Here is a 57,671-nt window from a genome sequence, read left to right on the forward strand (position 1 = left end):
CGCGTCCGTCAACGGCACACCAGACCAACGATCAGATGATCCGAAAGAAACGGCCTAGGCGGGCCGCCGCCCGTGGTTCGCCCGCCCCTTCCGCAACCGCCACTTCCGCTTCCGCGTGCGCTTGGACATGGGTGCCCCTCCCTGGGCGGTTCCGCCCGCCCCCTTTAGGTGGTAGCGCGCACCGCGGCCGCTGTCCACACCCCGGGGGCGGAGCCCCTGGGAAACGGTGAAAGGGCGGGGTCGGGGAACCTTCAAGCGCGGGCGACCGGCGCAACCACCGCACCGGTCAGATCGGCCAGCACCGCCGGCGCCAGCTCCACCTCCAGGCCCCGGCGCCCAGCCGAGACGCACACCGTGGTGTGGGCGAGAGCCGACGCGTCCAGCACCGTCCGCAGCCGCCGCCGCTGCCCCAGCGGCGAGATGCCGCCCCGCACATACCCCGTGGCGCGCTCGGCCGCAGCCGGAGGAGCCATCACCGCCCGCTTACCCCCGAGCGCGGCGGCCAGCGCCTTGAGGTCCAGCGCCCCGGCGACCGGCACCACCGCGACGGCCAGCGTCCCGTCCACCTCCGCCACCAAGGTCTTGAAGACCCGCTCCGGCGCCACCCCCAGCTCCCGCGCCGCCTCCTCGCCGTACGACGCGCCGCCGGCGGGGTCGTGGTCGTAGGAGTGCACGGTGAAAGCGGCGCCCGCCTTGCGCAGGACGCCCAGGGCGGGGGTGGCGGCAGCCACGGCGAGGTCCTCCCGGCCGGTCAGTTGGGGCTGGTGGGCCGCCGCGTGAGGTCCACGGCCGGCAGCGACGGGAGCTTACCCATCACGGCGGTCTCGCCGCGCAGCAATTTCAGCTCGTCGGCCAGCCGGGACGCCGTGTCCGGGGTCTGCAGCAGCCGCTGCTTGGTGGGGGTGTCCAGCACCATCGCCGCCGCGACGAGGTACGACAGGACGCGCGGTTCCCCGGGCAGCTCGGCCCGGCCGGCGAGGGACGACTCGCTGGCCCCGGCCAGCCGCTTCTGGTAGGCGCGGAAGGCCCGGACGACGCCCGAGGCGAGCGCCCCGGCCCCGTCGCCCTGCTGTTCCTCCAGCGTCTCGACCTCACCGGTGAGGTAGGGGCCGGACGCGTCGACGGACAGCAGCCGGAAGCGCGTGGTGCCGGTGGCGAGGACCTCGTACGTGCCGTCGGGCCGGGGCCGGATGCTGGCGGCGTCGGCCACGCAGCCCACGCCGTGGAAGGCGCGCAGCGGCTCGGGGCCGAAGCCGGCGGCGGGGCCCGGCTCGGGCGGGGTCTCGCCGGGCAGGCCCGGCGCGCTGGGGGCGACCTCGTGGCCGTCGCGGATGGCGACCACCCCGAAGCGGCGCGGCATCTCCTCCGGCAGCTCCGACAGGTCGTGCATCAGCGCCCGGTACCGCTGCTCGAAGACGTTCAGCGGGATGACGAGGCCCGGGAACAGCACCGAGTTCAGCGGGAACAGGGGAAGGCGAGCGGTGGTCACGGGCGGTAAGCCTAATGGGCGCTCCGCCCGGAGGGGGCTGCCGTTCACTGGCGGCGCAGCATCCGGGAGGCCCCGGCGGCCACCGTGGTGGCCAGGATCCAGCCGAGCAGGGTGAGGGCGGCGACGATCCATTGCGTGCCGCCGCCGGGTCTCCAGGCGCCGCCCTGGCCGAGGTCGATGACGGGCAGCAGCAGGTCGAGGGTGTACAGCTCGGGGTTCCACACCGGGCCCTCGCCCTCCTTGATCGGCGGCAGCGGGTGCCAGGAGAACCAGAGGGCGCCCAGCGCCCACAGCACGGCCATCCACACCGCGGCCCGGCCGGGTTTGTAGCCGTAGGCCACCGTCCAGTCCTGGAGGTGGCCCCAGGCCTTGCCGGCGAGCGGCAGCGTCTCGCGCCGCCGGCGCTGTTTGGCCAGCAGCACCGCCCGCGCGTCGGCGTCCTCGCCGCTGGTGCGCAGGGCGCCGGCGAGGCGCTCGTACGGTTCGGGCGCGTACTCGGGGGTGGCGGCGGCCACCCATTCCAGGCGGCGGGAGAGGGGGAAGTGGCCGAGCGGGATCAGGTTCTCGTAGGCGAAGCCGGCCATGGCCAGCCCGCCGGGGCCCGGCCAGCTGTCGAAGCGGTCGACGAGGTTGACCACGCGGGCCCCGGAGAGCACGACCCGGCCCTGTTCGACGCGGTCGCCCAGGAAGCGCAGCTCGGGCGTCTGCACGCGGCGCAGCGACAGTTCCTGGTCGGCCTCCATGACGAAGCGGGCCTCGCTGAGGTCGACGGCGTCGCCGAACCGTCCGTCGTCGAGGCGGACCCCGCCCAGGCACTCGAAGGGCCGTTCGCGGCCGGTGCGGCCGGGGGAGTAGGTGGCGATGCCGAACGGGGGTGTGGCGCCGCCGGCGAAGCGGGCGCCGCCGATGCCGGCGGAGGTGAGGTAGAGGGTGCGTTCCACGGTCAGCTGGGGGGCGTTGAGGGCGCGCCGCCCGTAGGGGTTGTCCAGGGTGGAGCCGCGCAGGCTCAGGGAGGCGCCGATGGTGGCGCCGCGCAGGCTCAGCTCGCCCTGGGAGCGCATCATCTCCGCCTGTAAGTCCTGGCCGACGGTCATGCCGTCGGCGGCGATGGACAGGCCGCGCCGGTCCTTGCGCACCACCAGCTGGTTGAGCAGCAGATCGGTGCCGATGTGCGCGTCGGTCAGCCGGATGCCGTGGGGGATGACGCAGCGCGGCAGGTGCAGGTCGCCCTCGGTGCGGATGCGGGCGGCCTCCAGGCGGGGCAGCGAGCAGCCGACGAGGCGGAGCGTGGTGAAGGTGGACTCGGGCAGCAGCAGCTGCTGGTCGAAGCGGCACTGGTGCAGTTCGACGTAGGGGACGACGGTGCCGCCGGACAGGTCGAGGGTGCCGGTGATCCGTACGCCCTTGAGCTTGAGCGCGGCGACCCGTCCGGGGCGGGGTGCGGGGCCGTTGAGCAGCAGCAGCGCCATCACCTCGGCGCGCACGCTGCGCTCGGGGCCCCAGGTGCGGGCGGCGGAGGGGACGTTGTCCTCGGGGCGGGGGGCGCGCAGGTCGAGGGTGGTGCCGGTGCGGAACGCCTCCCACATGGCGCGTTCGGTCTCCGTCGGTTCCAGTGCGGGCGGCGGCCCGTCGTCCTCCGGTCCCTGGTCACCCGGTCGCGTCACGGTTCCCCCTCCCGGCTCGTCCGTCGTACGGGCCCTTTCCCTTACGGGTGACGGGTCGAACACCCGCCGTAAGGATCAGATTGTCGGTCCGCGGTCAACGAAAGATCAACTCTTTGGCGGAGTATCAGAAGGTGGTACGGGGAAACGTGGTGCCGCACGGGTCTGAGACACTTGGTCTTGTGATTTCCCGAATCGATCTGCGCGGTGACGCCTTCCCCGAAGGCGGCGTCGACCGCGACCTGCTGCCCCGTGCCGAGCTCGACGTCGCGGCCGCCCTGGAGAAGGTGCGGCCCATCTGCGACGACGTGCATCATCGCGGCACCGCGGCCCTGATCGACTACGCGGAACGCTTCGACGGTGTCCGGATCACGCAGGTGCGGGTCCCCGCCGAGGCGCTGACCCGCGCCCTGGCGGAGCTCGACCCGGCCGTGCGCGCGGCCCTGGAGGAGTCGGTCCGCCGGGCCCGCCTCGTCCACCGCGCCCAGCGCCGCACCGACCACACCGTCCAGGTCGTGCCCGGCGGCACGGTCACCGAGCGCTGGGTGCCGGTCGAGCGCGTCGGCCTCTACGTGCCCGGCGGCCGCTCCGTCTACCCCTCGTCCGTCGTGATGAACGTCGTCCCGGCCCAGGAGGCCGGCGTCGCGTCGATGGCCGTCGCCTCGCCGCCGCAGAAGGAGTTCGGCGGCCTGCCGCACCCCACGATCCTCGCCGCCTGCGCCCTGCTGGGCGTCGACGAGGTGTACGCCGCCGGCGGCGCCCAGGCCGTCGCCATGTTCGCCTACGGCACCGACGAGTGCCGCCCGGCCACCATGGTCACCGGCCCCGGCAACATCTGGGTCGCGGCCGCCAAGCGGCTGCTCAAGGGCCGCATCGGCATCGACGCCGAGGCCGGCCCCACCGAGATCGCGATCCTCGCCGACGCCACCGCCGACCCCGTGCACGTGGCCGCCGACCTCATCAGCCAGGCCGAGCACGACCCGCTGGCCGCCTCCGTCCTCGTCACCGACTCCGAGGACCTGGCGAACGCCGTCGAGAAGGAGCTCGCCGCCCAGGTCGCCGCGACGAAGCACGTCGAGGACCGGGTGCTGCCCGCCCTCGGCGGCCGGCAGTCCGGCATCGTCCTCGTCGACGGCATCGACCAGGGCCTGGCCGTGGTCGACGCCTACGCCGCCGAGCACCTGGAGATCCAGACGGCCGACGCCGCCGGCGTCGCCGCCCGCGTCCGCAACGCCGGCGCGATCTTCGTCGGCCCGTACGCCCCGGTCTCCCTCGGCGACTACGCCGCCGGCTCCAACCACGTCCTGCCCACCGGCGGCTGCGCCTGCCACTCCTCCGGCCTGTCCGTGCAGTCCTTCCTGCGCGGCATCCACGTCGTGGACTACACCCGCGAGGCGCTCGCCGAGGTCGCCGGGCACGTGGTGACGCTCGCCGAGGCCGAGGACCTGCCGGCCCACGGCGCGGCGATCAAGGCAAGGTTCGACTGGAAGGTGCCGGAGGGCAAGTGACCCGGATCGACGAGCTCCCCCTCCGGGACGAGCTGCGCGGCAAGACCCCGTACGGCGCCCCCCAGCTCGACGTGCCCGTACGGCTCAACACCAACGAGAACCCCTACCCCCTGCCCGAGCCGCTCGTCGCCCGCATCGCCGAGCGCGTCGCCGAGGCCGCCCGCCACCTCAACCGCTACCCCGACCGGGACGCGACCGAGCTGCGCACCGGCCTCGCCGCCTACCTCACCCGCAACACGGGGTACGCGGTGACGCGCGCGCACGTGTGGGCCGCCAACGGCTCCAACGAGGTGCTCCAGCAGCTGCTGCAGACCTTCGGCGGCCCCGGCCGCACCGCCCTCGGCTTCGAGCCCTCGTACTCGATGCACGCCCTCATCTCGCGCGGCACCGGCACCGGCTGGCTGCACGGACCGCGCCGCGAGGACTTCACCATCGACGTCGAGGCCGCCGAGCGCACCATCGCCGAGCAGCGGCCCGACGTGGTCTTCGTCTGCTCGCCCAACAACCCGACGGGCACCGCCGTCGAGGCGGAGACGGTCCTGCGGCTGTACGAGGCCGCGCAGGCCGCCAAGCCGTCCATGGTGGTGGTGGACGAGGCGTACGGCGAGTTCAGCCACCGCCCGTCCCTGCTCCCCCTGCTGGAGGGCCGGCCGCACCTGGCCGTCTCCCGCACCATGTCCAAGGCGTTCGGCGCCGCCGGGCTGCGGCTGGGCTACCTCGCCGCCGACCCCGCCGTCGTCGACGCCGTCCAACTGGTCCGCCTGCCGTACCACCTGTCCTCCGTCACCCAGGCCACCGCGCTGGCGGCCCTGGAGCACACGGACACCCTGCTGGGCTACGTCGAACAGCTCAAGGCCGAACGCGACCGGCTCGTCACCGAGCTGCGCGCCCTCGGCTGCGACGTCACCGACTCGGACGCCAACTTCGTCCAGTTCGGGCGGTTCGACGACGCCCACGCCACCTGGCAGGCCCTGCTCGACCACGGCGTGCTCGTACGCGACAACGGCGTACCGGGCCGGCTGCGGGTCACCGCGGGCACCCCGGCCGAGAACGACGCGTTCCTGGACGCGATGCGCGCCGTACTGAAGGAGAACAACCGATGAACCGCGTTGGGCGCGTCGAGCGCACCACCAAGGAGACCTCCGTCCTGGTCGAAATAGACCTCGACGGCACCGGGCAGGTCGACGTCTCGACGGGCGTCGGCTTCTACGACCACATGCTCGACCAGCTCGGCCGGCACGGCCTGTTCGACCTGACGGTCAAGACCGACGGCGACCTGCACATCGACACCCACCACACCATCGAGGACACCGCCCTCGCCCTGGGCGCCGCCTTCAAGCAGGCCCTCGGCGACAAGGTGGGCATCCGCCGCTTCGGCAACTGCTCCGTCCCCCTGGACGAGACCCTCGCCGAGGTCACCGTCGACCTCTCCGGCCGCCCCTACCTCGTGCACAGCGAGCCGGAGAACATCGCGCCGATGATCGGCACGTACGACACCACGATGACCCGGCACATCCTGGAGTCCTTCGTGGCCCAGGCCCAGGTCGCCCTGCACGTCCACGTCCCCTACGGGCGCAACGCGCACCACATCGTCGAGGCCCAGTTCAAGGCCCTGGCCCGCGCCCTGCGCTACGCCTCGGAGCGCGACGCGCGCGCCGAGGGCATCCTCCCGTCGACGAAGGGCGCCCTGTAGTGAACGGCACGTCGACCGCCCTCATCCTCGTCGGCCTGTTCCTCGTCGGCGGCATCATCTCCTTCGTCAAGCAGAAGATGCCCAAGGGCATCATCGTGCTGCTCGGCATCGGCGCCGTGATGTGCCTGAGCGCCGGCCTCCTGCGCGTCGAAGGGCTGTGGTCATGACCTCCGTGAACCGCAGGAAGAGCGTCGTGATCTTCGACTACGGCTTCGGCAACGTCCGCTCCGCCGAGCGCGCCCTCGCCCACGTCGGCGCCGACGTGGAGATCACCCGCGACTACGACCGCGCCATGAACGCCGACGGGCTGCTCGTGCCCGGCGTCGGCGCCTTCGCCGCCTGCATGCGCGGCCTGCGCGCCGCCCGCGGCGACTGGATCGTCGGCCGCCGCCTGGCCGGCGGCCGGCCCGTCATGGGCATCTGCGTCGGCATGCAGATCCTCTTCGAGCGCGGCATCGAGCACGGCGAGGAGACCGAGGGCCTCGACGAGTGGCCCGGCACCGTCGAGCCGCTCAAGGCGCCCGTCGTCCCGCACATGGGCTGGAACACCGTCGAACCGGCCGAGGGCTCCCGCCTCTTCGCCGGCCTCGACGCCGGCACCCGCTACTACTTCGTGCACTCCTACGGCGTGCGCGAGTGGAACTTCGAGACCGGCAACGCCTCCCTGCACCCGCCGCAGGTCACCTGGGCCACGCACGGCGAACGCTTCGTCGCCGCCGTGGAGAACGGGCCGCTGTGCGCCACCCAGTTCCACCCCGAGAAGTCCGGCGACGCCGGAGCCCAGCTGCTGACCAACTGGATCGAGAGCCTCTGATGACCGACCGCAAGCTCGAACTGCTCCCCGCCGTCGACGTCCGCGACGGGCAGGCCGTCCGCCTGGTGCACGGCGAGTCCGGCTCCGAGACCTCCTACGGCGACCCGCTGGCCGCCGCCCTCGCCTGGCAGCGGGCCGGCGCCGAATGGCTCCACCTCGTCGACCTCGACGCCGCCTTCGGCACCGGCGACAACCGCGCGCAGATCGCCGAGGTCGTCCGGTCCATGGACATCAAGGTCGAGCTGTCCGGCGGCATCCGCGACGACGCCTCCCTCGCCGCCGCCCTCGCCACCGGCTGCACCCGCGTCAACCTCGGCACCGCCGCCCTCGAGTCCCCCGAGTGGGTGGCCCGCGTGATCGCCGAGCACGGCGACCGCATCGCCGTCGGCCTCGACGTCCGCGGCACCACCCTGCGCGGCCGCGGCTGGACCCGCGACGGCGGCGACCTCTACGAGACCCTGGCCCGCCTGGACGCCGAGGGCTGCGCCCGCTACGTCGTCACCGACATCGCCAAGGACGGCACCCTCCAGGGCCCCAACCTGGAGCTGCTGCGCACCGTCTGCGCCCGCACCGACCGCCCCGTCGTCGCCTCCGGCGGCGTCTCCTCCCTTGACGACCTGCGCGCCCTCGCCACCCTGGTACCGGAGGGTGTCGAAGGCGCCATCGTGGGCAAGGCCCTCTACGCCAAGGCGTTCACCCTGGAAGAGGCCCTGGAGGCAGTGTCCGCATGAGCGAAACCCCCGCCCCGCGTCGCGTACGGTCCACCGACTCCTGGAACGAGACGATCGGCTCCGCACGGGCCGTGGCGGCGGGGGACCGGGTCCTCGTCGCCGGCACCCTGCCGTTCGTCGACGGCGTCCTGCAGGGTGAGGGCGACCCGTACGAGCAGACCCTCGTGGCCTTCCGCAGCGCCCTGGAGGCACTGAAGCCCTTCGGGCTGGGCCCCGAGTCGGTCGTCCGCACCCGCATCCACCTGACCCACCTGCGCGACGTCGACGCCGTCGGCCGCGCCCACCAGGAGCTCTTCGGCGAGGTCCGGCCCGCCGCGACCCTCCTCGTGGTGTCCGGCTTCGCCGACCCGCGCGCCCTGGTCCAGGTGGAGATCGAAGCATTCGACGCGACGGCAGGAGCCGCCGCAGCACCCCCCGGAGGAGAACCGGCGTGACCCTCGCCGTCCGAGTCATCCCCTGCCTGGACGTGGACAACGGCCGGGTCGTCAAGGGCGTCAACTTCCAGAACCTGCGCGACGCCGGCGACCCCGTCGAGATGGCGGCCCTCTACGGCCGGGAGGGCGCCGACGAGCTGACCTTCCTCGACATCACCGCGTCCTCCGGCAACCGCGAGACCACCTACGACGTGGTGCGCCGCACCGCCGAGCAGGTCTTCATCCCGCTCACCGTGGGCGGCGGCGTGCGCACCGCCGAGGACGTCGACAAACTGCTGCGGGCCGGCGCCGACAAGGTCGGCGTCAACACCGCGGCCATCGAGCGGCCCGACCTGATCCGCGAGATCGCCGAGCGCTTCGGCCGCCAGGTCCTCGTCCTCTCCGTCGACGCCCGCCGCACCCCCACCGGCTCCTTCGAGGTCACCACGCACGGCGGCCGCCGCGGCACCGGCCTCGACGCCGTCGAGTGGGCCCACCGCGCCGCCGAACTGGGCGCCGGCGAGATCCTGCTGAACTCCATGGACGCCGACGGCACCAAGGACGGCTACGACACGGAGATGATCACGGCGGTGCGCCGCCACGTGACCGTCCCCGTCATCGCCAGCGGCGGCGCCGGCAAGCTCGCCGACTTCGCCCCCGCCGTGGAGGCCGGCGCCGACGCGGTGCTCGCCGCGTCGGTCTTCCACTTCGGCGACCTGCGCATCCCCCAGGTCAAGGACGCCCTGCGCGAGGCCGGCCACCCGGTCCGCTGAGGCCCGGCCCTGGTCCGCCGCACCGGCGGACCAGGGCTACTTCCGGATCAGGATGAACACCGCCCCCACCACCAGGGCCAGCGCGATCGCCGCCACGCCGTACGCGAGCCGGTGCGCCCGCAGGACGGGCAGGTAGGCGTCCACCGCGTACCGGCCCGGCCCCGTGAGGGCCAAGGCCGCCGCGGACACCGCGACCAGCAGGGTGAACTCCACCCCGCTCGGCAGCAGGAACCCGCCGTCCCACGTCACGTCCAGCGCGTTGATCATCGTGCCGAGCACGGCGGCCGCCGCCAGCGGCGTGAGCAGACCCACGGCCAGGCCCAGCCCGCCCAGCGTCTCGCTCAGCCCCGCGACCACCGCCATGACCTTGGGCGCCGGGTAGCCGAAGTGCTCCATGCCCTTGGCCGTGCCGTCGATCCCCGGCCCGTTCCACCAGCCGAACAGCTTCTGCGTACCGTGCGTCACCATGATGATGCCCAGCATCAGCCGCAGCAGCAGAAGCCCGGCGGACACATGCACCAGCGGTGACGGCCCCGGGGCCGCGTGCCCACCGGGCCTGTTCCGGAACGCCATGACCGGTACCTCCTTCGCGGAAGGGGTCCCTCGGACAAGCCTCAGATTCCCAGTGTCGCGCTGCGGAGCTTCGCCAGCGCGTCAGCAGCACCCTCCCGCTCCACCCGGGCGGCCTCCTGCCGGCCGAACGCGAAGAGCGTCAGCTCCCCCGGCTCCCCGGTGACCGTCACCACCGGCGTCCCCCGGTGCGCCACGGCCGTACGCCCGTCGGGCCGCCGCAGCACCAGCCCCACCGGCGACCGGCGCCCCAGCAGCCGTGCCGTCCGCTCCAGCCGGCTCCACAGCGCGTCCCCGAAGACCGGGTCCACCTCCCGCGGCGACCAGTCCGGCTGCGCCCGGCGCACGTCCTCGGTGTGCACGTAGAACTCGACGGTGTTCGCCGCCTCGTCCACCTGCTTCAGGGCGTACGGCGACAGCCGCGGCGGCCCCGTACGGATCAGCTGCACCAGCTCGGCGAACGGCTTGGCGGCGAACTCCGCCTGCACCCGTTCCAGCCGGGCGGCCAGCGGCTTGAACACGATTCCGGCCGCCGCGTCCGTCCGGCGCTCGCGCACCACGACGTGCGCGGCGAGGTCACGGGCGCGCCAGTCCGGCACGAGCGTGGGCGCCTCCGGGCCCACGGTCTCCAACAGGTCGGCGAGGAGCAGGCGTTCACGCTGAGCATGCGTCGACATGGCGTCAGCCTACGGGTGGGACGGGCGGTGCGCGACGGCGCTGCGCGCGCGGCCGCGCCCGGGGCGGCCCGGGCCGGAGGGGCGTGCGGGGCACAATGGGCCCATGACCGGCAACGCCCCACGACCCTCCTCCCTCGCCCCGGACATCGCGGCGCGCCTCAAGCGCAGCCCCGACGGCCTGGTCCCCGCCATCGCCCAGCAGTACGACACCGGCGAGGTGCTCATGCTCGGCTGGATGGACGACGAGGCCCTGCACCGCACCCTCACCACCGGCCGCTGCACCTACTGGAGCCGCAGCCGCCAGGAGTACTGGGTCAAGGGCGACACCTCCGGCCACGTCCAGCACGTCAAGTCGGTCGCCCTCGACTGCGACGCCGACACGGTCCTCGTCAAGGTCGACCAGACCGGCCCCGCCTGCCACACCGGCACGCGCACCTGCTTCGACTCCGGCTCCCTGCCGCTCGGCCGGTAGCCGGCACCAGCCAGTAGGCTCCGCGCCATGGCCGCCACCACCGCAACCGCCGCGCACGGACACGTCACCCCCGACCTCGACGCCTTCCGCAGGCTGGCCCGGGACCGCCGGGTCGTCCCCGTCACCCGCCGCCTCCTGGCCGACGGCGACACGCCCGTCGGCCTCTACCGCAAGCTGGCCGCCGAGCGGCCCGGCACCTTCCTGCTGGAGTCGGCCGAGAACGGCCGCACCTGGTCCCGCTACTCCTTCGTCGGCGTGCGCAGCGCCGCCACCCTCACCGAGCGCGACGGCGAGGCCCACTGGGTCGGCACCCCGCCCGTCGGCGTCCCCACCGGCGGCGACCCGCTGGCGGCGCTGCGCGCCACGGTCGAGGCGCTGCACACCCCGCGCGACCTCGTCGAGAACGCCGGCCTCCCGCCCTTCACCGGCGGCATGGTCGGCTACCTCGCCTACGACGTCGTACGCCGCCTGGAGCGCATCGGCGACAGCACCACCGACGAGCTGCGCCTGCCCGAGCTGACCATGCTGCTCACCTCGGATCTCGCCGTCCTCGACCACTGGAACGGCACCGTCCTGCTGATCGCCAACGCCATCAACCACAACGACCTGGAGACGGGCGTGGACGAGGCGTACGCGGACGCGGTGGCCCGCCTCGACGCCATGGCCGCCGACCTCTGCCGCCCCGTGCCCACGGAGCCGGCCGTGCTGCCGCCCTCCGAGCTGCCCGCGTACACGGCGCGCTGGGGCGGCGAGGCGTACATGGCGGCGGTCGAGGACGTGAAGGAGCACATCCGGGCCGGCGACGCCTTCCAGGTCGTGCCCTCGCAGCGGTTCGAGACGCCGTGCACGGCGTCCGCGCTGGACGTCTACCGGGTGCTGCGCGCCACCAACCCCAGCCCGTACATGTACCTGCTGCGGCTCGACGGCTTCGACGTCGTCGGCTCCAGCCCCGAGGCGCTGGTGAAGGTCGAGGACGGCCGGGCCGTGCTGCACCCCATCGCCGGCACCCGCCCCCGCGGCTCCACCCCGCAGGCCGACGCGGCGCTGGCCGAGGAACTGATGGCCGACCCCAAGGAGCGCGCCGAGCACCTGATGCTCGTCGACCTGGGCCGCAACGACCTGGGCCGGGTCTGCGAGCCGGGCAGCGTCGAGGTGGTCGACTTCATGTCGGTCGAGCGCTACAGCCACGTCATGCACATCGTCTCCACGGTCACCGGCCGCCTCGCCCCGGGCCGCACGGCCTTCGACGTGCTCACCGCCTGCTTCCCGGCCGGCACTCTCTCGGGCGCCCCCAAGCCGCGCGCCATGCAGATCATCGAGGAACTCGAACCGACGCGCAGGGGCCTCTACGGCGGCTGCGTCGGCTACCTGGACTTCGCGGGCGACTCGGACACGGCCATCGCCATCCGCACGGCCCTGCTGCGGGACGGCACGGCGTACGTCCAGGCAGGCGCGGGCGTGGTGGCCGACTCGGACCCGGCAGCGGAGGACGCGGAGTGCCGCAACAAGGCGGCAGCAGTACTGAGGGCGGTCCACACGGCGAACCGGCTGTAAAGAAAAGCCCACCGCACCGAATCAAGCCCGCCCGCGGTACCACATTCAAGCCCGTCCGGCGTTTGAGGACACCACCGCGGTAGCGGTGGGGGCACCTCCCAGCGGTAGCTGGGGGAGGCGAAAGGGCGGGACCGGGGCAAATCCCACCCACCCCCCGGCCCGCACCCACCCCACCCACAGGGGATAGTGGTACCCGTGACCACAGCCCCACCCGCCACCCCGCGCACCAGCCGCCGCAGCGTGGCGGCCGCCCTCCTCCTGGCCGTCGCAGGCGCCAGCCTGACGCTGCTGGCCACCGGCCGCACCTGGGCCGAGGGAACGGCCGCCGTGGCCCGCGGCACCCTCCCGCAGCACGCGAGCGGCTCGGACATCACCGCCCTCCCCGGTGCCCTGGCGATCGTCGGTCTCGCGACCCTCCTCGCCGTCTTCGCCGTCCGCGGCGTCGCCCGCACCGGCGTCGCCGCGCTGCTGGCGCTGAGCGGCGCCGGCGTCGTGGCCGCCGCGGCCGGCGCGGCGGACGACACGGCGGCGCTGGAGGAGAAGGCCGCCAAGGTCTCCGGCCTCACGACGGCGGCCGTGGACAACGTCACGCACACCGCCTGGCCCTGGGTCGCCGTGGCCGGCGGCGCCCTGCTGCTGCTCGCGGGCCTGCTCGCGCTGCGGTACGGCCGCGACTGGCCGGCCATGTCGGGCCGGTACGAGCGCGGCTCCGCCGCCCCCGCGCCGCGCCGCCGCGCGGCCGCGCCCGCCGCCGACCCGGAGCGCCCGGAGGAGCTGTGGAAGGCCCTGGACCGCGGCGAGGACCCGACGCGGGGCACCGGCGGCTGACACGCCCACCCCAGGTCCGTACCCACCGGGACCGTCGGGGACAATGTCCCCGAGCGATCTCCGCGCCTCCAGGCGCGACACAGCAACGAGGAGTCAACTCATGGCGGGTCACAGCCACGGACACACCCCGGCCGCCTGGACCGGTGTCATCATCGCCTTCATCGGGTTCTGCGTGGCCAGCGCGTTCTGCGTCATGGCGAACCCCGTCGGCTTCTGGGTGGGCATGGTCATCATCGGCCTCGGCGCCGTCGTCGGCGGCATCATGCGCATGATGGGCCTGGGCCAGGCCCCCAAGGCCGGCGCGAAGCCGCAGACGCAGGGCTGATCGCGTACCGCCCCGGCCCGTGAGGCGCGGCGCAGACCCGGACGGCCGGTTCTGAGCTGCGCCTTCGTGCATGGGGGCGCAGTCTGGCCGTGTGCTGGAGCGTTCCCGCCGGGCCGCGGCGCCCCTGGCCGTGGCGGCCGTGCTGGGCGCGGCGGTGGCCCGGGTGGCCGCCGTGGACCCGTCCCGGCCCGGCGCCGGCCCGTACCCGTCGTGCCCCCTGCTGCGCTGGACGGGGCTGTACTGCCCGGCCTGCGGCGGCCTGCGCGGGCTGCACGCGCTGACCCGCGGCGATCTGCCGGCGGCCCTGCACGCGAACGCCCTCGCCGTGGCGGGCTACGCCGTCTTCGCGGTGCTGTGGGCCGGGTGGCTGCTGCGGACGCTCCGGGGCGGCGCGGGCATGCGGGTGCCGCTGCGGGCCCCGCACTGGTGGGCCCTGGCCGCCCTGACCCTCGCGTTCACCGTGGTCCGCAACCTCCCGCCGGGGGCGGTGCTGGCGCCGTAGGCCCGCGTACGGCGGCGCGCCGGCGCGTACCCGAGCGCGACGGACCACACACCCGGCGTCAACCGGATGCGAAACCTTCGCCCTCCGGCAAGTACCATCGCAATGCCTGGTGAGGTGAGCCCCACCGCACCAGCAGACCATTCGAGTCCGGAAGGGGGCCGCTCGCGTGAGTGTGCTCGACGAGATCATCGACGGAGTCCGTGCCGACCTCGCGGAGCGGCAGGCGCGCGTCAGCCTCGACGAGCTCAAGGAGCGCGCGGCCAGGGCGCCGCAGGCCAAGGACGGCGCGGCCGCGCTGCGCGGCGAGAACGTCGCGGTGATCTGCGAGGTCAAGCGGTCCAGCCCCTCCAAGGGCGCGCTCGCCGCGATCGCCGACCCGGCCGGCCTGGCCGCGGACTACGAGGCGGGCGGCGCGGCCGCCATCAGCGTCCTGACCGAGCAGCGCCGCTTCGGCGGCTCGCTGGCCGACCTGGAGGCCGTCCGGGCCCGGGTCGACGTGCCGGTGCTGCGCAAGGACTTCATCGTCACCGCCTACCAGCTGTGGGAGGCCCGTGCGCACGGCGCCGACCTCGCCCTGCTGATCGTCGCCGCGCTGGAGCAGGAGGCCCTGGTCTCCCTGATCGAGCGGGCCGAGTCCATCGGGCTGACGCCCCTGGTCGAGGTGCACGACGAGGAGGAGGTCCGGCGCGCGGTGGACGCCGGCGCCCGCGTCATCGGCGTCAACGCCCGCAACCTCAAGACCCTCGAGGTGGACCGCGACACGTTCGCCCGGGTCGCCCCGGTGATCCCCGACGGTGTCATCAGGATCGCGGAGTCGGGCGTGCGCGGTCCGCACGACCTGATCGCGTACGCCAACGAGGGCGCCGACGCGGTCCTCGTGGGCGAGTCGCTGGTCACCGGCCGCGACCCGAAGGCCGCGGTCGCCGACCTGGTGGCCGCCGGCGCCCACCCGGCCCTGCGGCACGGGCGGAGCTGACCACCGCATGAGGGCGTACGCGCGACTGGCCCGGGGGTGCCGCCCCCGGGGTTGCCGCGCGCCCGCCCGCCGCGCGCTGGGACGGCGCGTGCGCTACCACATCGGCTGCGAGCCGGGGCAGATCAACGGCATGCGATGGCGGGCCTGAGCGACAGCTCGGGTACACCGTCCACCTCGCTCCCCGCGCGGGAGCGACCTCCGTCCAGGAGCGCAGCATGTCCGACACCTTCTTCATCCCCGACCCCGAGGGCCGGGTGCCCAGCGCCGAGGGCTACTTCGGCGCGTTCGGCGGCAAGTTCATCCCCGAGGCGCTCGTCGCCGCCGTCGACGAGGTCGCGGCCGAGTACGAGAAGGCGAAGGCCGACCCGGCCTTCGCCGCCGAACTGGCCGACCTGCTGGTCCACTACACCGGCCGGCCCAGCCCCCTGACCGAGGTGCGCCGCTTCGCCGAGCACGCCGGGGGCGCCCGGGTGTTCCTCAAGCGCGAGGACCTCAACCACACCGGCTCGCACAAGATCAACAATGTGCTGGGCCAGGCCCTGCTCACCAAGCGCATGGGCAAGACCCGGGTCATCGCCGAGACCGGCGCGGGCCAGCACGGCGTGGCCACGGCCACCGCCTGCGCCCTCTTCGGCCTCGACTGCACCATCTACATGGGCGAGGTCGACACCAAGCGGCAGGCCCTCAACGTCGCCCGCATGCGCATGCTGGGCGCCGAGGTCGTCGCCGTGACGTCCGGCAGCCGCACCCTCAAGGACGCCATCAACGAGGCGTTCCGCGACTGGGTCGCCAACGTCGACCGCACGCACTACCTGTTCGGTACCGTCGCCGGCCCGCACCCCTTCCCCGCGCTGGTCCGCGACTTCCACCGGGTCATCGGCGTCGAGGCCCGCCGCCAGATCCTGGAGCGCGCCGGCCGGCTGCCGGACGCCGCCGTGGCCTGCGTGGGCGGCGGCTCCAACGCCATCGGCCTGTTCCACGCCTTCCTGCCCGACGAGGGCGTACGGCTGATCGGCTGCGAGCCCGGCGGCCACGGCCTGGACAGTGGCGAGCACGCCGCGACCCTCACCGCCGGCACCCCCGGCATCCTCCACGGCTCCCGCTCCTACGTCCTCCAGGACGAGGACGGCCAGATCACCGAGCCGTACTCGATCTCCGCGGGCCTGGACTACCCGGGCATCGGCCCCGAGCACTCGTACCTCAAGGACACGGGCCGCGCCGAGTACCGCGCCGTCACCGACGACGCGGCCATGCAGGCGCTGCGGCTGCTCTCCCGCACCGAGGGCATCATCCCGGCCATCGAGAGCGCGCACGCGCTCGCGGGGGCGCTGGAGGTCGGCCGCGAGCTGGGCCCCGACGGCCTGATCGTCGTCAACCTCTCCGGGCGCGGCGACAAGGACATGGACACGGCGGCCCGCTACTTCGGGCTGTACGACGACGCGGCGGGGGACCAGTGATGGCAGGCAACATCGAACTCCTGAACTCGGTCCTGGCGGCGGCCAAGGCCGAGAACCGGGCCGCGCTCGTCGGCTACCTGCCGGCCGGCTTCCCCACCGTGGACGACGGCGTACGGGCCATCACCGCGATGCTCGACGGCGGCTGCGACGTCGTCGAGGTCGGCCTGCCGCACAGCGACCCGGTCCTGGACGGCCCCGTCATCCAGACCGCCGACGACATCGCCCTGCGCGGCGGCGTCCGGATCGCCGACGTCATCCGCACGGTCGGCGAGGCCCACCGGCTCACCGGCGCACCCGTGCTGTGCATGACGTACTGGAACCCGGTCGACCGGTACGGGGTGGAGCGGTTCGCCGCCGACCTGGCGGAGGCCGGGGGAGCGGGCTGCATCCTGCCCGACCTGCCCGTCGAGGAGTCCGACACGTGGCGGAAGGCGGCCGGCGAACACGGCCTGGCCACCGTCTTCGTCGTCGCCCCCAGCAGCCGCGACGAACGCCTCGCCAAGATCACGGCGGCCGGCAGCGGCTTCGTCTATGCGGCGTCGCTGATGGGCGTCACGGGCACGCGCGACTCGGTCGGCCAGGAGGCGAAGGAACTGGTCCGCCGCACCCGGGCGGTCACCGACCTGCCGGTCTGCGTGGGCCTGGGCGTCTCCAACCCCGAACAGGCGGCGGAGGTCGCCGGGTTCGCCGACGGCGTGATCGTCGGGTCGGCGTTCGTCAAGCGCCTGCTGGACGCGCCCGACCTGGAGACGGGCCTGACGGCGGTCCGCGCGCTCGCGGGCGAACTGGCGGAGGGCGTCCGCAAGCGCGGGTAGCTCCTCGGCCGGCTCCTTCGGGTAGCTCTTTTGGTGGAACTGTGGCCGGGGGCGCGCATGGGCGCGTCCCCGGTTCGTTGTACGCGGATGTGAGCCAGAAGAACACCGACGGAAAGCGCAGCGCCCGCGAGCGGCTGCAGGAACAGCGCCGCCAGGAGGAGGCCCGCGCCAAGCGGAAGCGCACCCTCATTGCGGCGGCCGTCGTCGTGGCCGTCCTGGGCGTGGGCGCCGGCATCGCTGCCCTGGTGGCCGGTTCCACGAGCGGCAAGGCCAAGAAGGGGGCCGGCCCCGTCGCCGCGCCCCAGGGCGCCACCGGCAAGGACGAGGTGGCGATCCCCGTCGGCCACGCCGCCGCGAAGGCCACGCTCACGGTCTACGAGGACTTCCGCTGCCCGGCCTGCGCCCAGTTCGAGCTCGCCTTCCGCGACACGGTCCGCGACCTGGAGGCGAAGGGCAAGCTGAAGAGCGAGTACCACCTGGTCACCCTCATCGACAAGAACCTCCGCGGCACCGGCTCCCTCAACGCCGCCAACGCCGCCGGGTGCGCGCAGGACGCGGGGAAGTTCGCCGCGTACCACGACGAGCTCTACCGCAACCAGCCGCCGGAGACGGACGACGCCTTCGCGAGGAAGGCCCGCCTGCTGGAGCTGGCGGGCAAGGTCGACGGCCTCGTCACCCCCGGCTTCCGCACGTGCGTCGAGGACGGCCGGCACGACAGCTGGGTGAAGAAGTCCCAGGACGTCTTCACCGCGGGCCACTTCGCCGGCACGCCCACGGTCCTGCTCAACGGCAAGAGCGTCTTCGGCGACCCGAAGAACCCGCTCACGCCGGACAAGTTGCGGCAGATGGTGGAGGCGGCCCAGAAGGGCTGACCGTATGGGGCTGACCGTATTCGATCAACGTTGATCATATGACGGTATGTGGTGTCTACTGACCACATGACCGTGCACGACCCTGCCGCACCGAGCGAGGAGCGCCTGCGCTTCGACCTGCCGGAGAAGCAGCGGAGCCTGGTGCTGCTGCCGGGGGTGGTCTTCGGCGTTCTCTCGGCGGCGGCCGTGGCGCTCCCGGGCCCGATGAACGGGAAGCGGATGGAGACCGCCTGGGGCTGCGGTGCGATCGCCCTCACAGCGGTCGTGGTGTACCTGCTCTTCAGCCGCGACTTCACGGAACTGGACGCCCGCGGCATCAGCATGCGCCGGTTCGGCTTCGCCAAGCGTTTCGTGCCGTGGCAGGACGTAGCGGAGATCGCCGTCCGGGAAACCGTCGGTCAGGGCAAGCGCAGCCGTGCCCTGATCGTGTTCCGGCACACTGGCCGCAAACTCATGCTGACCGCCCCCTACGACGGCGGTTCCGGCGCCATGGCGAGCGACAGTTTCCCGTACGACGCGGAGCGCGTGGTCGCGTTCTGGCAGCGCCGAACGGGCCGCCCGCGCCTGGCGGCCCGCAAGATCGTGCACCAGTACAAGTTGTGGGGCGTCTACAAGGAGTCGAGCCGATGAGTACGCACCTGGGCCCGCTGGAGCGGCACCCCGACGGTCACTGGCTGCTCGGCAACCCGGAGGGGAAGAAGGGCGGCGCCCACTTCGTCCTGGAGCGGGAGGGTCTGCGCCACCGCGTGGAGGGCACGGAGGAGAAGCTGCTCCCGTGGGCCCGGCAGATGGAACTGTCCGTGCGCCCGAAGACGCACCCATGGGGAACCTGGCAGCTGAGAGGGCTGCTGCGCACCCCGTACGAGCAGTGGCAGGCCCCTTTCGCCCACCACACCCGCCGCCGCTACCAGCAGGGCCACGTTCTCATCCTGAACGAACTGCTCCGCCAACTCACGGCAGCGCACGCCCTGGACCGCCTGGCCGACCCGGAATGGCTCCAGCACGTCGTCACGCCGCTGGCGCCGGAGGACCCCCTCTCCCCACGCAGCGCGCAACTGCTGGTGCAGCAGGTCCTCCGCACGGCAGGCGGCCTGGTCCTGCCGGAACAGCCGAGACGGGACTTGATCACCGAGCCGTCGACGCCCTACTTCCCGTAGTCGGCGGAGTGGGCGAGGCGCTGGTGAACGCCCATGTCCGTCGCCATACGGGCGGCGGTGTCCCGGTCACCGTCTTCGAGGGCGCGTGCCCGGGTGCGCTTGATGACCCAGCAGTCCTCGCAACGCGGTGGTGCACCGGTGGTGGTGTCCCAGCGTTGCAGCGTCCGGCGGTTGGTCTCGGCGACCTTCGCCCGCAGCTCGTCGGCGCTCACCGCCGGGCCTCCGCGCGCTCACGGGGGACGAAGTCGATGCCGTGAGCCCCGACCGTCACGACGAAGTCGTGGCGGGGGAGGGGCTGCGGGGTGTGCGCGGGGGGCGCGGTACGGGAGGCGAATCGAGCCCTTACGCGGCTCACCCCGCCGGAGATCGTGACGCACGTCGACGATCTGGGACTCACTCTGACTCAGGCCAAGGTTCGACATCCCGGGCTGGACCGTTTTCAGCCGTGACGACCTAAACCAATATGCCCCCTTGACGGGGCCTTGTGAAGTGCGCCACTTGAGCGTCAAGTGTGCCCGATTTGGGTTGAGTAGAAGTCATGTAAGCCGCTAGATATGAGCGGTTTCTATTCACCTACTAAGGACACCCGTGCGTTATCCACGACAAGTGGCATGGCTCATGGCTTTTGTCATGGCCTTGCTGAGTGCAACTGAGCAGGTTGCGCTTGCACTCGATCAATGGAATCGAAGAACCGTCGCTGACGGCCCGGATGCTCCGGACCAGTTTTGGGGAACGGCCGCCGGCCGCGGCCACCGGGTCCCGGGCAGTGCGACGGAGGCAGTCGACAAGGGCGGCCGTCGAAACCCGCTCGCGGCTCCTGGACAGCTGCCAGCAGAGCACAAGCTCACCGGGCGGGAGCTGGGGGGAAAGCCCCAACCGCCCAGGATGGGCCCTGCAGAGCCGGTGAAGGCTCCGGCTGCCCTCGTGCCGCAGGGCTTCTCCGACGGGAAGAGCAAGGAACTGCCGGCGCAGAGGAAGGAGCGGCAACGCACTTTCCTCAACGAGGACGGCACGTACACGACGCGCTTCTACAACGAGCCCGTCAATTTCCGTGGCCGGGACGGGACGTGGAAGGCGATCGACGCCACCCTGGTACGTCCCACACGAGGCATGAGAGGGCGCAGCGCATCCGGTCCGCTGTGGGAGACCAGCTCCACTGCGGTGGGCATCAGTTTCTCGCCGTCCGCCGATACAGACCCGGTCGTGACCATGAAGCTCGGTGAGGGGTCATCACTCGGGTACGCCATCACCGGAAGCGCCCGTACCCCCGGCAAGGCCGAGGGCAGCGTCATCACCTACCCGGACGTGCGTCCTGCCGCTGACGTGCGGTACGTCGCCAGCAGCGACTCCGTGAAGGAGGTCCTGGTCCTCAAGAGCAAAGATGCTCCGACGGAGTGGCGCTTTCCGCTTCGGATGGACGGCCTGACCGCCAAGCCCGACGACCAGGGCGGCATCCTCTTTGCCGACGGCAACGGCAAGGTGCGTGCTCGCATGCCTGCGGGCTGGATGGAGGACTCGCGCCTCGCGGAGAACGCCAACCAAGGAGAGATCTCGTCGGGGGTTCGCTACCACCTGGAGAGCGAGAACGGTCGGCAAGTGCTGGCCGTTTCCCTGGACAAGGAATGGCTCGGCTCTCCCGAGCGCGTCTACCCAGTGAAGGTGGATCCCTCCGTCAAGGGCATCGACGCCACCTCGGGTACGTATGTTCAGAGCCCGTACACCCAGGACTTCTCCAGCGACACCATCCTGAAGGCTGGTACGTACGACGGTGGCAAGCACAAGGCGGCCTCGTTCCTGCGGTTCGACGGCGTCGAGAACTCGCTGAAGAACGCATGGGTCCTCGATGCGAAGCTCGCTCTGTACAACACCTGGTCCTACTCGTGCGACGCCCGGCCGGTGACGATCCACCCGATCACTTCCGACTGGGCCGAGTCGTCCACCAAGTCATACCCCGGGCCGGACACAGGCCCCTCCCTCGTGTCCAAGAGCTTTGCCCACGGCTGGCGCCCCCCGGAGACTGCCTCCTGGTCGTGCGAGGCGGCTTGGGAGTCCATAGGGCTTGGTTCCGATGGTCGCCAGCTGGTCGACGACTGGACCCACGGACGCAAGAAGAATTACGGCCTCGCCGTCAAGGCGTCGGACTCGGACACGAAGGCGTGGAAGCAGTTCGGGTCGGACGAGTACCCGAGCGGGAAGCCGAGCCTGGACATCACGTGGAGCCAGTACGGTGCAACGTACAAGGTCGGCGATTTCACGAGACCCGTGACGGCCACCACCCAGGGCGCCATGACCGTGACGGTCACGAACCAAGGGCAGAGCACCTGGGGCAAGGGCGGAAAGATACAGCTCCGCTACAACCTCTACGACGAGGCCGGCAAGGAGATCAACGAGCAGTCGAAGATCGCCTGGACACCCGTGCCGGAAGATGTGGCACCGGGACGGAGCGTCACGCTGGACGCGAAGATCGCTGCCCTTCCCCCAGCCACCTACACCCTCGTCTGGACGATGGACGTCCTCGACGGGCCCCGGTTCACCACAGAAGGCGTCCGGGGCGCGGCCATCAAGTTCGCGGCCGTGAACCTTCCGCCACAATTGACGTCCGAATCTCCGGCTGGTGGCGCGACGCTGAACTCGTTGACGCCGACCCTCTGGGCAGCCGGCAAGGACGAGGACCACTACCCTTCCAGCAGCCTGCAGTACTCGTTCGAGATCTGTGAGGTGGACGGCAAGGACGCCCGGAAGAACTGCCGAAGCGGACCCCAGGGGGCGGCCCAGCAGTGGGCAGTGCCCAGCGGGTGGTTGTCGTGGAGCAAGACATACGCCTGGTACGCGTATGTCCACGACGGGAAGGACAGATCCAACCAGCCCTTCCCCGCCTACTTCACCACGCAGGTCCCGCAACCTGCTGTGACGGGCCACCTCGGCGGTGACGGGGGCCGTGAGTTCGGCACCCGGGCCGGCAACTACGCCACTGCCGCCACCGACGCGTCCGTCCCGACCGTCGGGCCCGAGCTGTCGGTCATGCGCACCTACAACTCCCTTGACCCCCGCACCGACAACGTCTTCGGCGCCGGCTGGTCCACCCGCTGGGACATGCGGGCCGAGGCGGAGAACACGGGCAATGTTGTCGTGACGCTGGCCAACGGCTCGCGTATGCGCTTCGGACGTAACGCCGACGGCAGTTACGCCCCTCCCGCTGGCAGTCCCACCACACTGACCGCGGACAACAGCGGATGGGTTCTCCGCGACAGGTCGGCCACCACGTACTGGTTCGGCTCCTCCGGACAGCTCACGAAGATCGCCGACGGCTCCGGCAGAGAACAGCGTCTGACCTACACGGACGGCAGGCTCACCGAGGCCCGCGACATGCTGTCCGGGCGCTCCCTGGTGTTCGCGTGGCGCGACGGCAAGGTGGCTTCGGCGACCGCCAAGGGCACCGGTCCGGGCGCAGACGGCCTGACGTGGACCTACACCTACACCGGTGACCGTCTGGTCAAGGTCTGCCCGCCCGGCTCCACCGACAAGTGCACGGTCTACGAGTACGGCGACGGCTCGCTCTACCGGAGCATGGTTCTCGACCAGAACCCCGTGTCCTACTGGCGCCTCGGGGAGTCCCAGGGGGCGATCGCCGCGAGTGACGCCCCATCCCGCACGGGGCTCAACCAGGCCCTCTACCGTGACGTCAAGCTGGGCGCGGCAGGTGCTGTCTCGGGCACGAGCGACAAGGGCGCTGCTTTCGACGGCGGCAACTCCTACGTGGAGCTGCCCGAGGACACCCTGCGCACGTCAACGTTCCTCACGACCGAGCTGTGGTTCAAGACGACCAAGCCTGGTGTGCTGGTGGGGTTCCAGGACGGTCGCCTGGCCGACGGCGAGCCCAACGACTGGACACCCGCCCTGTCCATCGACATGTCGGGCAAGCTCGTGGGCCAGTACTGGACCGGCCGGGTCCAGCCCATCGTCAGCAAGGGCGCCGTCACCGACGACACCTGGCACCACGCGGCGCTCACCGCTGCAGGCACCACCCAGTCGCTCTACCTGGACGGTGTGCTGATCGGCAGCCTGACGGGTCCGATCGACCACCGCAGGCAGTCGTTCACCTACCTCGGCGCCGGTTATTCGAGCACCGGATGGGACGGCCAGACCTCCGGTGTCCGCCATTTCGCCGGTCTCATGGACGAGGTAGCGATCTACCACCAGTCTCTCGACGCCACGACCGTGGCCGAGCACTACCGGGCCCGCAGCAGCACCGGCCGGCTCACCAAAGTGACGTTGCCCTCCGGCCGGGTCCACGCCAAGGTGGCGTACGACCAAGGCACGGGGCGGGTCACGGAGACCACGGACGACAAGGGCGGCACCTGGAAGGTGTCCGCTCCGGTCCACTCCTCCGGCTCCGCAGCCTACGCCGACACGGTGCGTTCCTCTGGGCCCGTCGGCTACTGGCGATTCGGTGACCGAAGCGGTGCCACGGCTGCCAACGACATCAACGGCGGAGCCGACGGCGCCTACCGCGACGGTGTGACGCTGGGCGCTGTCGGTGCCTTCTCCGACGGTGACGACAGTTCGGCCACGCTGGACGGCTCGACCGGTGCCGTGGAAGTGCCCACCGATCCGCTGAAGGGCGCAGGCAGCCTTTCCGTGGAGCTGTGGTTCCGTACGGCGAAGCAGGGAGTGCTGCTGGGTCTGCAGAATGCCGAGCTGGGCAAGGTGCCGACGGACTGGAACCCCAGCCTGCTGATCGATGCCGACGGCAAGCTCCGCGGCCAGCTCTGGCAGGGCGGGAAGTGGCAGCCGATCGTCACGGCCCGGAAGGTCACGGACAGCGAGTGGCACCACGCAGTGCTCACGGGATCGTCCAGCGGCCAGGCGCTGTACCTCGACGGCTCGAAGGCGGGCTCCCTGCAGACCGCTGCCAAGCCGGAGACGCTCGACCATGCCTACTTCGGTGCCGGCTACTCCAGTGAGGGGTGGGACGGGCAGAAGCCCGGCACCCGGTACTTCTCCGGACAGCTGGACGAGACTGCCTTCTACAACAAGGAGCTGTCGGCCGAGACGGTCGCCGAGCATTACCGTGCCCGCTCCGCCCTCATATCCGGTGACGGCGCCCACTACCGCGGCACCGTGACGGCGGATGCGCCGTCCGGCTATTGGCGGCTCGACGAGGTCGGCGGTGACAAGGCCCGCAGCAAGACCGCGGCCTACGCCGGCGACGGCACGTACCGAAAGGCCACACTCGGAGCCACCGGCGTCTTCGGTCCCGGCGACAACACTGCGGTCACCCTGCAGGGAGACGGGTCGGTCGAGCTGCCGTACGGCACCATGGGCAACACCTCGGCCGTCTCGGTGGAGCTGTGGTTCCGCACGGGCAGGCAGGGGGTGTTGTTGGGTCTGCAGAATGCCGAGCTGGGCAAGGTGCCGACGGACTGGAACCCCAGCCTGCTGATCGATGCCGACGGCAAGCTCCGCGGCCAGCTCTGGCACGGACGTACGGGAAAGCCGGTGATCTCCGGCACCCCGGTGACTGACAACCAGTGGCACCACGTTGTCATTACTGGTGGCAGCAGCAGCCAGTCGCTGTACCTCGACGGCACGATGGTCGGCAGCCTCAACGAGCCGTCCAAGCCGGAGACATTGACCCACGCCTACCTGGGCGGCGGCTACTCCAGCGAGGGATGGGACGGGCAACAGCCCGGCACCCGCTACTTCACGGGTGACCTGGACGAGGCCGCCTTCTACCCGAGGGAGCTCACCGAGGAGCAGGTGGCCGAGCACTTCCGTGCCATGCGGTACTCGGGCACGTCGTCGCTCACCTCGACGGTCACCGTCACCGACCCGGCGGGCCGTACGAGCAGCGTCTCGTACGACGCACTGCGCGGCCAGCGCCCGGTGAGCGCCACCGACGCCGAGGGCGGCCGGACCACGTACGCCTACGACAGCGGTGGCTTCCTGCACACGGTGACCGACCCCAACGGGCATATTGCTGTCACAGGGCACGACGCCCGTGGCAACGCGATCTCCCGTACCGCCTGCCGTGACGCGAACTCCTGCTGGACGGCCTTCACCGACTACTACGTCAACGACAAGGATCCGCTCGACCCGCGCAACGACAAGCCGACGGTGGTGCGCGACGCCCGTTCCACGAGTGCGAGTGACGACCGCTATCGCACCACGCTGACGTACACCTCGCTGGGTCTCCCGGACACCACGGTGTCCGCGGACGGCAGCAGGACCGTCACCACCTACACCACGGGCCAGGAACCGGCCGTGGGCGGCGGCACCATGCCGAAGGGCCTGGTAAGAACCGTCACCAAGCCAGGCGGTGGCGTCACCGAATACGGCTACACGGCCCAGGGTGACCTGGCGCAGTCCACGGCGCCCTCCGGTCTCGTCACGCGCTACACCTATGACGGCATCGGACGGAAACTGTCCGAGACCCAGGTCTCCGGCAGCCAGCCGAACGGCGTGACCACCATCTACACGTACGACACCATGTCGCGGATCGTCTCCGAGACGGGCGCCGGCGTGAAGAACGAGGCCACCGGTCAGATCCACACGGCCAGGGTCACGCGTTCCTTCGACCCCGACGGCAAGCTGCTGAGCGACACCACGGAGGACACCACGGGAGGCGACGCCAAGCGCACCACCTTCCACCATTACGACGAGCATGGTCTCGAGGACAGGACCACCGACGCCGAGGGCAACGAAACAGCCACGGCCCACGACGCCTTCGGTCGCGCGACGCGTACGACCGACGCGGCCGGCACGACGTACGAGTTCCGCTACACGGCCACGGGCCGCCATGCGGAAACGGTTCTGAAGGAGTGGAAGGACGGCTCCCTCGGGGGAGTGAAGGACCTGGTGATCGTCTCCAAGGCGTACGACCCGGCAGGCCGCCTGGCCTCGTCAACGGATGCCATGGGAGCCACCACCGCCTTCACCTACTACGACGACGGAACCCTTGCATCGAAGACCGCCAAGGATGTCACCCAGGCCGACGGCAGCAAGCACGACATAGTTTTGGAGGCCAACACGTATGACGGGGCGGGCAACCTTGTCCAGCGCACCACCGGCGGAGGCACGACCACCGTCGTCAACGAGGTGGACGCGGTCGGCCACATCACCCGTAGTGTCCTCGACCCCAAGGGGCTGAACCGCTGGACGGCGTACGCCTATGACGACGCCGGCCGAGTCGCGGAGCAGAAGACCGCACTGAGTACCCAGCGCTTCACCTACGACAAGGCAGGAGACAAGCTCACCGAGACACTCGTCGACGGCGAGCACACCCGCACCACCAAGTACGCGTACGACCAGCGTGGTCTGGCCGTGGCGACGGTCGACCCGCGCGGCAATGAGGCCGGGGCTGATGAGGCCGCCTTCACTGCATCGGTCGACTACGACGCACTCGGCCGCCCCGTGCGGCAGACGGCCCCGCCTGTCAGGACGGAGGAGAACGGAGGCAACGCGGAGACGGTCCGGCCGTCGACGCTGATCGGTTACAACACCTTCGGCCAGGTGACCGAGGTGCGGGACGCCCGCGGCGCCGTCACCCGCAAGGTGTACGACAAGCTGGGTCGCGCCACTGCGGTGACGCTTCCCGACTACACGCCGCCGGGCGGCAAACCGGTGTCCGCAGTCTCCCGTACTACGTACGACGCGTTGGGGCGGCCTGCCTCCACCACGGATGCCCTCGGCCGGACCGTGCGGTACGCCTACGACCAGCTGGGGCACCTGATCCGGCAGTCGCTGCCGGAGACGGACCTGCTGAACCCTGCCCAGTCCTCTCCACTGGAGGACGACGCCTACCGGTTCACCTGGACCCCCACGGGCCGTCAGCTTTCCACCACCGGGCCCACCGGCTCGCGGACAGAGACCACGTACGACGAGCTCGGCCGTCAGCTGACCTCGACGATCGTGGAGCGTTTCCCCTCGCCCCGCAACCTCGTCGCGCGCTACGTCTGGGACGACGCCGGCAACCAGACCTCGTCCACCACTCCGGCCGGCCGTGTCACCACAGCTGCCTATGACGTGGCCGGTGAGGTCCTCAGTGTCACTGCTCCCGGCGGAGGAACGACGAAGTTCGCCTACGACGCACTCGGACGGAACACCGAGACCGTCGACCCGACAGGGCGGAAGAGCGTCCAGCGCTACGACGGCTTCGGCAACATCACCGGCTCCGCCGACTACGGGACGGGTGACGCAGTCCTGCGGTCGACGGGCGCGGAGTACGACGTGGCGGGCAATCGCACCGCCGCCATTTCCGCAACGGGAACGCGGACGACCTTCGCGTACGACGCCCTGGGGCGGATGACGCAGCAGGTCGAGCCGGTCTCGGACGAAAAGTCGATCACGACGACGTTCGGCTACGACGCAACAGGCAACCGAACGCGCCTGACGGACGGCCGTGGCAACACTACGACCTACACCTTCACGCCCTGGGGCCTGCCCGAGTCGACGATGGAACCTCCGACCAAGGAGCACCCGAAGCCTGGCGACCGGACCTGGACCACGGTGTACGACGCCGCGGGCCAGAAGGTGGCCGATCTCCTGCCCGGCGGTGTCGAGCGACGCAGCACGTACGACGTGTACGGCCGGCTGGTGAAGGAGACCGGGGCGGGCGCCGAGACCGGGACGACGGACCGGACACTCGACTACGACCTGGCGGGCCACCTGGTCAGGGTCGGCTCGGGTGACATCCTCAACCCGAACACCTACACCTACAACGACCGCGGCCAGCTTCTGACCGCCAGTGGACCGGGAGGCAAGTCCAGCTACACGTACGACGACGACGGGAAGATGACGTCACGGACCGACAAGTCCGGTACGACGACGTACGCATACGATCCCGTGGGCCGTCTCAACCGCACCGAGGACGCCGTCACCGGCAGCCAGACCTGGACGGCCTACGACCAGGCAGGGCGGGTGCAGCAGGAGCAGTACCTGACCAAACCGGCCGGGGCGACGGACTGGCAGGCAGGGGCCAAGCGCGACTACGGCTACGACGCCCTGGGCCGTCTGACGTCGGACAAGGTCACGAGCCCGGACGGCAAGACGGACGTCACGGCTTCCGCCTACGACTATGACGCGGCGGACCGCCTCGTGAAGAAGGTCACCAGCGGCACTGCCGGTGCCGGTACCAACGAATACAGCTACGACAAGTCAGGCCGCATGACTGCGTGGAAGGCCGACGGAAAGGTCACGACCTACGACTGGGACGAGGCGGGCAACCGCACAAGGACCGGCACCATCCCCTCTGTCTTCGACGAGCGCAATCGCCTGCTGAGCGACGGGAGCAGCACCTACGCCTACACCTCGCGGGGCACGCTGGGCTCGGTCCGGACGGGGAGCACGTCGCGACAACTCAAGCACGACGCGTTCGAGCGGCGGATCAATGACGGCGAGGCGACGTACGCCTACGACTCGCTGGACCGTGTGACGCATCGAGGGGATACCGCGTTCGTCTACGACGGAGGCTCGAACGGCCTCGTGTCCGACGGCACCTTCACGTACAGCCGGGTGCCCGGCGGCGGGTTGCTGGCGAGCACGGATGGCAAGACCCCGCAGCGTGCCCTCACGGACCGGCACACGGATGTGACCGCTGGCCTGTCACCCGACGGCAAGAAGGTTTTGGGCGCCACGGCCTACGACCCGTTCGGCACGGTCACCACGAAGGCCGGCTCCCGCCCTTCGCTGGGCTACCAGTCCGGCTGGACGGATCCGTCGAGCGGCGACGTCAACATGGCCTCGCGCTGGTATCGCCCTGGCTCGGGCAGCTTCGCGTCACGCGACACGTGGCAGCTCGACCCGAGCCCGTCGGTGCAGGCCAACCGCTACGCGTACGGAAACGCTTCGCCGGTGAACGGCACGGACCCGTCAGGACATTGCGTGGGTCCGGTCGCCGTGATTTGCCTCGGAGGGGCTGCCGAGCTGCTCGGCTGGGGAACTCTCGGTGGTGTCGTGGGACTCGGTGCCGGCGCGGGCTGGTGGGAATGGAGCAACAGCGACTCCGACTCCGGTACGTGGGATGAGGCCGGTGGCCGGGAGTACATCGAGTCAGGGACTGACTTCTGGGAAATAGATGAAACCACTGCAGCCTGGGACAACGCACTCGATTACGTTGCCCCGCCCTTCCGCGGCACGTGGTCCTACGAGGAGGACGACTACTACGACGATGGTTACGAAGGCGGCTGGTCCGACTGGTCCGAGCCGACCTACCGCCCCATCGACCGCAGCGGCGGCCGAACGCTGGCACGCCCCCGCCCGGGCCGCCCGCAACGCCCCCACATCGAGCAGAACCCGAACCGGGGCAAGAACCCCAAGCCGGCCCCCAAGCGACCACTGCCGAAGCCGGACTGGGAACCGGGGGGTGGCTGGTCGCCCGGCGATGTGGTGGGCGCGGTCATCACTGCTGCGCGCATTCTCGAGATGTTCAACAGTGACAGATACGGGTCGGGGCAGGAACGGGAGCCGAACGTACATGTAGCTCCAGGAGCAATGCCAACGCCGCTGAGTGGTACACACACCGACAGTGATTTCGATTGTCGAAAGGGCGGTAAGGGCTGGGTGGACTGGGGCGACCGCGACCCGCAAAATGGCATGAGAGCCACTTGGGCTGAAGCTTGCTTGGACAAGGCCTATATAGAGGAGAACCCGGGAACTCCGACTAGGCGTGATATTAGGCCGCCGGGTTATGAATGGGCAGGACGCTTTGTCCGCCATTTGGGGTTGGACCCCGCCTATAGCGTCAATAATTGCCACCTTCTTGGAAAGCAGCTCAGTGGGCCAGGAACGGAGCTGAAAAATCTCGCAACATGCTCCCGTGCGGCAAACTTTCCGAATGGAGGCGAAGGCGTCCAGGACAACATGTTCAAATTCGAAGACAAAGTGAAATCCGCAATTGACCTCCGGCAGGTCGTCTATTATCGGGTTACGCCGAAGTATGACGGTCCTCGCACCGTGCCTGTCGCCTTCGAAATGCTGGCGATCGGGAGGTATGAAGACGGGCGTCCGGGCGTGTCATTCGATGAAGTGGTGCCGAATTCCGTCTACAGCAGGAAGTTCGGTCAGTGGAGAAATATGGGCACTGCGACAAAACAGGGGAAGATGGAGCCCGTCGGAGGGATGAGGTGAGTGTCTCGGGGTCGAAAGGTGGAGGAAGACCGCAGGGTGCCGCGGTGAATGCGCTGCTTACGCTCGTGGCGCCGGGCTGTGGGGCGGGCGAAGTGATCGACTGGGGCGCTGTGTCGGCGGCCTGGGGAACTCGATTTCCGGACGACTATGTCGACTTCATGGGGGTGTACGGAGAAGGTGTGATGAGCGAGCATCTTTATATCCTCCATCCTCTGTCTACGGCAGGTGACGCAACGCATTGTCAGATGCGTCAGGAAACCGCCACAGCCTGCGCTGTAGCAGCTCGGCTGGGAGATGTTGCAGGGCTGCCCAAGGGATCCCCTTATCCCCTGATTGCTTGGGGAGTCACTACAGGACCGGATATTTTGTGCTGGGTCACCGAAGATTCGGACCCGAACAGCTGGCCTGTGGCTGTTTTCGGTCGGCACACGGAGGCTCCGGTTGCTCTTTATGATTGTGGCATGGTGGAGTTCTTGCGCAGTCTTCTGCACGGCGCATTTCCCGTGTGCCCGGTGAGTGGTGCGGAGCTTTGGGGTCGACGTGATGTGAAATTTCTCCACTGGAGGGAGCAGAAACGGCTGTGGGCTGCAGGAGTGAACCCATGGACCGGCGAGCCCGACCCATATGCCGACGAAGAGTGGGACTGAGAAAATATGATGCTTCGTCGGGGGTGATTCGAGAGGAGCTCTGGGTCAGGGCTTTTCGTCAGGAGTCTGTCCCTCGGCGGTAAATCACCCGTGGCTGTCGGCCCATGAGGCAAGGGCCGGCAGCCACGTAGTAGGAGTTTCAGACGTGGGCGAGGCGCTGGTGGACGCCCATTTCGGTCGCCATGCGGGCGGCGGTGTCCCGGTCACCGGCTTCGAGGGCGCGGGCCCGGGTGCGCTTGATGACCCAGCAGTCCTCGCAACGCGGTGGTGCACCGGTGGTGGTGTCCCAGCGTTGCAGCGTCCGGCGGTTGGTCTCGGCAACTTTGGGCCGCAGCTCGTCGGCGGTCACCGGTGTGTCTCCGCGTGCTCGCGGGGGACGAAGTCGTGGCGGGGGAGGGGCTGCGGGGTGTGCGCGGGGGGCGCGGTACGGGAGGCGAATCGAGCCCTTACGCGGCTCGCCCAGCGGGAGATAACGTGACGCACGTCGACGCTCCTTGGTCAGCGTTGGCCATGCCCCCGGGCCGTTAGCGCGGTCGCGGGGGTCCTGTGTGTTGCTCGGTGATCAGCGTGCGATGTCCCCGTGCTCACGCGGGAGTTGACCGGCGTTGACTAAACTGGGGTCCACGCAGTCAACGCCCAGGGGTTCACCGTGAGCGACTTCGCCGAGCTGGCCCGCCGCGCCCTCCGCGACAGCGGCTATTCGTTGCGTGCGGCGGCGCGGGCGTTGAATTACGACCCCGCCTACGTCTCCCGTGTGCTCAGCGGAAAGCAGCGGCCCTCGCCGCAGTTCGTGGAGGCGCTGAACGCGCTCGTGGGACGGCCGGTGCTGCCCGGGCCACGCGAAGCTCCCGCCGAGCCCGGTGTCGACGGGGATCTCGCGCACATGCGCGCCACCGTCGCGTACGTCCTCGACCACGACAACCGGCACGGTGCCACGGGCCGGCGAGACGCCGCGCGAGCGGCCTTCCTCGAAGCGCACATGCTGGCCTGCCATGCCGGTGACCGGCCGCAGGAGTGGTTCGTCCTCGACATGCTCGCCATGCACGCCCTCGAGGACGGCCGCACTGGCGAAGCGCTGGTCATCGCCGACGAGCTGCTGTCGCGGCTGCGCCTTCCACCCCGGGTCGCGCTCATGGCGCGGGTTCGCAAGGCGCGGGCGCTCGCCGCCACGGGGGACCGTTGCCGGTGCATGGCCGAGCTGGGGGCCGCCTGGGCCGCGCTGAGCGAGTCGGTCGGTCCTCGCGACCCGTCGTGGACCTGGTGGATCAACGAACTGGAGATCGCCGGTCATGAGGGGGAGGCCCTGCTGACGCTCGGCGACGCGCCAGCTGCCGTCCCGCGGCTCCGGCGGGCGCACGAGCTGAGCCAAGCGTTCCGCGCCGACGGCAGGGGCACGCTCTACTACACGGTCTCGTTGCTGACGGCCTACGCGAGGGCTGGGGACTGGGCCGAGTGCGAGGCGACGCTGCTCGCCTTCCCGGGGTTGCTCGACGCGGTGGGTTCCGGGCGCAATCGCCGCCGTCTCCGCACCACCCTCCGCGAGATCGTCCGCGACCCCCACGCCCCCACCGGCCTCACCGGCCTCACCCGCGACGTCGCCCGGCTGCCGCAGCTCGCCGCCTCCTGACGCCGGAGGTCACGGTGTCGCCGACGGTCCGGTGCGGACGACGGCCTGGTCGCCGTGCGGACCGAACAGGTGCAGGATCTCCACGGCGTTGGGGCCGGCGGGCCCGAACCAGTGCGGTTCGCCGGTGTCGAACTCCGCCACCTCGCCCGGGCGGAGCGTGAACTCGCGCTCCCCGAGGAGGAGGCGGAGTTCGCCGGCGAGGACGTAGAGCCATTCGTAGCCGGCGTGGGTCACGAGCCTGGGCTCGCGGGGCGCGAGCACCTGCTTGAAGACCTGGACCCGGCCCGGGTACTGGGTCAGGGGCACGAGGACGTCGCCGCGTCGCTCCCGGCGGCGGGGCCGGAGGTGCACGCGCGGGTCGCCGGTGGCCGGTGCCGCCACCAACTGGTCCAGGGCGACGCGGTGGGTCCGGGCGAGCGGGATGAGCAGGTCGAGCGTGGGGCGGCGCTTGCCGGACTCCAGGCGGGACAGGGTGCTCACGGAGATCCCGGTGTCTTCCGCGACCGCTTCGAGGGTGAGTCCGCGGTCACTGCGCAGGGCCCGCAGCCGGGGCCCGATGCTGTCGAGGATCTGGGAGAGCTCGTCGTCCATGGGCCCATTTTGCAACTTTCGCAAATCTCCTGGGCCCGGCGCCCTTCCGCGATCAACCCTGAGACCGCAGAAGAAACCCGGACTGAAGGCGGGGCCCGTGACCACGACAACCTTGACGACCCCGGCCAGCCGGCCCGCACTGAGCACGCGCCGGCGCTGGACCGTACTGGCGGTGTGCGCGCTGAGCATGTTCCTCGTCGGCCTGGACACCACGATCGTCAACGTGGGCCTGCCGGAGATCGGCCGGGGCCTGGGCGTGGGCACCAGCGGCCTGGAATGGGTCGTGGACGCCTACACGGTGGTACTGGCCAGCCTCCTCATCGCCTCCGGGGCGCTCGCGGACCGCTTCGGCCGGCGCCGGGTGTTCCAGTGCGGACTGGTCGCCTTCGGTACCGCCTCGGTGGCGTGCGCGGTCGCCCCTTCGCTCGGGGTCCTGGTCGCGGCACGGGCCGTCCAGGGGGTCGGGGCCTCGATGCTGAGCCCCGTGGCGCTGGCGATCGTGGTGAACGCGATGCCCGACCCACGGGAGCGGGCCCGGGCGATCGGCGTCTGGGCGTCGGTCTTCGGCCTCAGCATGGCGGCGGGCCCGGTCACGGGCGGGGCGCTCATCGCCGCGTTCGGCTGGCGGTCGGTCTTCTGGATCAACGCCCCGGTGATCGTCGCGACCCTGGTCCTGGTCGCCGTGTTCGTGCCGGAGTCCCGCGGAGAGCGCGCCCGCCGTCCCGACCTGCCCGGCCAGGCCCTCCTCACCCTGGCCCTGTGCGCGTCGGTCGGCGTCCTCATCGAAGGGCCGCGCATCGGCTGGACCTCACCCGTGGCCCTGGCGGGCTACGCCGTGATCGTCGCGACGACGGCCGCCTTCGTCCGGGTCGAGCGCGGCAGCCGCGATCCCCTGATGGACCTGGCACTCTTCCGCCGCCCGCCGTTCGCCATGGCGGCGCTGGGCGCGGTGGCGGTGTTCGTCGCGCTGAACGTGACGCTTCTGCTCAACACGCTCTACCTGCAGCACGCACGCGGATGGACACCGCTGGCGACGGGCATGGCGACGCTGCCGATGGCGCTCGGAGCGACCGTGTGCGCGCCCTGGTCGGGCAACCTGGTGGGACGCGTGGGCCCCAGGCTGCCGCTCCTGCTGGCGGGCGGGTTCATCGCGGCCGGTGGTCTGTGCCTGACCGGCCTGGCCCAGGACACGAACATCGTGCTGCTCCTGCTCGCCTACCTGCTCATAGGAACGGGATTCGGCTTCGCCAACGCGCCGATCACCAACACGGCGGTCAGCGGCCTGCCCCCGTCCCGCGCCGGAGTGGCGGGGGCCATCACGTCCACGGCACGCCAGGTGGGTTCGGCGATCGGCATCGCGGTGGCAGGTGCCCTGGTCACGAACGCCGGCCCGTCGGCCCTCGCCGCTGCGACGCACCCGGGCTGGCTCCTGGTGGCGGGGTGCGGCCTGCTGCTCATTCCGGTGGCGCGGGCTGCCGCAGCCCGCCGCCCAGTGACCTCGTGACTCACGTCCGCGGGCGCGCGAACCACGCCGCCGTCTCTCGGTGCGCGCACAGCGCCAGGACCAGCAGCCCGCACACCACCCCCGCCGCCCCGACGAAGCCGCCCATCGCCAGGCCCGTGAGCGGGGCCAGGACCATGCACGCGGCGACGATCATCGCGGCCACGCGCGTCTTCGGGCCGCCCTTCGCGAAGCGGGACGCCACCGTGAGTTCCGCCACCCCCAGCACGAGCTCGACCGGCGGCGGGGTGCCCGCGTCGAGGAGGGTGCCGGCCAGCAGGATGAGGCCCCCGAGGGTGTGCAGGCAGCCGATGACGTCCAGTACGGCGCGGGCGAGGCGGGGCAGGCGGGGCTTCGGGGGTGTCACGCGGTCCTCTCGGGGTCGGGAACCGGGCCTCCTGCCCGGCGCTCCGGGCCGATGATCTCACCGTGGGTGAGGGGCCCCGTGGTCGCTCTGGGACTTCCGCGCCGCACACGGTAGGTTCGTAGGCGCCATGGAACTCGCATACATTCCCAGCCCCTCGACCGGTGTGATCCACCTCGGGCCGGTCCCGCTGCGTGGCTATGCCTTCTGCATCATCATCGGCGTCTTCGTCGCCGTCTGGCTCGGCAACCGGCGCTGGATCGCGCGGGGCGGGCGGGCCGGGACGGTGGCGGACGTGGCCGTGTGGGCGGTGCCGTTCGGGCTCGTCGGCGGGCGGCTGTACCACGTGATCACCGACTACGAGCTGTACTTCGGCCCCGGCCGGAACTGGGTCAACGCCTTCAAGGTCTGGGAGGGCGGCCTCGGCATCTGGGGTGCCGTCGCGCTCGGTGCGGTCGGTGCCTGGATCGGTTGCCGTACGCGCGGCATCCCGCTGCCCGCGTACGCCGACGCGGTCGCGCCCGGCATCGCGATCGCCCAGGCCATCGGCCGGTGGGGCAACTGGTTCAACCAGGAGCTGTACGGCAAGCCCACGGACCTGCCCTGGGCGCTGAAGATCAGCTCGGACCCCGCCATCGGCCGGGTCGGCGGTACGTACCACCCGACGTTCCTCTACGAGTCGCTGTGGTGCCTCGGTGTCGCCGCCCTCGTCATCTGGGCCGACCGCCGCTTCAAGCTCGGCCATGGGCGGGCCTTCGCGCTCTACGTCGCCGCGTACACCGTCGGCCGGTTCTGGACCGAGTACCTGCGCGTCGACGAGGCGCACCACATCCTCGGCCTCCGTCTCAACGGCTGGACGTCGATCCTGGTCTTCCTCGCCGCCGTCGCCTACATCGTGATCTCGGCGAAGCGGGTCCCCGGCCGCGAGGCCGTGGTCGAGCCGCGGGCCGAGGTCGTCGCCGAGGGGCCCGCCAGTGAGGGCGACCCCAAGAGCGACGGGCCCGCTCCCGACCGCGGCGCCGCCGAGAAGAAGAAAGTCTGAGTTCGGGGCCCTGCCCCCTCCACCGCCGCCGTGGCCTCCCGCCCGGCGGCGGTTTTCTTTGCACCCCACCGCAAAACCGCAGGTCAGCGCGGTAAGTTCGGCCTTCCTTGCTGGCGGACCACCCTCGTACGCGCGTACGGTCCCGTCATGACCAGGGTGGGACGTACGGGTGTCCCGCCCCGCAAGGGAACGGGAGCACCGGAAGACATGGCCGTCCTCGACACCGCCGCGGCGACGCACATCGCGCACCGCGACAATCACACGCACCGCGATGTGAACGGCGGCTGGCTGCGGCCCGCGGTGTTCGGGGCCATGGACGGCCTGGTCTCGAACGTCGCGTTGATGACCGGCGTGGCCGGCGGCACCGCGTCCTCGGGCGCCATCGTGATCGCGGGCCTCGCCGGGCTCGCCGCGGGCGCGTTCTCGATGGCGGCCGGCGAGTACACCTCCGTGGCGTCCCAGCGCGAGCTGGTCCTCGCCGAGCTGGACGTGGAGCGGCGCGAGCTGCGCAAGCACCCCGCGGACGAGCTGGAGGAGCTGGCCGCGCTGTACGAGTCGCGGGGCGTCGAGCCGGAGCTGGCGCGCGAGGTGGCGCGGCAGCTGTCGCGCGACCCCGAGCAGGCGCTGGAGATCCACGCCCGCGAGGAGCTGGGCATCGACCCGTCCGACCTGCCGTCGCCCGCGGTGGCCGCCGCGTCGTCGTTCGGCTCGTTCGCGCTGGGCGCGCTGCTGCCCGTCCTGCCGTACCTGCTGGGCGCCACCGCGCTGTGGCCGGCCGTGCTGCTCGCGCTGGCCGGGCTGTTCGTCTGCGGGGCGGTCGTGGCCCGGGTGACGGCGCGGACGTGGTGGTTCAGCGGGCTTCGGCAGCTGCTGCTGGGCGGCGCGGCGGCCGGTGTGACGTATCTCCTCGGTCTTGCCTTCGGCACCGCCGTCGGGTGATGCTTATGCGCGAGACCGCATAACGCATGTGTTTGGCATGCGTGTTTCCGTGCGGTTTCGCCTTGCTCACGGGAGGGCACACTTCGGTAGCGCCGCGGGGATCCCCCGGCATCACCCGGTTGTGCCCCCGTGCCGTGCACCGGCGCCCGGCAGCAGGACCGACCGTCCACATGCTGGGACGCCGCTTCCACTTTCCGGGAAGCTCCGCATCATGTAGCTTGCACGGAAATTCTCCGGAGCCACTTCAGCAGGACCTTCAGCACCATCTTCAGCAGAGGGCCAACGTCGTCCCTCGGCACATGCGCCACGACATGACTGCCAGACGACGGGAGCCGCCATGCGTCACGCTTCCCACCCCGCGCCCCAGGGGTTGTACGACCCGAGCAACGAGCACGACGCCTGCGGCGTGGGCTTCGTCGCGACGCTCACCGGCCTTCCCAGCCACGAGCTCCTCCAGCAGGCCCTCGCCGTCCTGCGCAACATGGAACACCGCGGCGCCACCGGCTCCGACCCCGACTCCGGCGACGGCGCCGGCATCCTGATGCAGGTCCCCGACGCCTTCCTGCGCGAGGTCGCCGGGTTCCCCCTGCCGGACGCGGGCGCGTACGCCGTCGGCCTGGCCTTCCTGCCCGCCGAGCCCGCCGAGGCCCAGGCCGCCGTCTCGCACATCGGGACCCTCGCCGCCGAGGAGGGCCTCACCGTCCTCGGCTGGCGCGACGTCCCCGTCGCCCCCGACCTGCTCGGCGCCGGCGCCCGCGCCACCATGCCCGCCTTCCGGCAGCTGTTCGTGACCGACCACGCCAGCCACGGCATCGCCCTCGACCGCAAGGCGTTCGCCCTGCGCAAGCGCGCCGAGCGCGAGGCCGGCGTCTACTTCCCCTCGCTCTCCGCCCGCACCCTCGTCTACAAGGGCATGCTCACCACCGGGCAGCTGGAACCGTTCTTCCCCGACCTCTCCGACCGCCGCTGCGCCACCGCCATCGCCCTGGTGCACTCCCGGTTCTCCACCAACACCTTCCCCAGCTGGCCGCTCGCCCACCCCTACCGCTTCGTCGCCCACAACGGCGAGATCAACACCGTCAAGGGCAACCGCAACTGGATGCGGGCCCGCGAATCCCAGCTGGCCGGCGACCTGTTCGGCCCCCCGGAGAAGCTCGAGCGCCTCTTCCCCGTCTGCACCCCCGACGCCTCCGACTCGGCCTCCTTCGACGAGGTGCTGGAGCTGCTCCACCTCGGCGGCCGCTCCCTGCCGCACAGCGTGCTGATGATGATCCCCGAGGCCTGGGAGAACCACGCCTCCATGGACCCCGCCCGGCGCGCCTTCTACCAGTACCACTCCACCCTCATGGAGCCCTGGGACGGCCCGGCCTGCGTCACCTTCACCGACGGCACCCTCGTCGGCGCCGTCCTCGACCGCAACGGCCTGCGCCCCGGCCGCTACTGGGTCACCGACGACGGCCTCGTCGTCCTCTCCTCCGAGGTCGGCGTGCTCGACCTCGACCCCGCCCGCGTCGTCCGCAAGGGCCGCCTCCAGCCCGGCCGGATGTTCCTCGTCGACACCGCCCGCCACCGCATCGTCGAGGACGACGAGATCAAGGCCGAGCTCGCCGCCGAACACCCCTACGAGGAGTGGCTGGAGGCCGGCATCATCGAGCTCGGCGACCTGCCCGAGCGCGAGCACATCGTGCACACCCACGCCTCGGTCACCCGCCGCCAGCAGACCTTCGGCTACACCGAGGAGGAGCTGCGCGTCATCCTCGCCCCCATGGCCCGGGACGGCGCCGAACCCATCGGCTCCATGGGCACCGACTCGCCCATCGCCGCGCTCTCCGAGCGCCCCCGGCTGCTGTTCGACTACTTCACGCAGCTGTTCGCGCAGGTCACCAACCCGCCGCTGGACGCCATCCGCGAGGAGCTCGTCACCTCCCTCGTCTCCTCGCTCGGCCCCCAGCGCAACCTGCTGGACCCCACCGCCGCGTCCTGTCGCAGCGTCACCCTGCCCTTCCCCGTCATCGACAACGACGAACTGGCCAAGCTCGTCCACATCAACGCCGACGGCGACATGCCCGGCTTCAAGGCCGTCACCCTCTCCGGCCTCTACCGTGTCAGCGGCGGCGGCACGGCCCTCGCCGAACGGCTCGACGGGCTGTGCGCCGAGGCCGACGCCGCCATCGCCGCCGGCGCCCGCCTCGTCGTGCTCTCCGACCGGCACTCCGACGCCGAGCACGCGCCCATCCCGTCCCTGCTGATGACCTCGGCCATCCACCACCACCTCATCCGCACCAAGCAGCGCACCCAGGTGGGCCTGCTGGTGGAGGCCGGCGACGTCCGCGAGGTCCACCACGTCGCGCTGCTCATCGGCTACGGCGCGGCGGCCGTCAACCCGTACCTCGCCATGGAGTCGGTGGAGGACCTGGTCCGCGCCGGCACGTTCCTGCCGGGCGCCGAGCCCGAGCAGGCCATCCGCAACCTCATCAAGGCGCTCGGCAAGGGCGTCCTCAAGGTGATGTCCAAGATGGGCATCTCCACCGTCGCCTCCTACCGCGGCGCCCAGGTCTTCGAGGCCGTCGGCCTCGACCAGGGCTTCGTCGACACGTACTTCCACGGCACCACCACCAAGATCGGCGGCGTGGACCTCGACGTCGTCGCCCAGGAGGTCGCCGCCCGGCACGCCAAGGCGTACCCCGCCACCGGCATCTCCGCCAGCCACCGCCGGCTGGACATCGGCGGCGAGTACCAGTGGCGCCGCGAGGGCGAACCCCACCTCTTCGACCCCGAGACCGTCTTCCGGCTCCAGCACTCCACCCGCAGCCGCCGCTACGACATCTTCAAGCAGTACACGCGCCGCGTCGACGAACAGGCCGAACGGCTGATGACGCTGCGCGGGCTGTTCTCCTTCGCCGGCGACCGCGAACCCGTGCCGCTGGACGAGGTCGAGCCCGTCAGCGAGATCGTCAAGCGGTTCTCCACCGGCGCCATGTCGTACGGCTCCATCTCCCAGGAGGCGCATGAGACGCTCGCCGTCGCCATGAACCGGCTGGGCGCCAAGTCCAACACCGGCGAGGGCGGCGAGGACCCCGAGCGGCTGTACGACCCGGCCCGCCGCTCCGCCATCAAGCAGGTCGCCTCCGGACGCTTCGGCGTCACCAGCGAGTACCTCGTCAACGCCGACGACATCCAGATCAAGATGGCGCAGGGCGCCAAGCCCGGCGAGGGCGGCCAGCTGCCCGGCCACAAGGTCTACCCGTGGGTCGCGAGGACCCGGCACTCCACGCCCGGCGTCGGCCTGATCTCCCCGCCCCCGCACCACGACATCTACTCCATCGAGGACCTCGCCCAGCTCATCCACGACCTGAAGAACGCCAACCCCGCCGCCCGCATCCACGTCAAGCTCGTCTCCGAGGTCGGCGTGGGCACGGTCGCGGCCGGCGTCTCCAAGGCCCACGCCGACGTCGTCCTCATCTCCGGCCACGACGGCGGCACCGGCGCCTCGCCCCTGACCAGCCTCAAGCACGCCGGCGGCCCCTGGGAGCTCGGCCTGGCCGAGACCCAGCAGACGCTGCTGCTCAACGGGCTCCGCGACCGCATCGTCGTGCAGGCCGACGGCCAGCTGAAGACCGGCCGTGACGTCGTGATCGCCGCCCTGCTGGGCGCCGAGGAGTTCGGCTTCGCCACCGCCCCGCTGGTCGTCTCCGGCTGCGTCATGATGCGCGTCTGCCACCTCGACACCTGCCCGGTCGGCATCGCCACCCAGAACCCCGTGCTCCGCGAACGCTTCAGCGGCAAGGCCGAGTTCGTCGTCAACTTCTTCGAGTTCATCGCCGAGGAGGTCCGCGAGCACCTCGCCCGCCTGGGCTTCCGCACCCTGGAGGAGGCCGTCGGCCACGCCGAACTCCTCGACACCTCGCGCGCCGTCGCGCACTGGAAGGCCCAGGGCCTCGACCTCAGCCCGCTGCTGCACGTCCCCGACCTGCCCGCCGGCGCCGCCCGGCACCGCACCACCGCGCAGGACCACGGCCTGGCCAAGGCGCTCGACAACCAGCTGATCAAGCTGGCCGCCGACGCCCTGAACACCGTCGGCGACGAGCCCCCGCAGCCGGTCCGCGCCCAGCTGCCCATCCGCAACATCAACCGCACCGTGGGCACCATGCTCGGCCACGAGGTGACGAAGAAGTACGGCGGCGCCGGCCTGCCCGACGACACCATCGACATCACCTTCACCGGCTCCGCGGGCCAGTCCTTCGGCGCCTTCCTGCCCCGCGGCATCACCCTCCGCCTGGAGGGCGACGCCAACGACTACGTCGGCAAGGGCCTGTCCGGCGGCCGCATTGTCGTCCGGCCCGACCGCGGCGCCGACCACCTCGCCGAGTACTCCACCATCGCCGGCAACACCCTCGCCTACGGCGCCACCGGCGGCGAGATGTTCCTGCGCGGCAGCGTCGGCGAACGCTTCTGCGTCCGCAACTCCGGCGCCACCGTCGTCTCCGAGGGCGTCGGCGACCACGGCTGCGAGTACATGACCGGCGGCCGCGCCGTGATCCTCGGCCCCACCGGCCGCAACTTCGCCGCCGGCATGTCCGGCGGCACCGCCTACGTCCTCGACCTCGACCCCCGCAACGTCAACAAGGAACTGACGGGGGCCGTCGAACCCCTCGACGACCGCGACCGCCGGTGGCTGCACGACGTGGTGCGCCGCCACCACGAGGAGACCGGGTCCACCGTCGCGGCCGGGCTCCTCACCGACTGGGACACCGCCGCGGCCCGCTTCCGCAAGGTCGTCCCGGCCACCTACAAGGCAGTGCTCGCCGCCAAGGACGCCGCCGAGCGAGCGGGGCTCTCCGAGAGCGAGACCCACGAGAAGATGATGGAGGCGGCGACTCATGGCTGACCCCAAGGGCTTCCTCACCACCGGCCGCCAGGTCGCGCAGACCCGGCCCGTCGCCGAGCGCGTCAAGGACTGGAACGAGGTGTACGTCCCCGGCTCCCTGCTGCCGATCGTCGGCAAGCAGGCCGGCCGGTGCATGGACTGCGGCATCCCCTTCTGCCACAACGGCTGCCCGCTGGGCAACCTGATCCCCGAGTGGAACGACTACGTCTACCGCGAGGACTGGCAGGCGGCGGGCGAACGGCTGCACGCCACCAACAACTTCCCCGAGTTCACCGGCCGGCTCTGCCCCGCCCCCTGCGAGGCCGCGTGCGTGCTGGGCATCAACCAGCCGCCCGTCACCATCAAGAACGTCGAGGTCACCATCATCGACAAGGCGTGGGAGGCCGGCGGCGTCACCCCGCAGCCGCCCGAGCGCCTGTCCGCCAAGACCGTCGCCGTCATCGGCTCCGGCCCCGCCGGCCTGGCCGCCGCCCAGCAGCTCACCCGGGCCGGCCACACCGTCGCGGTGTACGAGCGCGCCGACCGCGTCGGCGGCCTGCTGCGGTACGGCATCCCCGAGTTCAAGATGGAGAAGCGCCACATCAACCGGCGCATCGAGCAGATGCGCGCCGAGGGCACGCGCTTCCGCACCGGCATCGAGGTCGGCCGCGACCTCGACGCACGCGAACTGCGCCGGCGCTACGACGCCGTGGTGATCGCCGCCGGCGCCACCACCTCCCGCGATCTGCCCGTGCCCGGCCGCGAGCTCAACGGCGTCCACTTCGCCATGGAGTACCTGCCCGTCGCCAACAAGGTGCAGGAAGGCGACTTCGTCACCCCGCCCCTCACCGCCGAGGGCAAGCACGTCGTGGTCATCGGCGGCGGCGACACCGGCGCCGACTGCGTCGGCACCGCACACCGGCAGGGCGCCCTGTCCGTCACCCAGCTGGAGATCATGCCCCGGCCGGGCGAGGAGCGGAACGCGAACCAGCCCTGGCCCACGTTCCCCATGCTGTACAAGGTCACCTCCGCCCACGAGGAGGGCGGCGAGCGGGTCTACTCCGTCTCCACCACCCACTTCGAGGGCGACGAGGACGGCAACGTGCAGTGGCTCCACCTCGTCGAGGTGGAGTTCACCGACGGCCGCTTCCAGCCGAAGCCCGGCACCGAGCGCCGCATCCCGGCGCAGCTGGTGACGCTCGCCCTCGGCTTCACCGGCACCGACCGGGCCAACGGCCTCGTCGAGCAGTTCGGCCTGGAGCTCGACGAGCGCGGCAACGTCGCGCGGGACGCGGACTTCATGACGAACGTCGACGGCGTCTTCGTGGCCGGCGACGCCGGCCGCGGCCAGTCGCTGATCGTGTGGGCGATCGCCGAGGGCCGGTCCGCGGCCCGCGGTGTCGACCGCTACCTGACGGGCACGAGCACGCTCCCGGCGCCGGTGCGCCCCACGGACCGTGCGCTGACCGTCTGAGACCGGCCCCGGTCCCGGACCACCCGACCCCGGCCACACCGGCCGGGACCGGGGCTCATTCCCCGGCGCCCACCTGCGCCGGCGGCGTCATTCCTCGACGTCCACCTCGCGCACCGAGATGTCGCTGAACTCCACGCGCGCGTCCTCGGTGTACGCGCCCACGCTCCCGCGCAGGTACGGCCGTTCCCGGTCCTCGTAGGCCACCAGCCCGCGGCCGCCCACGCTGACCTCCATCCGCGCGCCCCGCTGCCCCACGCGCACGTCCGACCACTGCCCCACCGGGAAGTGCTCGGAGCCCGTGGCGAGGAAGCGCTGCCCGCCGGGGTAGGCCGGGTCGCGTTTGCCCAGCTCCCACCCGTTCGGCTTCAGCGTCACGTAGTAGAAGTGCTCCGGGTCGCTGTACGCCCACACGAGCCACGGCACCTCCCACGGGTTCGGCTGCGGGGTGCGCAACTGCTCCACCGTCCGCATCCGGGCGCGGAAGACCATGTTCCCGTACGACTGCGTCGTGACGACGAGGCCGGCGTGCGTCTCGCCGGGCTCGCGGGCGGGCTTGGGGGAGAGGGTCAGGCCGTCGTGCCGGCCGATGTTCTGGCCGTGCCCGTCGAACACCGACCGCCACGGGCCGTGGACCGATCCCTCGGCCCACGGCCGGTCCGGCTTCCCGCCCTCGCCTCCCCAGATCGCGTTCACCGCGAGGGCGAGGCCCGCCACCGCGGCGGCCGCGAGCAGGGTGAGGGCGAGGAGCCGGGGGTGAACTCTGCTCATGCCGTCGAGTATGACCCCGGACCCTCGCCCTGGGTGACGACAACCGGCTCGGGAACACCCTCCGCGTCCGCTTTCGCCCCCGCGGCTGCCGCGTCCGCCTCCGCGCCGAAGTCCTCGGCCAGTTGCGCGACGATGCGCTCGGTGGCGAGGCCGTCGCCGAAGGGGTTCCCCGCCGCCACCATCCGCCCGTACTCCTCGGCGTCGTCCAGCAGGTGCATCGCCGCTTCCAGGATGGCCTGCGGCTCCGTGCCCACCAGGCGGGCCGCGCCCGCCTCGACGGCCTCGGGCCGCTCGGTGGTCGTGCGCAGCACCAGCAGCGGCTTGCCCAGGCTGGGCGCCTCCTCCTGGATGCCGCCGGAGTCGGTGAGCACCAGGTCGCTGCCGGCGAGGGTGGCGGAGAAGTCGGCGTAGCCGAGCGGTTCGACGACGCGGACGTGCGGGTGGCCGTCCAGGGCGGGCAGCAGGGCCTCGCGCACGGCGGGGCTCTTGTGCAGCGGCAGCACGACCTCGACGTCGCCGCGGTCGGCGAGCCGGGCGAGGGCCGCGCCCATGGCGCGCATCTTGTCGCCCTGGTTCTCGCGGCGGTGCAGCGTGACGAGGACGCGGCGCAGGTCGCTGTGGAAGTGGTTGCGGCCGGTGCCCTGGCCGAGCATCCACAGCAGGTTGTCGACGACGGTGTTGCCGGTGACGAACACCTCGGCGTCGGGGACGCCCTCGGCGGTCAGGTGGCCGGCGGCGCGCGGGGTGGGTGCGAAGTGCCAGCGCGCCATGCGGCCGATGAGGCGCCGGTTGAGCTCCTCGGGGAACGGGTTGTCGAGCACCCCGGTGCGGAGCCCGGCCTCGACGTGGGCGACGGGCACGTGCTCGTAGAACGCGGCGAGGGCGCCGGTGAGCGCGGACGTCGTGTCGCCCTGGACGACGACGAGGTCGGGGCGCTCGGCGCGGACGACGTCGCCCAGGCCGTCGATCAGCCGGGCGGTGAGCTGGGACAGTTCCTGGCGGTCGCGCATCACGTCGAGCTGGACGCGGGCCTTCACGCCCAGCAGGTCGAGCATCTGGTGCAGCATCTCGCGGTGCTGGCCGGTGGTGACGACGACCGGTTCGAAGAGGGGGCCGGCGGCCATGGCGCGGGCCACGGGCGCCAGCTTGATGGCTTCGGGACGGGTGCCCAGCACGAGCATGGCGCGCACGGGCGTGGTGGCGACGACGTTCGGGGACATGGGTCTCCCTAGGAAGGTGCCGCGCTGGCGGCGGATCGGTGAGAGAGAAGGTGTGCGGGACGGCCGCTGAGCCGGTCCGGGGCGGGCCCGGACGTGTCGTCAGGAGGGTGTGCTCAGGTGCGGGCCGTCTTGAGCCACGTCTGCTTCCCGGTGAGCATCCGCCACAGGCCCCACCAGCCGGCGGCGAACCAGATGTAGCCGTAGAAGACGAAGACGTGGGAGAGCAGGACGGCGCGGACGAGTCCGAGCCCCCGCTCCCGGCGGTGGTACACCCAGCCGTAGGCGTACGCCGCGGTGAAGGACAGGACGTAGGGGCCGATGACCCACATGGGCGAGATGAGCAGGCGTCCCGCCTCCAGCGACCCGAGGAGGGTGCCGCCGACGGCGACGAGGAAGGACAGCGGGAGCAGCGAGGTGAGCAGGATGAGGACCGGGCTGGACAGGTGGTACAGCAGGTCCACGGCGGCGCGGGTGGGCACCTCGCGGAGGATGAGCGGGACGAGACCGGCCGACTGCAGGTGGCCCTGGAACCAGCGGGACCGCTGCCGCACCAGGCGCCGTACGTCGAGCACGGCCTGCTGGGAGACGGCGGCGGTGGTGCAGTGGTGGTTGGTCCAGCCGCGGGCGATGAGACGGACTCCCAGGTCGAGGTCCTCGGTGAGGGAGTCGCTCCACGGGCCGCTGCCGTCCGGGCCGCACAGGGTGTCGAGTGCGGACAGGCGCATGAACTGGCCGTTGCCGCCCATGCCGACGCTGCCGAAGTAGCGCCGGGCGGACTGGAAGATGTCGCCGTAGATGACGAACTCCATGTCCTGGAGGCGGGCCAGCAGGCCCTTGTGCCGGTTGTACATCCGCACGCCGATCTGGGTGGCGCCGGTGCGCGGATCGTCGAAATAGGGGTCGACGGCCTGGACCACGTGCGGGTCGAGCCGGCCGTCGGCGTCCACGACGCAGACGATGACGTCGGCGGGGTCGTGGCCGTCGAGGATGCCGGACTCGCGCAGGTGGCGGATGCCGGCGTTCAGTGCCGCGCCCTTGCCCTTGCGGGCGTTGGGCAGCTGACGCTGGAGCAGACGCACGCGGCCGTCGTGGGCCGCCGCGGCCTGCCGGGCGATCTCGGCCGTCCGGTCGTCGGACGCGTCGTCGATGACCAGGGCCAGGAAGTTCCCGGCCGGCAGACTGGTGATGCGGGCCAGGCTCTCGGCGAGCACTTTCTCCTCGTTCAGACAGGCCAGGAGAAAGACGTAGAGGCGCTCGGCGCGCGGTCCACGGGCATGTCGCATACGGCGTCTCGAGAGGACGAACAGCGTGCTGTTGTAGCAGGCCGCCATCACGATGATGGCGATGCTGGCCCAGAGCAGAACCTCGGTGATCATGAAGGGTCACCAGGGTTTCGCAGGACGTAGTACATCTTTGCCGAAAGAAGTATCACGGCTATCGCGCAGTAGAGCAGGAAGCCGGCCCCCGCCGCTTCCTGGAGGCCCCTGGCAAAGGGTATCCCCGGCAGAACCTCCGGTGCTGCCGTCAGTCCGGCCAAGGGCAGGACTGTGCCCAGAGCGGGCTTTCCGTACATGAGTTCCCCCCGGATTCCGCCTCGTCTTGAGGCGTGCGCTCGGAAGATATCAGATTACCGGGGTGGTTTCGTGGTGCATGGTGAGAGATGTTGATTCGGAACTGACAATTCTCCGAACCTACCGGTTGTTATGCCTGAACAATTGGGGGCTGTTACAGGTGTGGCGACTGGTCTGCACCAATCCGCTGTCCTCAATTGCGCGCTCCGGACCAAATTTGTCTATTGACACCCTTCTCTCTGGGCACAAGAATCAGCCAACTGTCGGGCCACGGCCCCTCGGGGGAGGGGACGGCAACAGCTCGTCAATCAGGGGGAAACAACAATGAAAGAATTGCGGGGGAGATCAGGGATTTCCCGGGTCTCGCTCATCCTGGCCCTCGTCGCCGCCCTGCTGGGCGGCGTCGCGTTTTCCGCCGGGGCGGAGGGCGCGGCGGACGGCGGCCGGACCCGCCCGCCGCACGGACTCGCCGGCGTCGGCCCGGCATCGCTCTCCGGGGCCGGCAGCGGCGACCTCAAGAAATGGGCCGCCGACCGGCTGCAGAAGGACCAGCTGCGCCAGGCGCACAAACTGACGATCACTCCGGCGCCCGCGCCGAAGACCACCGCGCAGACCGCGGCGGCCCCGGTCCAGCCCCTGGCGGCAGCGGCCGGCACCTCCGCCCTCGTCCTCTACGACACCACCGGCCCCTACGGCTACCTCGGCGAGCTCTACGCCATGGCCGTCGCCAACCTGGCCGGCCACTTCGGCACCGTCACCAGCAAGCCCGTCTCCGCCTACACGGCGGGCATGACCGAGCAGTACACCGCCACCATCTACATCGGCTCCACCTACTACGGCGGCACCCTGCCCGACGCCATCCCGGCCGCGTTCTACCAGGACGCGATGAAGACCAGCCGTCCGGTCACCTGGGTCGGCGACAACATCTGGGGCATGGCCAACGCGGTCGGCATCGAGAACTTCAAGCAGAAGTACGGCTGGGACCCGACCAACTCGTACTACGAGACCAACGGCACGGTCGGCAACATCAACAAGGTCACGTACAAGAACCAGGATCTGACCCGGAAGATCCCGGCCGGCTTCGACGGCGGCGTGCTGCACCCCGCCCTCTCCGGCACCGGGTACCCGGCGCCGAACCAGCTGGCCGTCGCCACCGACGCCAACAGCGGCGCCACCAGCCCCTGGGCCCTGCGCACGGCGAACCTCACCTACGTGGGTGAGATCCCGTTCAGCTACGTCTCCGAGTCCGACCGCGTCATCGTCTTCGAGGACCTGCTCTTCGACGGCCTGGCACCGGCGACGGCGGAGCGGCACCGGGCGTTCGTCCGGCTCGAGGACATCAGCCCCAAGTCGGACCCGGCCGAGCTGACGGCCATGGCGGACTACCTCTACAGCCAGAAGATCCCGTACGGCATCAACGTCATCCCGACGTACACCGACCCCAAGGGCGTGTACAACGGCGGGAAGGCCGAGACCGTCACGCTGGCGCAGGCCCCGCAGGTCGTCTCGGCGCTGAAGTACATGCTCCAGCGCGGCGCGGTCCTGATGGAGCACGGCTACACGCACCAGTACAGCAACGTCAACAACCCGTACACCGGCGTCACCGGCGACGACTTCGAGTTCTTCCGCGCCCACGTCGACGCCTCGGACAACGTCGTCTACGACGGTCCGGTCTCCGGCGACTCCACCGTGTGGGCGCAGTCGCGGGTCACGTCGGGGCTGGCGGGCTTCGCCGCGGCCGGGCTGCCCAAGCCCACGCTGTGGACCACCCCGCACTACGCGGGCTCGGCCACCGACTACCGCGCCATCTCGCCCAACTTCAGCGCCCGGCTGGAGCGTTCGCTGTACTTCGCGGGAACGCTGAGCGGCCAGCCCGTGAACGCGGCGCGATACATCGGGCAGTTCTTCCCCTACGCGGTGAAGGACGTCTACGGTACGACCGTGCTGCCCGAGAACATCGGCAACTACGAGCCCGTGCCGTACAACAACCACCCGGCCCGGCTCCCCGCCGACCTCGTCGCCTCGGCCAAGGCCAACCTGGCCGTCCGCGACGGCGTGGCGAGCTTCTTCTACCACCCCTACTACCCCGTGCAGCCGCTGAAGGACACGATCGAGGGCATCAAGGCCCTCGGCTACACCTTCGTCGGCCCGACGGACCTGGCCCAGTAGGACCGGGCCCGGCGGTGCGCACGCACGGAGTACGCAAGACGGAGGGACAGGTTCCGTGAAAGCGATGAAGAGGGCGGCCGCCGCGCTGACGGCGGTGGCGGCCCTCTTCGTCGCCGGATGCTCCTCTTCCGGCGACGAAGAAGGCCCCGGGCCCACGCCCTCCGGCGACCGGAGCGGACGGCCCGACGACGGGAAGGCGAGCGGCATGCGGGGCATGACGCTGCCCTCCTGGAACACCGAGGACTACCGCAGTCCGCAAGCCGGAACGTATCTGCGCCAGATCGCGGCCACGGGTGCCCGGTGGGTGACGTTCACCCCCACCTGGTACCAGGACCGCATCACCGACTCGGCCATGCGGGTCACCGAGGAGACCGCGAGCGACGACAGCCTGCGGGCCATCGTCCGCCAGGCCCACGACCTGGGCCTGAAGACGATGGTCAAGCCGCATGTCGACATAAGGAAGGGCGGGGACCGGGCGGAGATCCGGCCGAAGGACCCCGACGCCTGGTTCGCCGCGTACGAACGCTTCATCACGCACTACGCGCAGCTGTCGGCCGAGGCGGGCGTGGAGCAGTTCTCGGTCGGTACGGAGCTGGCCGGCACCTCGGAGGACGGGGAGCGCTGGGGGAAGGTCATCGCCGCCGTCCGCGCCCGCTACAAGGGCCCGCTGACATACGCGGCCAACTACGACGAGTACAAGAAGATCCCGTTCTGGAAGGATCTCGACGTCATCGGGATCGACGCCTACTGGCCGCTGGCGGACAAGGCCACCACCGACGCGGCGGCGCTGCGGGAGGCGTGGCAGCCCGTCGTCAAGGAGCTCGCGGCCTTCTCGGAGCGCCAGCACCGCAAGGTGCTGTTCACGGAGGCCGGTTACGTCAGCCAGCGCGGCTCGACGACGGCCCCGTACTCGTGGACGGTGAGCAAGCGGGACGGCGACGCCGAACAGGCCGCGGCCTACGAGGCGCTGCTGGCGGTGTTCGAGGGCAAGTCCTGGTGGGCGGGCGTGTGCTGGTGGATGTGGGACGACTGGCCGGGCAGCGGCGAGACCGCCAAGCGCCTGGCGTACACGCCGCACGGCAAGCCGGCGGAGAAGGTGCTGCGCAAGTGGTGGGGCAAGGGCTGAGCCACTGAGCCCGGGCCGGCGGGACCGGTGGCGGGTGGCCGGCCGGCCGGTGGTCGACCGGCCGGTGGTCTACGTGTCGCAGTCCCACTCGGACCGGCACAGCGTGCACCGGGCCCGCAGCCGGCCCCGCACGGGCACCCTGATGCGCTGGTGGCAGGCGGGACAGGGGAAGCTGACCCGCAGCGGGCCGGTGCCGCCGCCGGCCTCGAAGGCGTAGCCCGCACCGGCGGACGCCCGCCGGGCCCGCCGGTCGCGCCCGTAGCGCAGCCGGGCCGTGAGCCCGGCTGCTGCGAGCGGCGGGCAGCGCTCCTCCTCGCGGGCCCGTTGCCGCCCGCGGACGTACGCGTCGTAGCCCTGGGCGCTGGTGAACCACGGCGCGGGGTCCTCGCCGAACAGCGCCGCGCGCTTGGCCAGGACGTAGCCGAACTCCTCGGGCGTGAGATAGCCCAGCTTCTGCTTGCTCACGGCCGACTCGCGGTAGGCGTCGAGCAGCAGCCAGCCCGAGCCGAGGTAGGCGGTCACGGTGTCGGTGAGGATCTCGTTGTCCCGGGTGCCGGGGAACTCCAGGCCCAGCCGGTGCAGGTAGACGTGTGTGACCTCGTGCGCGAGGGCGGCGCCGATGTCCTGGCGGTGGGTCTTGAAGCGGGTGTTGAGCTCGATGAAGTACTCGGGCCCGGCGGCGAGTTCGACGCCGGCGGCGTGGGTCATGTCGCGGAAGGACACGATCATCCGGGCGTCGGGCAGCCGCAGGTGGCGCACGATCTCGCCGGCCACCCGCTGGACGCCGAGGTAGAGGTCCTCGGCGTCGGAGAAGGCGACGTCCGCCGGCGGCAGGCTGGCGGCGAAGGACCGTACGCCGTCGCAGGAGAGCCGGCGGTACAGGGCGGTGAGGGCCGAGCGGACGGTGGGCAGGTGCGGGAATCCGTGCTCGACGGCGAAGTCGTCCGTGCCCACCCGTGACCACCCCCGTTGCGGACCGGCGCCGGGTGACCGGGTGCCCGGCGCCCGGAGGTCCGGCGCCCGGATACCTGCGTGCTTCCACTGTAGGGCGGCGGGGGTCGCGGGTGGCCGCGCGCGGGGCGGTGCCCTGGACGACTGGCCGAAAAGGCGGCTACGGGGGCGCTGTGCGCCGGTCGATAATCGCAGGACGCGCAGCGTCTTGTCATGAGCGCGTCATTCTTTCGCCGTGCTCCGTTGCCCGACCTGTTCCCCCCACCGCACAAGGCGATGCGCGCACCACCTCCCACGAAAGGAACACCCCCGTGCGCGACCACCTCACCGTGCTCCGCAGAACCGCCGCGGCCGGCGCCGTCGCCCTCGCCGCCCTCAGCCTCACCCCCGGCACCGCCCAGGCCCGGCCCGCCGACCCCGGCCCCGGCGTCGTCGGCGGCGTCCCCGCCCAGCAGGGCGAATTCCCCTGGATGGTCCGGCTCTCCATGGGCTGCGGCGGCGCCCTCTACACCCAGCAGATCGTCCTCACCGCCGCCCACTGCGTCTCCGGCAGCGGCGCCAACACCTCCATCACCGCCACCGCCGGCGTCGTCGACCTCAACTCCTCCCAGGCCATCAAGGTCAAGTCGACCCGCGTCCTCCAGGCCCCCGGCTACAACGGCACCGGCAAGGACTGGGCGCTGATCAAACTCGCCAAGCCCATCAACCTCCCCACCCTCAAGATCGCCAACACCACCGCCTACAACAACGGCACCTTCACCATCGCCGGCTGGGGCGCCGACCAGGAGGGCGGCAGCCAGCAGCGCACGCTCCTCAAGGCCACGGTGCCCTTCGTCGACGACGCCACCTGCCAGGAGGCCTACGGTGGCAGCCTCACCCCCGGCGACGAGATCTGCGCCGGCTACATGGACACCGGCGGCGTCGACACCTGCCAGGGCGACTCCGGCGGCCCCATGTTCCGCAAGGACGACACCGGCGCCTGGATCGAGGTCGGCATCGTCAGCTGGGGCGAGGGCTGCGCCCGGCCCGGCAAACCCGGCGTCTACACCGAGGTGAGCACCTTCGCCAAGGACATCGCCTCGGGCGCGGCGAGCCTGGGCGGCTGACCCCCGCGACACGGCCGGACGGTGGACCCCGCACCGCCCGGGAGGCGCGCCGGGCCTGCCCACCCTTTGGGCGCCCCGGACCACCCCTGGGGGTGTCCCTCACCCACCCGACCGCACCCCTCCGCCGGGGCCGGGCCGACCCGTACGGCCCAGCCCCGGCGGGCCCCGCCCCGCCCGCGCGCGGGGCTCCGGCGCAGCTCACCGCCATCTCGGGGAGGACGCCACGGCCGCTCGTCATACTTTCGGCGGAGACGAGAATGGTCGGACAGTCGAGGTGTGGGCCGCCTGAACGTCCGTAACGTAAAGGGAGTGGTCCGCCGGGCAGCCGGCGGGCCCCGCCCCGCTGTCCGTTACGGAAAGGCACGTCCCCGTGTCCGTGAAGTCCCGCATCGCCACCGCCGCCGTCCTCACCGCCGCCGTCGCGGCCGTGGCGTACCCGACGGCCGGCGCCTTCGCCGCGGGCAGGCCGGACACCGACACCCGGCCGCACCACTCGGGCACCACCACCCAGCAGGTCATGCTCCCCGACGGCAGCCGGGCCCGGCTCACCACCGGCAGCGAGGGCACCAGCGTCGTCGTCCTCACCCGCGGCAAGCTCCAGCGGATCATCAACACCCACCGGCCCGCCGCCGACCTGGACCGGCTCCACCTGCGCATCATCGGCGGCGACACCAGTCGGCCCACCCTGCGCGCCCAACTGGACGGCGCCCGCCTCACCCACTACTACGACTTCGCCTCCGGCTCCCTGCGGCACACCCTCGACGGCAGCGACCACGGCCGCGCGACCACCCCCGGCACGACCCTCTCCACCTACCGCGCCACCACCTCCGAAGCCCACCCCGCCGGGCACACCGGCGACCGCCCGGCGACGGCCACGACGCAGACGCACAAGCGCCCGCCGCACGACTCCTCCGGCAACCCCGTCAAGCGCGTCGTCGAGGCCGGCCAGGTGATCAAGGCCAGCCATGACGCCGGTGACGTCCGCACCCCCGTCCTCTACGGCGGTGCGGCCCTGCTCGCCGCCGGGGCCGGCGCCTACGGCGTACGCCTGGCCGTGCGCCGCACCGGGCGCGGCGAGAGCTGACCGGGACGGCCGGCCGCCGGCCGCAGGACGAAGGGCAGACACCGCCATGCCGATCACCGTGGTCATCGCCGACGACCAGGAGATGGTCCGCACCGGTTTCCGCATGATCCTGGAGAGCCGGCCCGACATCGAGGTCGTCGCCGACGTCGTCGACGGCGAGGCCGCGCTGGAGGCCGTCGAACGCCTCGACCCCGACGTCCTCCTCCTCGACATCCGCATGCCCAAGCTGGACGGACTGGAGGTCACCCGCCGGCTGTCCGAGCGGTCCGCCACCCGCCCCGAGCACGGCGGCCGGCCCCGCATCGTCATCGTCACCACCTTCGACCTCGACGAATACGTGCACACCGCACTGCACAACGGCGCCTCCGGCTTCCTGCTGAAGGACGCCAGCCCCGCGATGCTCGTCGAGGCCGTGCAGGCCGCCGCCATCGGCGACTCCCTCATCTCGCCTGCCATCACCGTGCGGCTGCTGCGCGACATGGCGCCCTCCACCGCCACCCCGGCCCCGGGCGCCGGCGCCGGGCGCCCCGTCCGGCAGCCCGCCGAGCCCCTCACCGACCGCGAGGCCGACGTCGTGCGCTGCCTGGCCCGCGGCGCCACCAACGCGGAGATCGCCGCCGAACTGTTCGTCTCCCTGTCCACGGTCAAGACCCACCTGGCCAACGTGCAGACCAAGCTGGACGCCCGCAACCGCGTCGAGATCGCCGCCTGGGCCTGGGAGAGCGGGCTGGCCTCGGGCTCCACGTGACCAGATGGGCGGGCTGGGCGGCCCGCCACCCCCGGCGCACCGTCGCCGCGAAGGCGGCCCTCGGCGTCGTCCTGCTGCTCCTCGTCGCACTGGAGGGCTTCCTCCTCGCCCGCCAGCCCAGCCGCCCGCACGCCCTGGTGCTCGCCTCCGGCGTCGCCGTCTGCCTCTGCGCCGTGCCCTACGGCTGGATTCCCCTGAACGTCCGGGCCGCCGTGGCCGTCGCGGTCTCCGGGACGACCTCCGCCGTGCTGATGGCCGGCCGGCACCCCACCGTGGTGTGGGGCGTGGGGGAGGACGTGGCGCTGCTCGTGCTGCTCACCGCCGTGGTGCACCGCTCCTCCAACCGTGCCGCCGCCGTCCTCGGCCCACTGCTCGCCGCGGTCGTCGTCGTGGCGCCCGTGCGCGACCTCAACCCCGGCTGGTGGACCGCCCTGTTCACCGTGCTCACCGGCGTGGTCGGCACCTTCTCGCTGCTGCTGCGCCAGCAGTCGGCGCAGCGCGTCCGCGACCTGGCGGCCGTACGGACCGCCGAACGGCTGGAGCTGGCCCGCGAACTGCACGACCTGGTCGCCCACCACATCACCGGCATCGCCGTGCAGGCGCAGGCGGCCCGCTTCACCGCTCTCGACGGGCAGGCCGCGGCCCGTGCGTTCGCACGCATCGAGAGCGCGGCGAGCGAGGCGGTGGGCGCGATGCGGCGCATGGTGGGCGTCCTGCGGGAGGGGGAGGCGGAGACCGAGCCGGTGGCGGGCCTGCCGCAGGTACGGGCGCTCACCGAGGAGTTCGCACGCACCGGGCCGCCCGTGGCCCTGTACATCGAGAAGGGCATGGAGACCTGGCTGCCCGGCGAGGTCGCCGCGGCCGTCCACCGGATCGTGCGCGAGGCGCTCACCAACATCCGCAAGCACGCCGCCGACGCCACGGCCGTGCGCATCGGGGTACGGGGCGTCGCCGAGGGCGTCGAACTGCGCGTCGCCGACGACGGGAAACGGGCGGCCCCCCTCACCGGCGAGGCACGGGGCGGCGGCTTCGGCCTCGTGGGCCTGGCCGAACGCGCCAGGGCCCTGGGCGGCCACCTGACCGCGGGCCCCGCCCCGGAGGGCGGCTGGCAGGTCCGCGCCGTCCTCCCCGTGGACCGCTCCCACCGCGACGGCTGAGCCCTGGGCGTAATCGCCGACAGCAGAAACCCCTGGGAGCCACCGCGAGCAGCTCCCTACGGTGACGCCATGACTGATCACCGAACCGGTCACGGGACCGGCCCCCGCGTGGGCGTGGACGAAGTCACGCCCGGCATATGGATGTTGACGTTCGCGGCGGGCCAGGCGTACGTCCTGCGGCGCGCCCACGGCTGGATGCTGGTGGACACCGGCCTGCCCGCCCACGCCGGGGACGTCCTCGACGCCCTGGCCGGCCTGGGCGCGGGCCCGCGCGACGTCCGCGACATCGTGCTCACGCACTCCCACCTCGACCACGCCGGCTCGGCCGCCGACCTGGCCGACGCCACCGGCGCCCGCGTCCTCGCGGGCGCCGCCGACGCCCCCGTCATCCGCGGCGACGTCCCCGAGCCGCCCCCGGTCCTCGAGGAGTGGGAGGTCCCGCTCTACGAGGAAGTCCACGCCCGCATCGGCATCCCGCCCCGCACCCCCGTGCGCCCCTGCCGGGTGGACCGCGAGCTGGGGGAGGGGGACGTCCTCGACTGGGACGAGGAGGTCCGGGTCGTCGAGGTGCCCGGCCACACGGCCGGCAGCATCGCCCTGCACCTCACCCGCTCCGGCGTCCTCTTCACCGGCGACACCATCGCCAACATGGGCGGCATCTCCCCGAGCGTCTTCCACGTCGACCGCCCCCGGGCCGTGGCGTCCTTCCTCCGCCAGGCCACCCTCCACGTGGACACCGCCTGTTTCGGTCATGGCGCCCCCCTGGTGGGCGGGGCGGGCGAGGCCTTGCGCGAGGCGGCCGCCGCCCTGGGCGGACCGACCCCGGCAGGGTGACGGCCCGCCGGCGTCAGGGCGTGCCGGGCTGCCCGTAGCAGAGGCAGAAGGGGTGACCCGCCGGGTCGACGAACACCCGGAACCCGCGGGTGGGGCCACCACTGTCGTACCGGAACGTCGCACCCAGCGCCTCCACCTCGCGCTGCGCCCGCTCGACGTCCTCCAGCGTGTCCACCTCGAAGTCCAGGTGCATCTGCTGCGGATGCTCCGGGTCGGGCCAGCGCGGCGGCCGGTGGCCGGGCACGCCCTGGAAGGCGATGCGCTGCCCCGGGCCGGAGCCGGTGAGCCACACCCATGAGGGGTCGTCCTCCTCGGTGACGACACGCCAGCCGAGGATCGCGGAGTAGAACCGCGCCAGGCTCAGCGGGTCGGGACAGTCGATGACGGTGGCCTGCAAGGTGGCGATCATGCGGGCATGATGCCCCATCGGGCCGCGCGGTGCTGCTAGCGGCGTTCGACTGCGTCGAACCAGCGGGCTATCTGCGGTGCCCCCGCGCGGAACGCCCCGAAGTGGTTCACCGCGCCGTGGTCGACGACCGTGGCCTTCACTCCGTGGCGAGCGAAGTCCCGCGCGCATATCTGCGAGTTGGCGATGGGAACGTCCCGGTCGCCGCGGGCGGTGTCCAGCCGCACCGGGACGCGAGGCTTCCAGTCGCAGTTGCCGTCCTGTGCGCGGAGCGCGTCGAGCAGTCCGCCGGAGGGGTGCTGGAGGCGGGCACGGAAGTCGTCCGTGACGAGCTCCCCGACCGTGGCCGGCAGGTGCTTGGCGATCTCCTCCTCGTCGTGCCGGGTGTCGAAGAGCTTCTCCACCTTGCTCGCGTAGGGCTGCCGGAAGACCTCGGCGGGGTCCTTGTAGATCGGGTGCAGCCGGTTCTGCGCGGTGAGGAAGTAGGAGAGGTAGAACACGGCGCTACCGTCCTGCACCCGGCCGTCGAGGAGGCCCGGCAGCTCCGCGTGCTCCAAGTCGTAGGGGCCGGAGACCGGGGCCACCGCCCGCAGCCGGAAGTGCCGGTCGGCACCGCCCTGCACCGCCCGGGCCAGCGCCATCGCCACCTGCCCGCCCTGGGAGAAGCCCGTCGCATAGACGTCCCCCGTCAGCTCGCGGTGCAGCAGCCGCGCCGCCGCGCGCGAGGCCCGCAGCATGTCGAGGGAGGCGCTGACGGAGGAGGCCGTGTCCATGTACGGGTGAAGGCCCGGGCCGCCGCCAAGCCCCAGGTAGTCGGGAGCGGCCACGGCCCGCCCCGCCGACGCCTGCACCAGGGGGCCGAGCCGCTCGCCCTGCTCGCCCGACGGGGCGTTCTCGCGCCACGCCGTGGTGCCGTGCTCGTCCGCGACCAGGCCGAGCCGGCGCCTGCCGTCGTCCTGCGGCAGCAGGAACAGCCCGGTCGCGGTCGTCGGCCGGCCCTGCGGCGTGATCGTGCGGTAGGTGAGGCGGTAGGCCCGGGTGCCGTACGCCACGGACGAGGTGTCG

General features: G+C 71.6%; 50 protein-coding genes (1 of these 50 running past the window's edge). 35 read left to right on the forward strand and 15 right to left on the reverse strand.

The window, feature by feature from the left end:
- Nucleotides 1-251 precede the first annotated feature (251 nt).
- From ybaK to IE305_RS26890, 3 genes are read right to left on the reverse strand one after another with little or no spacing between them, the layout of a single operon-like run.
- Nucleotides 252-731: a Cys-tRNA(Pro) deacylase gene (gene ybaK / locus IE305_RS26880; protein WP_229891578.1), complete on the reverse strand. Its 480-nt coding sequence runs from the start codon at nt 729-731 to the stop codon at nt 252-254.
- A 20-nt stretch (nt 732-751) separates the two neighbouring features.
- Nucleotides 752-1,489, reverse strand: a complete 738-nt coding sequence (locus IE305_RS26885; protein ID WP_190132366.1) for an LON peptidase substrate-binding domain-containing protein — start codon at nt 1,487-1,489, stop codon at nt 752-754.
- A gap of 44 nt (nt 1,490-1,533) precedes the next feature.
- On the reverse strand, nt 1,534-3,075 hold the full coding sequence (locus IE305_RS26890; RefSeq protein ID WP_229891594.1) for an oxidoreductase: 1,542 nt from the start codon (nt 3,073-3,075) through the stop codon (nt 1,534-1,536).
- 257 nt (nt 3,076-3,332) lie between these two features.
- Between IE305_RS26890 and hisD the strand changes: the two genes are divergently transcribed.
- From hisD to hisF, 8 genes are read left to right on the forward strand one after another with little or no spacing between them, the layout of a single operon-like run.
- A complete protein-coding gene (hisD, locus tag IE305_RS26895; protein WP_190132367.1) occupies nt 3,333-4,658 on the forward strand; it encodes a histidinol dehydrogenase in 1,326 nt (441 codons plus the stop codon).
- Complete coding sequence (locus tag IE305_RS26900) at nt 4,655-5,761, forward strand: histidinol-phosphate transaminase (protein ID WP_190132368.1); 1,107 nt, start codon at nt 4,655-4,657, stop codon at nt 5,759-5,761. Before hisD ends, IE305_RS26900 begins: the two co-directional genes overlap by 4 nt.
- Nucleotides 5,758-6,351 carry an imidazoleglycerol-phosphate dehydratase HisB gene (gene hisB, locus IE305_RS26905; protein ID WP_190132369.1) on the forward strand — a complete coding sequence of 198 codons (594 nt, stop codon included), beginning with the start codon at nt 5,758-5,760 and terminating at the stop codon, nt 6,349-6,351. The genes IE305_RS26900 and hisB overlap by 4 nt, the downstream gene beginning before the upstream one ends.
- Nucleotides 6,351-6,518, forward strand: a complete 168-nt coding sequence (locus IE305_RS26910) for a CG2302 family histidine operon protein (RefSeq protein ID WP_190132370.1) — start codon at nt 6,351-6,353, stop codon at nt 6,516-6,518. The genes hisB and IE305_RS26910 overlap by 1 nt, the downstream gene beginning before the upstream one ends.
- Complete coding sequence (hisH, locus tag IE305_RS26915; RefSeq protein ID WP_190132371.1) at nt 6,515-7,165, forward strand: imidazole glycerol phosphate synthase subunit HisH; 651 nt, start codon at nt 6,515-6,517, stop codon at nt 7,163-7,165. The genes IE305_RS26910 and hisH overlap by 4 nt, the downstream gene beginning before the upstream one ends.
- Complete coding sequence (priA, locus tag IE305_RS26920; RefSeq protein WP_190132372.1) at nt 7,165-7,896, forward strand: bifunctional 1-(5-phosphoribosyl)-5-((5-phosphoribosylamino)methylideneamino)imidazole-4-carboxamide isomerase/phosphoribosylanthranilate isomerase PriA; 732 nt, start codon at nt 7,165-7,167, stop codon at nt 7,894-7,896. Before hisH ends, priA begins: the two co-directional genes overlap by 1 nt.
- The gene (locus IE305_RS26925; protein ID WP_190132373.1) at nt 7,893-8,330 is read left to right on the forward strand and encodes a Rid family hydrolase; all 438 of its coding nucleotides are present in this window, start codon (nt 7,893-7,895) and stop codon (nt 8,328-8,330) included. The genes priA and IE305_RS26925 overlap by 4 nt, the downstream gene beginning before the upstream one ends.
- A complete protein-coding gene (hisF, locus tag IE305_RS26930; protein ID WP_190132374.1) occupies nt 8,327-9,082 on the forward strand; it encodes an imidazole glycerol phosphate synthase subunit HisF in 756 nt (251 codons plus the stop codon). The genes IE305_RS26925 and hisF overlap by 4 nt, the downstream gene beginning before the upstream one ends.
- Before the next feature lie 36 nt (nt 9,083-9,118).
- Here the strand turns inward: hisF and IE305_RS26935 are convergent, their stop codons facing one another.
- Together IE305_RS26935 and IE305_RS26940 are read right to left on the reverse strand one after the other, a co-directional pair.
- Nucleotides 9,119-9,655, reverse strand: coding sequence for a DoxX family protein (locus IE305_RS26935; RefSeq protein ID WP_190132375.1), 537 nt, complete (start codon nt 9,653-9,655; stop codon nt 9,119-9,121).
- Nucleotides 9,656-9,696: 41 nt separating this feature from the next.
- Nucleotides 9,697-10,329 carry a TIGR03085 family metal-binding protein gene (locus IE305_RS26940; RefSeq protein ID WP_190132376.1) on the reverse strand — a complete coding sequence of 211 codons (633 nt, stop codon included), beginning with the start codon at nt 10,327-10,329 and terminating at the stop codon, nt 9,697-9,699.
- A gap of 103 nt (nt 10,330-10,432) precedes the next feature.
- Between IE305_RS26940 and hisI the strand changes: the two genes are divergently transcribed.
- The 12 genes from hisI (at nt 10,433) to IE305_RS26995 (ending at nt 19,287) form a co-directional block, all read left to right on the forward strand.
- Nucleotides 10,433-10,801: a phosphoribosyl-AMP cyclohydrolase gene (hisI, locus tag IE305_RS26945; protein ID WP_190132377.1), complete on the forward strand. Its 369-nt coding sequence runs from the start codon at nt 10,433-10,435 to the stop codon at nt 10,799-10,801.
- A gap of 27 nt (nt 10,802-10,828) precedes the next feature.
- On the forward strand, nt 10,829-12,355 hold the full coding sequence (locus tag IE305_RS26950; RefSeq protein WP_190132378.1) for an anthranilate synthase component I: 1,527 nt from the start codon (nt 10,829-10,831) through the stop codon (nt 12,353-12,355).
- A gap of 186 nt (nt 12,356-12,541) precedes the next feature.
- Nucleotides 12,542-13,183: a TIGR02234 family membrane protein gene (locus IE305_RS26955; RefSeq protein WP_373311757.1), complete on the forward strand. Its 642-nt coding sequence runs from the start codon at nt 12,542-12,544 to the stop codon at nt 13,181-13,183.
- 100 nt (nt 13,184-13,283) lie between these two features.
- Entirely contained in the window at nt 13,284-13,508 is a 225-nt protein-coding gene (locus IE305_RS26960; protein ID WP_190132379.1) for an HGxxPAAW family protein, read from the forward strand.
- 91 nt (nt 13,509-13,599) lie between these two features.
- Nucleotides 13,600-14,010, forward strand: a complete 411-nt coding sequence (locus tag IE305_RS26965; RefSeq protein ID WP_229891580.1) for a DUF2752 domain-containing protein — start codon at nt 13,600-13,602, stop codon at nt 14,008-14,010.
- Nucleotides 14,011-14,176: 166 nt separating this feature from the next.
- Nucleotides 14,177-14,986, forward strand: coding sequence for an indole-3-glycerol phosphate synthase TrpC (gene trpC / locus IE305_RS26970; protein WP_190132381.1), 810 nt, complete (start codon nt 14,177-14,179; stop codon nt 14,984-14,986).
- Between the two features lie 7 nt (nt 14,987-14,993).
- On the forward strand, nt 14,994-15,134 hold the full coding sequence (gene trpM, locus IE305_RS33845; protein ID WP_373311758.1) for a tryptophan biosynthesis modulator TrpM: 141 nt from the start codon (nt 14,994-14,996) through the stop codon (nt 15,132-15,134).
- Between the two features lie 67 nt (nt 15,135-15,201).
- Nucleotides 15,202-16,443, forward strand: a complete 1,242-nt coding sequence (gene trpB / locus IE305_RS26975) for a tryptophan synthase subunit beta (protein ID WP_190132382.1) — start codon at nt 15,202-15,204, stop codon at nt 16,441-16,443.
- Nucleotides 16,443-17,258, forward strand: coding sequence for a tryptophan synthase subunit alpha (trpA, locus tag IE305_RS26980; RefSeq protein WP_190132383.1), 816 nt, complete (start codon nt 16,443-16,445; stop codon nt 17,256-17,258). The genes trpB and trpA overlap by 1 nt, the downstream gene beginning before the upstream one ends.
- Nucleotides 17,259-17,347: 89 nt before the next feature.
- On the forward strand, nt 17,348-18,130 hold the full coding sequence (locus IE305_RS26985; RefSeq protein WP_190132384.1) for a DsbA family protein: 783 nt from the start codon (nt 17,348-17,350) through the stop codon (nt 18,128-18,130).
- Between the two features lie 66 nt (nt 18,131-18,196).
- Nucleotides 18,197-18,760: a hypothetical protein gene (locus IE305_RS26990; RefSeq protein WP_190132385.1), complete on the forward strand. Its 564-nt coding sequence runs from the start codon at nt 18,197-18,199 to the stop codon at nt 18,758-18,760.
- On the forward strand, nt 18,757-19,287 hold the full coding sequence (locus IE305_RS26995) for a hypothetical protein (RefSeq protein ID WP_190132386.1): 531 nt from the start codon (nt 18,757-18,759) through the stop codon (nt 19,285-19,287). The genes IE305_RS26990 and IE305_RS26995 overlap by 4 nt, the downstream gene beginning before the upstream one ends.
- On the opposite strand, the gene IE305_RS27000 is transcribed toward IE305_RS26995, so the two are convergent.
- Complete coding sequence (locus IE305_RS27000) at nt 19,275-19,499, reverse strand: hypothetical protein (RefSeq protein ID WP_190132387.1); 225 nt, start codon at nt 19,497-19,499, stop codon at nt 19,275-19,277. The genes IE305_RS26995 and IE305_RS27000 overlap by 13 nt on opposite strands.
- Before the next feature lie 673 nt (nt 19,500-20,172).
- On the opposite strand from IE305_RS27000, the gene IE305_RS27005 reads away from it, so the two are divergent.
- Nucleotides 20,173-30,414: a LamG-like jellyroll fold domain-containing protein gene (locus tag IE305_RS27005; RefSeq protein WP_444546176.1), complete on the forward strand. Its 10,242-nt coding sequence runs from the start codon at nt 20,173-20,175 to the stop codon at nt 30,412-30,414.
- Nucleotides 30,415-30,458: 44 nt separating this feature from the next.
- Nucleotides 30,459-31,061, forward strand: coding sequence for an SMI1/KNR4 family protein (locus tag IE305_RS27010; RefSeq protein ID WP_190132388.1), 603 nt, complete (start codon nt 30,459-30,461; stop codon nt 31,059-31,061).
- A gap of 139 nt (nt 31,062-31,200) precedes the next feature.
- Here IE305_RS27010 and IE305_RS27015 read toward each other — a convergent pair whose 3' ends face one another.
- The gene (locus IE305_RS27015) at nt 31,201-31,410 is read right to left on the reverse strand and encodes a hypothetical protein (RefSeq protein ID WP_190132389.1); all 210 of its coding nucleotides are present in this window, start codon (nt 31,408-31,410) and stop codon (nt 31,201-31,203) included.
- Between the two features lie 300 nt (nt 31,411-31,710).
- Between IE305_RS27015 and IE305_RS33220 the strand changes: the two genes are divergently transcribed.
- A complete protein-coding gene (locus IE305_RS33220; RefSeq protein WP_229891583.1) occupies nt 31,711-32,688 on the forward strand; it encodes a helix-turn-helix domain-containing protein in 978 nt (325 codons plus the stop codon).
- A 9-nt stretch (nt 32,689-32,697) separates the two neighbouring features.
- Here the strand turns inward: IE305_RS33220 and IE305_RS27025 are convergent, their stop codons facing one another.
- A complete protein-coding gene (locus IE305_RS27025; protein WP_190132390.1) occupies nt 32,698-33,279 on the reverse strand; it encodes a helix-turn-helix transcriptional regulator in 582 nt (193 codons plus the stop codon).
- A gap of 97 nt (nt 33,280-33,376) precedes the next feature.
- Between IE305_RS27025 and IE305_RS27030 the strand changes: the two genes are divergently transcribed.
- Nucleotides 33,377-34,783 (forward strand): MFS transporter, encoded by a 1,407-nt coding sequence (locus IE305_RS27030; RefSeq protein ID WP_229891585.1) that lies wholly within the window; start codon nt 33,377-33,379, stop codon nt 34,781-34,783.
- A gap of 1 nt (nt 34,784) precedes the next feature.
- Here IE305_RS27030 and IE305_RS27035 read toward each other — a convergent pair whose 3' ends face one another.
- Nucleotides 34,785-35,147, reverse strand: a complete 363-nt coding sequence (locus tag IE305_RS27035) for a hypothetical protein (protein WP_190132391.1) — start codon at nt 35,145-35,147, stop codon at nt 34,785-34,787.
- Nucleotides 35,148-35,274: 127 nt separating this feature from the next.
- Here IE305_RS27035 and lgt point away from each other — a divergent pair, with 127 nt between their 5' ends.
- From lgt to IE305_RS27055, 4 genes are all read left to right on the forward strand, one after another.
- Nucleotides 35,275-36,186 (forward strand): prolipoprotein diacylglyceryl transferase, encoded by a 912-nt coding sequence (gene lgt, locus IE305_RS27040; protein WP_190132392.1) that lies wholly within the window; start codon nt 35,275-35,277, stop codon nt 36,184-36,186.
- Between the two features lie 207 nt (nt 36,187-36,393).
- Nucleotides 36,394-37,125, forward strand: coding sequence for a VIT1/CCC1 transporter family protein (locus IE305_RS27045; RefSeq protein WP_190132484.1), 732 nt, complete (start codon nt 36,394-36,396; stop codon nt 37,123-37,125).
- A gap of 337 nt (nt 37,126-37,462) precedes the next feature.
- On the forward strand, nt 37,463-42,013 hold the full coding sequence (gene gltB, locus IE305_RS27050) for a glutamate synthase large subunit (protein WP_190132393.1): 4,551 nt from the start codon (nt 37,463-37,465) through the stop codon (nt 42,011-42,013).
- Nucleotides 42,006-43,466: a glutamate synthase subunit beta gene (locus IE305_RS27055; RefSeq protein WP_190132394.1), complete on the forward strand. Its 1,461-nt coding sequence runs from the start codon at nt 42,006-42,008 to the stop codon at nt 43,464-43,466. Before gltB ends, IE305_RS27055 begins: the two co-directional genes overlap by 8 nt.
- An 87-nt stretch (nt 43,467-43,553) precedes the next feature.
- Here IE305_RS27055 and IE305_RS27060 read toward each other — a convergent pair whose 3' ends face one another.
- The 3 genes from IE305_RS27060 to IE305_RS27070 all read right to left on the reverse strand — a co-directional run bounded on the left by IE305_RS27060 (nt 43,554) and on the right by IE305_RS27070 (nt 46,830).
- Nucleotides 43,554-44,234 (reverse strand): LamG domain-containing protein, encoded by a 681-nt coding sequence (locus IE305_RS27060; RefSeq protein ID WP_190132395.1) that lies wholly within the window; start codon nt 44,232-44,234, stop codon nt 43,554-43,556.
- Nucleotides 44,231-45,454: a non-hydrolyzing UDP-N-acetylglucosamine 2-epimerase gene (gene wecB, locus IE305_RS27065; protein WP_229891587.1), complete on the reverse strand. Its 1,224-nt coding sequence runs from the start codon at nt 45,452-45,454 to the stop codon at nt 44,231-44,233. The genes IE305_RS27060 and wecB overlap by 4 nt, the downstream gene beginning before the upstream one ends.
- Before the next feature lie 113 nt (nt 45,455-45,567).
- On the reverse strand, nt 45,568-46,830 hold the full coding sequence (locus IE305_RS27070; RefSeq protein WP_190132396.1) for a glycosyltransferase: 1,263 nt from the start codon (nt 46,828-46,830) through the stop codon (nt 45,568-45,570).
- A gap of 519 nt (nt 46,831-47,349) precedes the next feature.
- Between IE305_RS27070 and IE305_RS27075 the strand changes: the two genes are divergently transcribed.
- Entirely contained in the window at nt 47,350-49,194 is a 1,845-nt protein-coding gene (locus tag IE305_RS27075; protein WP_190132397.1) for a DUF2334 domain-containing protein, read from the forward strand.
- Between the two features lie 64 nt (nt 49,195-49,258).
- On the forward strand, nt 49,259-50,320 hold the full coding sequence (locus IE305_RS27080) for a glycoside hydrolase family 113 (protein ID WP_229891597.1): 1,062 nt from the start codon (nt 49,259-49,261) through the stop codon (nt 50,318-50,320).
- A gap of 69 nt (nt 50,321-50,389) precedes the next feature.
- On the opposite strand, the gene IE305_RS27085 is transcribed toward IE305_RS27080, so the two are convergent.
- A complete protein-coding gene (locus tag IE305_RS27085) occupies nt 50,390-51,274 on the reverse strand; it encodes a hypothetical protein (protein ID WP_190132399.1) in 885 nt (294 codons plus the stop codon).
- 308 nt (nt 51,275-51,582) lie between these two features.
- Between IE305_RS27085 and IE305_RS27090 the strand changes: the two genes are divergently transcribed.
- The 5 genes from IE305_RS27090 (at nt 51,583) to IE305_RS27110 (ending at nt 56,200) form a co-directional block, all read left to right on the forward strand.
- Complete coding sequence (locus IE305_RS27090) at nt 51,583-52,377, forward strand: serine protease (RefSeq protein WP_190132400.1); 795 nt, start codon at nt 51,583-51,585, stop codon at nt 52,375-52,377.
- A 370-nt stretch (nt 52,378-52,747) separates the two neighbouring features.
- Nucleotides 52,748-53,461 (forward strand): hypothetical protein, encoded by a 714-nt coding sequence (locus tag IE305_RS27095; RefSeq protein ID WP_190132401.1) that lies wholly within the window; start codon nt 52,748-52,750, stop codon nt 53,459-53,461.
- 46 nt (nt 53,462-53,507) lie between these two features.
- The gene (locus IE305_RS27100) at nt 53,508-54,209 is read left to right on the forward strand and encodes a response regulator (protein ID WP_190132402.1); all 702 of its coding nucleotides are present in this window, start codon (nt 53,508-53,510) and stop codon (nt 54,207-54,209) included.
- Complete coding sequence (locus IE305_RS27105; RefSeq protein WP_190132403.1) at nt 54,206-55,366, forward strand: sensor histidine kinase; 1,161 nt, start codon at nt 54,206-54,208, stop codon at nt 55,364-55,366. The genes IE305_RS27100 and IE305_RS27105 overlap by 4 nt, the downstream gene beginning before the upstream one ends.
- A gap of 69 nt (nt 55,367-55,435) precedes the next feature.
- Complete coding sequence (locus IE305_RS27110) at nt 55,436-56,200, forward strand: MBL fold metallo-hydrolase (protein WP_229891589.1); 765 nt, start codon at nt 55,436-55,438, stop codon at nt 56,198-56,200.
- A 13-nt stretch (nt 56,201-56,213) separates the two neighbouring features.
- Here IE305_RS27110 and IE305_RS27115 read toward each other — a convergent pair whose 3' ends face one another.
- Together IE305_RS27115 and IE305_RS27120 are read right to left on the reverse strand one after the other, a co-directional pair.
- The gene (locus tag IE305_RS27115) at nt 56,214-56,609 is read right to left on the reverse strand and encodes a VOC family protein (protein WP_190132404.1); all 396 of its coding nucleotides are present in this window, start codon (nt 56,607-56,609) and stop codon (nt 56,214-56,216) included.
- A 35-nt stretch (nt 56,610-56,644) separates the two neighbouring features.
- On the reverse strand, nt 56,645-57,671 hold the 3' portion of the coding sequence (locus IE305_RS27120) for an alpha/beta fold hydrolase family protein (RefSeq protein WP_190132405.1). Its footprint extends 227 nt past the window's final position; 1,027 of the gene's 1,254 nt are visible here — the last part of the coding sequence; the start codon falls outside the window, past its right edge; its stop codon occupies nt 56,645-56,647.

The organism is Streptomyces mashuensis, assembly GCF_014654785.1.
Taxonomy (GTDB): domain Bacteria; phylum Actinomycetota; class Actinomycetes; order Streptomycetales; family Streptomycetaceae; genus Streptomyces; species Streptomyces mashuensis.

Coding starts and splice junctions, on each gene's coding strand:
- IE305_RS27005 (WP_444546176.1), top strand. CDS start 20,173: ATGGGCCCTGCAGAGCCGGTGAAGGCTCCGGCTGCCCTCGTGCCGCAG.
- hisH (WP_190132371.1), top strand. CDS start 6,515: ATGACCTCCGTGAACCGCAGGAAGAGCGTCGTGATCTTCGACTACGGC.
- IE305_RS27055 (WP_190132394.1), top strand. CDS start 42,006: ATGGCTGACCCCAAGGGCTTCCTCACCACCGGCCGCCAGGTCGCGCAG.
- IE305_RS26995 (WP_190132386.1), top strand. CDS start 18,757: ATGAGTACGCACCTGGGCCCGCTGGAGCGGCACCCCGACGGTCACTGG.
- IE305_RS27025 (WP_190132390.1), bottom strand. CDS start 33,279: ATGGACGACGAGCTCTCCCAGATCCTCGACAGCATCGGGCCCCGGCTG.
- IE305_RS27110 (WP_229891589.1), top strand. CDS start 55,436: ATGACTGATCACCGAACCGGTCACGGGACCGGCCCCCGCGTGGGCGTG.
- IE305_RS26925 (WP_190132373.1), top strand. CDS start 7,893: ATGAGCGAAACCCCCGCCCCGCGTCGCGTACGGTCCACCGACTCCTGG.
- IE305_RS26935 (WP_190132375.1), bottom strand. CDS start 9,655: ATGGCGTTCCGGAACAGGCCCGGTGGGCACGCGGCCCCGGGGCCGTCA.
- IE305_RS26950 (WP_190132378.1), top strand. CDS start 10,829: ATGGCCGCCACCACCGCAACCGCCGCGCACGGACACGTCACCCCCGAC.
- IE305_RS26960 (WP_190132379.1), top strand. CDS start 13,284: ATGGCGGGTCACAGCCACGGACACACCCCGGCCGCCTGGACCGGTGTC.
- wecB (WP_229891587.1), bottom strand. CDS start 45,454: ATGTCCCCGAACGTCGTCGCCACCACGCCCGTGCGCGCCATGCTCGTG.
- IE305_RS26890 (WP_229891594.1), bottom strand. CDS start 3,075: ATGTGGGAGGCGTTCCGCACCGGCACCACCCTCGACCTGCGCGCCCCC.
- IE305_RS27070 (WP_190132396.1), bottom strand. CDS start 46,830: ATGATCACCGAGGTTCTGCTCTGGGCCAGCATCGCCATCATCGTGATG.
- lgt (WP_190132392.1), top strand. CDS start 35,275: ATGGAACTCGCATACATTCCCAGCCCCTCGACCGGTGTGATCCACCTC.
- IE305_RS26990 (WP_190132385.1), top strand. CDS start 18,197: ATGACCGTGCACGACCCTGCCGCACCGAGCGAGGAGCGCCTGCGCTTC.
- IE305_RS26940 (WP_190132376.1), bottom strand. CDS start 10,329: ATGTCGACGCATGCTCAGCGTGAACGCCTGCTCCTCGCCGACCTGTTG.
- trpM (WP_373311758.1), top strand. CDS start 14,994: ATGAGGGCGTACGCGCGACTGGCCCGGGGGTGCCGCCCCCGGGGTTGC.
- IE305_RS27075 (WP_190132397.1), top strand. CDS start 47,350: ATGAAAGAATTGCGGGGGAGATCAGGGATTTCCCGGGTCTCGCTCATC.
- IE305_RS27045 (WP_190132484.1), top strand. CDS start 36,394: ATGGCCGTCCTCGACACCGCCGCGGCGACGCACATCGCGCACCGCGAC.
- IE305_RS27060 (WP_190132395.1), bottom strand. CDS start 44,234: ATGAGCAGAGTTCACCCCCGGCTCCTCGCCCTCACCCTGCTCGCGGCC.
- gltB (WP_190132393.1), top strand. CDS start 37,463: ATGCGTCACGCTTCCCACCCCGCGCCCCAGGGGTTGTACGACCCGAGC.
- trpB (WP_190132382.1), top strand. CDS start 15,202: ATGTCCGACACCTTCTTCATCCCCGACCCCGAGGGCCGGGTGCCCAGC.
- IE305_RS27100 (WP_190132402.1), top strand. CDS start 53,508: ATGCCGATCACCGTGGTCATCGCCGACGACCAGGAGATGGTCCGCACC.
- IE305_RS27080 (WP_229891597.1), top strand. CDS start 49,259: ATGAAGAGGGCGGCCGCCGCGCTGACGGCGGTGGCGGCCCTCTTCGTC.
- IE305_RS27115 (WP_190132404.1), bottom strand. CDS start 56,609: ATGATCGCCACCTTGCAGGCCACCGTCATCGACTGTCCCGACCCGCTG.
- trpA (WP_190132383.1), top strand. CDS start 16,443: ATGGCAGGCAACATCGAACTCCTGAACTCGGTCCTGGCGGCGGCCAAG.
- priA (WP_190132372.1), top strand. CDS start 7,165: ATGACCGACCGCAAGCTCGAACTGCTCCCCGCCGTCGACGTCCGCGAC.
- hisI (WP_190132377.1), top strand. CDS start 10,433: ATGACCGGCAACGCCCCACGACCCTCCTCCCTCGCCCCGGACATCGCG.
- hisB (WP_190132369.1), top strand. CDS start 5,758: ATGAACCGCGTTGGGCGCGTCGAGCGCACCACCAAGGAGACCTCCGTC.